The sequence below is a fragment of the Aurantimonas sp. 22II-16-19i genome (assembly GCF_002088275.1).
In the GTDB taxonomy this organism is placed as follows: Bacteria; Pseudomonadota; Alphaproteobacteria; order Rhizobiales; family Rhizobiaceae; genus Jiella.
Genome location: NZ_AQQS01000007.1, coordinates 57,024 through 113,217, shown reverse-complemented (window position 1 = coordinate 113,217; position 56,194 = coordinate 57,024). Strand labels below are relative to the sequence as shown.

The 56,194-nt window shown below is 67.9% G+C and carries 52 protein-coding genes, 1 tRNA gene and 3 pseudogenes (2 of these 56 only partly in view); 29 read left to right on the top strand and 27 right to left on the bottom strand.

Annotated features, from left to right (window positions below; translation table 11 throughout):
* Positions 1–345: the end of an FAD-binding oxidoreductase gene (locus ATO4_RS08320; RefSeq protein ID WP_083590971.1), read on the top strand. The gene continues 1,050 nt to the left of window position 1, outside the view; 345 of the gene's 1,395 nt are visible here — the last part of the coding sequence; its start codon lies beyond the left edge, outside the window; it ends in the stop codon at positions 343–345.
* Between the two features lie 93 nt (positions 346–438).
* On the opposite strand, the gene ATO4_RS08315 is transcribed toward ATO4_RS08320, so the two are convergent.
* From ATO4_RS08315 to ATO4_RS28275, 5 genes and pseudogenes are all read right to left on the bottom strand, one after another.
* Entirely contained in the window at positions 439–1,860 is a 1,422-nt protein-coding gene (locus ATO4_RS08315; protein WP_083590969.1) for a PepSY domain-containing protein, read from the bottom strand.
* Positions 1,861–2,192: 332 nt separating this feature from the next.
* A complete protein-coding gene (locus ATO4_RS08310; protein ID WP_083590968.1) occupies positions 2,193–2,597 on the bottom strand; it encodes a hypothetical protein in 405 nt (134 codons plus the stop codon).
* A 134-nt stretch (positions 2,598–2,731) separates the two neighbouring features.
* Positions 2,732–3,424, bottom strand: a complete 693-nt coding sequence (locus ATO4_RS08305; protein ID WP_176222905.1) for a DUF1007 family protein — start codon at positions 3,422–3,424, stop codon at positions 2,732–2,734.
* Positions 3,425–3,870: 446 nt separating this feature from the next.
* Positions 3,871–4,501: pseudogene (locus tag ATO4_RS26970) on the bottom strand (DDE-type integrase/transposase/recombinase).
* Between the two features lie 91 nt (positions 4,502–4,592).
* Complete coding sequence (locus ATO4_RS28275; RefSeq protein ID WP_280940487.1) at positions 4,593–5,249, bottom strand: FkbM family methyltransferase; 657 nt, start codon at positions 5,247–5,249, stop codon at positions 4,593–4,595.
* 382 nt (positions 5,250–5,631) lie between these two features.
* Here ATO4_RS28275 and ATO4_RS08285 point away from each other — a divergent pair.
* Positions 5,632–5,909 (top strand): annotated as a pseudogene (locus ATO4_RS08285) (transposase); the annotation flags it as partial.
* A 165-nt stretch (positions 5,910–6,074) separates the two neighbouring features.
* Here ATO4_RS08285 and ATO4_RS28660 read toward each other — a convergent pair.
* From ATO4_RS28660 to ATO4_RS08275, 3 genes are read right to left on the bottom strand one after another with little or no spacing between them, the layout of a single operon-like run.
* Positions 6,075–6,197 (bottom strand): hypothetical protein, encoded by a 123-nt coding sequence (locus ATO4_RS28660; RefSeq protein ID WP_280940485.1) that lies wholly within the window; start codon positions 6,195–6,197, stop codon positions 6,075–6,077.
* A complete protein-coding gene (locus tag ATO4_RS08280; protein WP_245308639.1) occupies positions 6,194–6,580 on the bottom strand; it encodes a rhodanese-like domain-containing protein in 387 nt (128 codons plus the stop codon). The genes ATO4_RS28660 and ATO4_RS08280 overlap by 4 nt, the downstream gene beginning before the upstream one ends.
* A gap of 11 nt (positions 6,581–6,591) precedes the next feature.
* Positions 6,592–6,939: a hypothetical protein gene (locus tag ATO4_RS08275; protein WP_083590962.1), complete on the bottom strand. Its 348-nt coding sequence runs from the start codon at positions 6,937–6,939 to the stop codon at positions 6,592–6,594.
* Positions 6,940–7,275: 336 nt separating this feature from the next.
* On the opposite strand from ATO4_RS08275, the gene ATO4_RS08270 reads away from it, so the two are divergent.
* The 11 genes and pseudogenes from ATO4_RS08270 to ATO4_RS28265 form a co-directional block, all read left to right on the top strand.
* Complete coding sequence (locus ATO4_RS08270) at positions 7,276–7,623, top strand: NADH-quinone oxidoreductase subunit A (RefSeq protein WP_245308637.1); 348 nt, start codon at positions 7,276–7,278, stop codon at positions 7,621–7,623.
* Positions 7,624–7,685: 62 nt separating this feature from the next.
* The gene (locus ATO4_RS28655) at positions 7,686–8,744 is read left to right on the top strand and encodes a hypothetical protein (protein WP_139802321.1); all 1,059 of its coding nucleotides are present in this window, start codon (positions 7,686–7,688) and stop codon (positions 8,742–8,744) included.
* A complete protein-coding gene (locus tag ATO4_RS08260; RefSeq protein ID WP_083590960.1) occupies positions 8,741–9,661 on the top strand; it encodes an NADH-quinone oxidoreductase subunit H in 921 nt (306 codons plus the stop codon). Before ATO4_RS28655 ends, ATO4_RS08260 begins: the two co-directional genes overlap by 4 nt.
* Positions 9,652–10,254: an NADH-quinone oxidoreductase subunit J gene (locus ATO4_RS08255; protein ID WP_083590959.1), complete on the top strand. Its 603-nt coding sequence runs from the start codon at positions 9,652–9,654 to the stop codon at positions 10,252–10,254. The genes ATO4_RS08260 and ATO4_RS08255 overlap by 10 nt, the downstream gene beginning before the upstream one ends.
* A gap of 12 nt (positions 10,255–10,266) precedes the next feature.
* Positions 10,267–10,572, top strand: a complete 306-nt coding sequence (gene nuoK / locus ATO4_RS08250; RefSeq protein ID WP_083590958.1) for an NADH-quinone oxidoreductase subunit NuoK — start codon at positions 10,267–10,269, stop codon at positions 10,570–10,572.
* A gap of 3 nt (positions 10,573–10,575) precedes the next feature.
* Positions 10,576–12,522 carry a proton-conducting transporter membrane subunit gene (locus ATO4_RS08245; RefSeq protein WP_083590957.1) on the top strand — a complete coding sequence of 649 codons (1,947 nt, stop codon included), beginning with the start codon at positions 10,576–10,578 and terminating at the stop codon, positions 12,520–12,522.
* A gap of 3 nt (positions 12,523–12,525) precedes the next feature.
* Positions 12,526–14,028, top strand: a complete 1,503-nt coding sequence (locus tag ATO4_RS08240; RefSeq protein WP_083590956.1) for an NADH-quinone oxidoreductase subunit M — start codon at positions 12,526–12,528, stop codon at positions 14,026–14,028.
* A gap of 4 nt (positions 14,029–14,032) precedes the next feature.
* Positions 14,033–15,445 (top strand): NADH-quinone oxidoreductase subunit N, encoded by a 1,413-nt coding sequence (locus tag ATO4_RS08235; RefSeq protein ID WP_176222911.1) that lies wholly within the window; start codon positions 14,033–14,035, stop codon positions 15,443–15,445.
* 106 nt (positions 15,446–15,551) lie between these two features.
* Positions 15,552–16,166: a DUF892 family protein gene (locus ATO4_RS08230; RefSeq protein ID WP_210191040.1), complete on the top strand. Its 615-nt coding sequence runs from the start codon at positions 15,552–15,554 to the stop codon at positions 16,164–16,166.
* A 206-nt stretch (positions 16,167–16,372) separates the two neighbouring features.
* Positions 16,373–17,515, top strand: a complete 1,143-nt coding sequence (locus ATO4_RS08225) for a phosphatidylserine/phosphatidylglycerophosphate/cardiolipin synthase family protein (protein ID WP_139802320.1) — start codon at positions 16,373–16,375, stop codon at positions 17,513–17,515.
* A gap of 99 nt (positions 17,516–17,614) precedes the next feature.
* Positions 17,615–18,213, top strand: a pseudogene (locus tag ATO4_RS28265) (IS3 family transposase); the annotation flags it as partial.
* 84 nt (positions 18,214–18,297) lie between these two features.
* Here the strand turns inward: ATO4_RS28265 and ATO4_RS08215 are convergent.
* Positions 18,298–18,372 (bottom strand) — tRNA-Val (locus ATO4_RS08215).
* Between the two features lie 254 nt (positions 18,373–18,626).
* On the bottom strand, positions 18,627–19,322 hold the full coding sequence (locus ATO4_RS08210) for an HAD-IA family hydrolase (RefSeq protein WP_083590950.1): 696 nt from the start codon (positions 19,320–19,322) through the stop codon (positions 18,627–18,629).
* Between the two features lie 506 nt (positions 19,323–19,828).
* Here ATO4_RS08210 and ATO4_RS08205 point away from each other — a divergent pair.
* From ATO4_RS08205 to ATO4_RS08180, 6 genes are all read left to right on the top strand, one after another.
* Entirely contained in the window at positions 19,829–21,781 is a 1,953-nt protein-coding gene (locus tag ATO4_RS08205) for a hypothetical protein (protein WP_083590949.1), read from the top strand.
* A 191-nt stretch (positions 21,782–21,972) separates the two neighbouring features.
* Complete coding sequence (locus ATO4_RS08200; protein ID WP_083591043.1) at positions 21,973–22,701, top strand: peptidoglycan-binding protein; 729 nt, start codon at positions 21,973–21,975, stop codon at positions 22,699–22,701.
* Positions 22,702–22,959: 258 nt separating this feature from the next.
* Complete coding sequence (locus ATO4_RS08195) at positions 22,960–23,169, top strand: hypothetical protein (RefSeq protein ID WP_083590948.1); 210 nt, start codon at positions 22,960–22,962, stop codon at positions 23,167–23,169.
* Positions 23,166–23,594 (top strand): hypothetical protein, encoded by a 429-nt coding sequence (locus tag ATO4_RS08190; RefSeq protein ID WP_083590947.1) that lies wholly within the window; start codon positions 23,166–23,168, stop codon positions 23,592–23,594. The genes ATO4_RS08195 and ATO4_RS08190 overlap by 4 nt, the downstream gene beginning before the upstream one ends.
* Entirely contained in the window at positions 23,587–23,976 is a 390-nt protein-coding gene (locus ATO4_RS08185) for a hypothetical protein (protein ID WP_083590946.1), read from the top strand. The genes ATO4_RS08190 and ATO4_RS08185 overlap by 8 nt, the downstream gene beginning before the upstream one ends.
* 122 nt (positions 23,977–24,098) lie before the next feature.
* The gene (locus ATO4_RS08180; protein ID WP_083590945.1) at positions 24,099–24,416 is read left to right on the top strand and encodes a DUF1476 domain-containing protein; all 318 of its coding nucleotides are present in this window, start codon (positions 24,099–24,101) and stop codon (positions 24,414–24,416) included.
* Between the two features lie 148 nt (positions 24,417–24,564).
* Here ATO4_RS08180 and ATO4_RS08175 read toward each other — a convergent pair whose 3' ends face one another.
* The 14 genes from ATO4_RS08175 to ATO4_RS08110 form a co-directional block, all read right to left on the bottom strand.
* Positions 24,565–25,128, bottom strand: a complete 564-nt coding sequence (locus ATO4_RS08175) for an alpha/beta hydrolase (protein WP_083590944.1) — start codon at positions 25,126–25,128, stop codon at positions 24,565–24,567.
* A 232-nt stretch (positions 25,129–25,360) separates the two neighbouring features.
* Entirely contained in the window at positions 25,361–26,281 is a 921-nt protein-coding gene (locus tag ATO4_RS08170; RefSeq protein WP_083590943.1) for a YceI family protein, read from the bottom strand.
* A gap of 140 nt (positions 26,282–26,421) precedes the next feature.
* Positions 26,422–27,123 (bottom strand): hypothetical protein, encoded by a 702-nt coding sequence (locus ATO4_RS08165; RefSeq protein ID WP_139802319.1) that lies wholly within the window; start codon positions 27,121–27,123, stop codon positions 26,422–26,424.
* 58 nt (positions 27,124–27,181) lie between these two features.
* Positions 27,182–28,987 carry a S8 family serine peptidase gene (locus tag ATO4_RS08160; protein ID WP_083590941.1) on the bottom strand — a complete coding sequence of 602 codons (1,806 nt, stop codon included), beginning with the start codon at positions 28,985–28,987 and terminating at the stop codon, positions 27,182–27,184.
* Between the two features lie 322 nt (positions 28,988–29,309).
* Entirely contained in the window at positions 29,310–30,344 is a 1,035-nt protein-coding gene (locus ATO4_RS08155; protein ID WP_083590940.1) for a hypothetical protein, read from the bottom strand.
* A gap of 102 nt (positions 30,345–30,446) precedes the next feature.
* Complete coding sequence (locus tag ATO4_RS08150; protein ID WP_176222904.1) at positions 30,447–31,478, bottom strand: OmpA family protein; 1,032 nt, start codon at positions 31,476–31,478, stop codon at positions 30,447–30,449.
* 83 nt (positions 31,479–31,561) lie between these two features.
* Positions 31,562–32,665, bottom strand: a complete 1,104-nt coding sequence (locus ATO4_RS08145; RefSeq protein ID WP_083590938.1) for a serine protease — start codon at positions 32,663–32,665, stop codon at positions 31,562–31,564.
* 11 nt (positions 32,666–32,676) lie between these two features.
* Complete coding sequence (locus ATO4_RS08140; RefSeq protein WP_139802318.1) at positions 32,677–33,429, bottom strand: hypothetical protein; 753 nt, start codon at positions 33,427–33,429, stop codon at positions 32,677–32,679.
* Positions 33,430–33,469: 40 nt separating this feature from the next.
* Positions 33,470–34,645, bottom strand: coding sequence for a hypothetical protein (locus ATO4_RS08135; protein WP_083590935.1), 1,176 nt, complete (start codon positions 34,643–34,645; stop codon positions 33,470–33,472).
* 184 nt (positions 34,646–34,829) lie between these two features.
* Positions 34,830–35,363 carry a hypothetical protein gene (locus tag ATO4_RS08130; protein WP_083590934.1) on the bottom strand — a complete coding sequence of 178 codons (534 nt, stop codon included), beginning with the start codon at positions 35,361–35,363 and terminating at the stop codon, positions 34,830–34,832.
* A 142-nt stretch (positions 35,364–35,505) separates the two neighbouring features.
* Entirely contained in the window at positions 35,506–37,014 is a 1,509-nt protein-coding gene (locus ATO4_RS26965; RefSeq protein ID WP_139802317.1) for a hypothetical protein, read from the bottom strand.
* 167 nt (positions 37,015–37,181) lie between these two features.
* Positions 37,182–40,316, bottom strand: a complete 3,135-nt coding sequence (locus ATO4_RS08120) for a caspase family protein (protein ID WP_176222903.1) — start codon at positions 40,314–40,316, stop codon at positions 37,182–37,184.
* Positions 40,317–40,547: 231 nt separating this feature from the next.
* A complete protein-coding gene (locus tag ATO4_RS08115; RefSeq protein ID WP_083590932.1) occupies positions 40,548–41,600 on the bottom strand; it encodes an OmpA family protein in 1,053 nt (350 codons plus the stop codon).
* 253 nt (positions 41,601–41,853) lie between these two features.
* Positions 41,854–44,121, bottom strand: coding sequence for a di-heme oxidoredictase family protein (locus ATO4_RS08110; RefSeq protein ID WP_176222902.1), 2,268 nt, complete (start codon positions 44,119–44,121; stop codon positions 41,854–41,856).
* A gap of 497 nt (positions 44,122–44,618) precedes the next feature.
* Here ATO4_RS08110 and ATO4_RS08105 point away from each other — a divergent pair, with 497 nt between their 5' ends.
* Complete coding sequence (locus ATO4_RS08105) at positions 44,619–46,040, top strand: mannose-1-phosphate guanylyltransferase/mannose-6-phosphate isomerase (protein ID WP_083590930.1); 1,422 nt, start codon at positions 44,619–44,621, stop codon at positions 46,038–46,040.
* An 82-nt stretch (positions 46,041–46,122) separates the two neighbouring features.
* Positions 46,123–47,577 (top strand): phosphomannomutase, encoded by a 1,455-nt coding sequence (locus tag ATO4_RS08100; RefSeq protein ID WP_083591042.1) that lies wholly within the window; start codon positions 46,123–46,125, stop codon positions 47,575–47,577.
* A 264-nt stretch (positions 47,578–47,841) separates the two neighbouring features.
* Here the strand turns inward: ATO4_RS08100 and ATO4_RS08095 are convergent, their stop codons facing one another.
* Positions 47,842–48,315 (bottom strand): DNA starvation/stationary phase protection protein, encoded by a 474-nt coding sequence (locus tag ATO4_RS08095; protein ID WP_083590929.1) that lies wholly within the window; start codon positions 48,313–48,315, stop codon positions 47,842–47,844.
* A gap of 459 nt (positions 48,316–48,774) precedes the next feature.
* Positions 48,775–49,281, bottom strand: a complete 507-nt coding sequence (locus ATO4_RS08090) for a hypothetical protein (RefSeq protein WP_139802315.1) — start codon at positions 49,279–49,281, stop codon at positions 48,775–48,777.
* A gap of 192 nt (positions 49,282–49,473) precedes the next feature.
* Here ATO4_RS08090 and ATO4_RS08085 point away from each other — a divergent pair, with 192 nt between their 5' ends.
* The 8 genes from ATO4_RS08085 (at position 49,474) to ATO4_RS08050 (ending at position 56,122) form a co-directional block, all read left to right on the top strand.
* Complete coding sequence (locus ATO4_RS08085; RefSeq protein ID WP_083590927.1) at positions 49,474–49,737, top strand: DUF1289 domain-containing protein; 264 nt, start codon at positions 49,474–49,476, stop codon at positions 49,735–49,737.
* 238 nt (positions 49,738–49,975) lie between these two features.
* Complete coding sequence (locus ATO4_RS08080) at positions 49,976–51,061, top strand: acyltransferase (protein WP_245308636.1); 1,086 nt, start codon at positions 49,976–49,978, stop codon at positions 51,059–51,061.
* A gap of 402 nt (positions 51,062–51,463) precedes the next feature.
* The gene (dnaJ, locus tag ATO4_RS08075; RefSeq protein ID WP_083590926.1) at positions 51,464–52,603 is read left to right on the top strand and encodes a molecular chaperone DnaJ; all 1,140 of its coding nucleotides are present in this window, start codon (positions 51,464–51,466) and stop codon (positions 52,601–52,603) included.
* A 120-nt stretch (positions 52,604–52,723) separates the two neighbouring features.
* A complete protein-coding gene (locus tag ATO4_RS08070; RefSeq protein WP_245308635.1) occupies positions 52,724–53,350 on the top strand; it encodes an rRNA adenine N-6-methyltransferase family protein in 627 nt (208 codons plus the stop codon).
* A gap of 163 nt (positions 53,351–53,513) precedes the next feature.
* Positions 53,514–54,146 carry an rRNA adenine N-6-methyltransferase family protein gene (locus tag ATO4_RS08065; RefSeq protein ID WP_083590925.1) on the top strand — a complete coding sequence of 211 codons (633 nt, stop codon included), beginning with the start codon at positions 53,514–53,516 and terminating at the stop codon, positions 54,144–54,146.
* Complete coding sequence (locus ATO4_RS08060) at positions 54,143–54,727, top strand: NAD(P)H-dependent oxidoreductase (RefSeq protein WP_083590924.1); 585 nt, start codon at positions 54,143–54,145, stop codon at positions 54,725–54,727. The genes ATO4_RS08065 and ATO4_RS08060 overlap by 4 nt, the downstream gene beginning before the upstream one ends.
* Before the next feature lie 115 nt (positions 54,728–54,842).
* Positions 54,843–55,469 (top strand): HdeD family acid-resistance protein, encoded by a 627-nt coding sequence (locus tag ATO4_RS08055; RefSeq protein WP_083590923.1) that lies wholly within the window; start codon positions 54,843–54,845, stop codon positions 55,467–55,469.
* Between the two features lie 2 nt (positions 55,470–55,471).
* Complete coding sequence (locus ATO4_RS08050; protein WP_083591039.1) at positions 55,472–56,122, top strand: hypothetical protein; 651 nt, start codon at positions 55,472–55,474, stop codon at positions 56,120–56,122.
* A 37-nt stretch (positions 56,123–56,159) separates the two neighbouring features.
* Here ATO4_RS08050 and ATO4_RS08045 read toward each other — a convergent pair whose 3' ends face one another.
* Positions 56,160–56,194, bottom strand: partial view of an SDR family oxidoreductase gene (locus ATO4_RS08045; protein WP_083590922.1) — the 3' portion only. The gene runs 709 nt beyond the window's last position; the window shows 35 of its 744 coding nt (coding positions 710–744); its start codon lies beyond the right edge, outside the window; its stop codon occupies positions 56,160–56,162.

Sequence of the window (56,194 nt, the reverse complement as noted above, 5' to 3'; positions counted from 1 at the left end):
GCGGCACTGCCGGACTTCGTCGCGGCGGCGACGGCGGCGCTCGCCGAGCTGGACGCCGGCCTTCAGCCGAACGTCTTCGGCCATGTCGGCGACGGCAACTTGCATTTCAACGTCCTCGGCGTCGACGAGGCGACCCGTCACCGGGTGAACCGGCTCGTCCACGACGTCGTCGCCTCGTTCGGCGGTTCGATCTCGGCCGAGCACGGCATCGGCCAGTACCGGCTCGAAGAAGCCTATCGTCTGCTTGCCGACGCGCAGCTGCGACTGCAGGAGCGGCTGAAGCACGCGCTCGACCCCGGTGGCCTCCTCAATCCGGGCAAGGTGTTCCGCCGCAGGCCAGATTGACGGCGGGCGTCTCGCGGCTTCCGGCGCTGCGTCCTCGCGAATGCCGGGGCATGATCGCCACGCTCGCGGCGCCCCGATCATGCCCCGTCGGCCTCAGTCGAGCACCCGCCTCAGCGCCGGGATCCGGCGGATGACGAGGAGGTCGAGGGCAAGGACGGCGAGGAGCGTCGCGCCCACCAGCGGAAACAGCGCGGACAGAAGCAGCGTCAAAAGGACGACGCCCTTCGCCATCGGCACCGTCTCGTGGTGAAGGACGGGTGCTGCGAGACCGAAGCGCCCCTTCGGCCGCCGCATCCACCACAGGACGATGCCGCTCGCCGCCATGACGATGACCGCCAAGCAGAACAGCGTGTTCAGAGCGACGTTCCAGCCGCCCATGTCGCCCTGGTGGAGCGCGATCGCGACCGCCATGGCCTTGCCGGGAAGCGAATAGTCGGCAAAGCCGACATCGGCGAGGATGCGGCCGGTGAAGCGGTCCACATGGACGGTGCGGTCGACGGTGGGATCGGGGGAATCGTCGCTCATGGAATCCTGCGAGATCGTCCAGACGCCGGTCTCGCCGGATGGCAGGTTGACCTGGAAGCGGCCCTCGGCGCCGAAGCCGAGCTTCTTCGCAAGCGCCGCGATCGTATCGATGTCCACGGCGGTACCGGCCGGCATGCCCGCATGGCCGGCCATCGAGCCGGAGGCCGGCATCGGCGTCTGCTCGAGGGCCCAGGGCACCTCCTTCATGGCACCGTGGTTCATCGCGGCATGAGTCTCGTCCGACAGGGGCACGGCGTCCCACTTCGCCGCCGGAAAGGTGCTCCAGGCCTGGGTGTACTTCTCGCCCCAGATGCCGGTCCAGGACATGCCGGAGACGAGGAAGGCGAGAAGCACGACCGAGAGATAGAAGCCGAGCGTCCCGTGCAGCGACTTCATCAGCCGGCGGCCGCGGGCGGCAAGGTTCGGCACCAGCATCCGGCGCAGCCCGCTCTCTCCACGTGGCCACCACAGATAGAGCCCGGTCACGACGAGGACGACGCCGAAGCCCGCGGCGATCTCGATCATCCGGTCGCCGACCGTGCCGATCAGAAGCGTGCCGTGGATCTCGTCGGCGAACACGTACCAGCCGGCGCGGCGCAGCCAGCTGTCGAGGACCTGGCCGGTCGAGGGATCGACGGCGACCATGCGCGCATCGTCGCCGCGATCGACGCGGAACAGCGCCGGACGGTCGGCCGCCAGCGGCGCGAGGTACTGCTTCAGCGTGCCGCCGGGGACGGCGGCAAGGGCTGCGTCCGCCTGGACGGAAACCGCGACGGGCTGGCCGGGCGCAACGCTCAGGCTGCGCTCGCCGTCGCGGCCGTCGAGGACGCCGATCCACAGCATGATCAGCCCGGTGACGGCGAGCATCAGCAGGAACGGCACGACGTAGAGGCCGGCATAGAAATGCCATCGCCAGACGGCGCGGTAGAGCGCCGGGGCCGAGCCGCTCTGTTCGGCCGAGCCGGCGCGGTCGAGGGAAATGTCGGACATGGAGGTTCCTTGAGAGGGGAGAAGCGAGCCGCGGCGGCGTCTGCGAGGCAGGATCGCGCGGCGTCGCTAGGGGTTTGCGTGAGAGGCTCAGGCGGCGTGCCGGCGATGCGGGCGAGGCGGGCGGCTCGAACGGGAGGATGAGCGTCGACGCGCAGCGCCCCGCCGCCTGACGGCCCGCGCGACGAAGCGGACGGGCGGCGGCGGGTGCAGCGCTGGGACGGTGGCGCAGGTGGCGGGCGTCGCGCCCTATCACTGGCCAGATCACTGGCGGATCGGGACGCCGCGCGCGCACCAGCCGGCGGCGGCCGCAGCAGGAGCCGCGGCCGGCCGGTTCAGATGGAGCTTTGCGGTGGGCCGCGCTGGAGCGGCAGGCCCGGAGGCGGCGCCCGCGGGCCGAACGCTTCGGCGCGGGGTGTCCAACGGGCCGCGACCGAGGCCGCGGCGGGTGCGACCGCGATCGGCCGCGTGGCATCGTGCGGGGTGAGGAAGGCTGCCTGGCCGGCGCAGGCGATGGCGCACTGGCAGTCGCTGCAGCAGTCATGGGCGGGCGAGGGCGCCTCGCCGGTCCGGCTGCCGGCATCATGGCAGATGACGAAGGCGCCGGTGGCCGTTGCGGCATCGCTCGCCGCGCAGGCAAACAGTGCCCCGACGCCCTGGAAGAGGACGGCCTGGACGAGGATCAGCATCGCCGCAAGGGCGCTCGATCGATCGGCCAGAAGACGTCGGAAGGCGAACATGAGGGCCGGAACCGTGAGCGGCGGGGCGGGATCGACGATCCCACCGACTCGCGCGGCCGAACCATTCCGACGATTACGGCAAGGCCGGCGTCAGCTCAAGACGTCGGCGCCGCAGAGACCTTCAGCTCTCCGCCTCAGCGGCAATCGAGGGCGACCCGCGTCGACAGGAGTTCGGCGTAGTTGATGCCGTCGGCCGGGATGCTCTGCGACTTGCCGAGGCCCGCGACCTGGTTCATCCAGGCCGTCGCGCCTTCGCTGGGGTGGGTGGAATCCAACGTCGCCCGGCAGGCGGCGGGGAGGCCGGTCAACTTGACCTGCTCCTTGCTCGCCACGTCGAAGGAGACGTAGTAGCTGGGATCGTAGATCGACAGCGTCAGTTCGGCGGCGGCGAGCGGCACCGGCTTTTCGGGCCGCATCTGCGTCAGGATCGCGAGATGGCCCTGCTCGAAGCGGGCGCTGAAGTGATCCGGTGGCGATAGCGCCAGCGCTGTCCCGGCATTTGTCACGCCGGCACTCTTCAGGAAGGTGAAGAAGTCATACTCCTTTGCCGAGCCGAGCACGGTTCCGGCCACCGCGTTCAATTCACCCTCGTCGAGCGTGCCGTCGCCATTGGCGTCGAAGTCGAACAGCAGCGAGGAGGAGAACACCTCGTCGAACACCCAGGCCGTGCGGATCGCTGTGAGGTGGTCACTATCGTTGCCGACGAACTGCACCGAGGCGGTGACGAAGACGTGGGGGTGGGCCGATGCCGGGACGGCGAAAAAGCCCGTGCAAGCCGCCGCGATCAGAGCGCGGAGGCTCGGCCGTGATCGGCGTCTTCGCAGCATGCCCATCTCTCCGCAGTGCAACCTCCTGCGCCTTGCAGCAGGGCGCCATGGCAAGAACAAGGCCGCGGCAGGAGGAGGCCCGCGCAGCCGTCGCTCCGGCTTGTCGCCACATTGTCGAGGCGATCGCCCCGCGGCGCAGCGGACGGGACGGAACCGAATGACGGGAACACGACATCTCCGCCTCCTCGCCGCCTTCCTCGCCGTCGCCTGCTCGCCGGACCGGCATTCGCTCACCGGCATGTCTTCGTCGACGCCCGTGGAGGTCGAGGGCGACGGCGGGGGCCAGCTGACGGGCTGGAGACTGGCTGTCCTTCCCGCCATGGGTGACGAGGAACGGGACGCAGATGCGGTCGAGTATCCCGTCGAGATGGACGTCTTCGACGATAGAGATGACTCGGTTCGTCTGAACAGCCTCGGCGGCTTGATAAGTGGATCGTCTGCCGGGTTCACGCCGCTGCGAGAAGCGGCTGGTTGAAGTAGATCTGGTCGGGCGTTTTTCCTCCCAGCCGTGAATCCGAACGTCGCCCGTTGTAAAAGTCGAGGTATCTGCCGATCGACGCTCGTTCATGGCTGATGGTCTCGTAGACCCGCAGATAAACCTCCTCGTATTTGACCGATTTCCAGAGCCGCTCGACGAAGACATTGTCGCGCCAGGCGCCCTTGCCGTCCATGCTGAACTTGATGTCCCTCGCCAGCAGCACAGTCGCAAAGTGGATGCTGTGAACTGCGACCCCTGATCCGTATTGAAAATCTCCGGTTTGCCGAAGCGGGCCAGCGCCTCCTTCAAGGCCTCGATGCAAAAGCCGGCCTGCATCGTGACCGACAGCCGCCAGCTCAGCACTCGCCGATCGCCGCATGCAGCGTCTTCACATCAACCGGCTCGGCCGCGGCCGGAGACGGCGACCCGAAAACCCCGGCGGCGTCTTCCAGAAGCTGCGAGCGCCATTGCGTGATCTGGTTCGGGTGGACGTCAAATTGCTGCGCCAACTCGGCCAGGGTCTTGTCCCCGCCAACTGCCGCCAGCGCGACTTTCGCCTTGAAGGCCGGGCTGTGGTTCCGGCGCGGTCTCTTGGTCATCGTCTCTTCGGTTCACGGCCATCGTCGCCGTCTTCAGGCAGACATTCCACTCAGCCCGCTATCCAGATTCGCCGAGCCAACTCTTTCGGGACTACTCCATGGGCTCACAGAAATAATTCATCACCCGAACGGGTTCCCGTTCGACCGGCTGGTAGCGATATTCCAGCGTGTCGAGAAGCCGGAACACATCGGCTTCATTTTCCTTCCAGAGCTCCAATACAAGCTTCGGCCGGTCGCGCTTCATGATCCGCCGGAGCCCCATTAGGGTATGGGTCTCGAATCCCTCTACATCAACCTTAATCAAATCGAACCGCTTGTGGCCGAGATACTGGTCGACGTTCACGGTCTGGATCATCTGACGGTTGAATATCTTCTTCCCGCCTTTGTCGTGGATGGAGTTCCCGGCGCCGAGCACATCGCCGCCGCGGTAGAGATTGATCATTTCCGGCCCAGATTCATTCGCTGCGGCGCGATTGTGGATGGTCACCTGCCGCTCAACCTGGTTCGCCCTTAGGTTGATTCGGGCGCGCTCGGCGGTCTGCGGGATGGGCTCCATCGCGTGGATTTCGCAATCCGGGTTCACCATCGCTGCAATGATCGACATCAACCCGGTGTAGGCGCCGATGTCCAGAACGCTCTGTGCCGACTTTGCCCACTCAGCCCACTTAGCGATGATTTCCGACTCGTAGCTGTCTCGTCCGCCCCAAAAGAACTGCCATGCGACCACGTCGTCATTCGCGCTGAACATACTGAAGGTCAGGTCACCTGATCGGCATTCGACGAAGCCGTGGAACGGAAACTCGTGCTTTAGGGTCTGGTAAGCGTTGGGGTGAGCTTCCCCGGCATGCACGGCACGGCGAAACTCGTCGCGGCGCTGAATCGATTTCGCGTTCTGAGCTTCGAGCTGAGTGAACCTGTTTTCCACGTCGCATCCCCTGATGGATTTGCGCCGCAGCATATTCAGGGCTGCACAAAAAGCTATAGCGGTCGTACAGAAAAGCATCATCGCGCCGGTCGTGTCCCGCCGGGTGGCGTAGGAGGCCGCGCGCGGCCGACGGTAGCGCTGGCGGTCATCGCCGAACTTCGAGAAGGTTCGGGTTGCAACACCTGGAACCGGAATGGAGACGACGATGGCCGATGAAGGAATGGCGTTGATCGAGCTGATTGAGAAGCGGGCCGACAACGTCCTTCGGAGCCGCGTGTCTCCTTCGGACGGACTGTTCACGACATGCAGGCCTTCGCAGCCGATCGCATCATGGAGATGGAGGTGCAAGCGCGCACCGGCGCCGCGAAGGGTGCGCGTTCGCCGCTGCGGGAGGTGCAGCGGAACGGCTATCGGGAGCGCGACTGGGATACCCGCGCCGGAAGGATCGTGCTGGAGATCGCGAAGCTGCGCAAGGGCAGCTACCGCCAGCCTCTCCGGGAAACCGGGACCACCTCAGAGAGCTTTATCACACGACTGCGATGCCTTGATCGGCCGAGGCCTGCGCGGCCTTCCGCGCCCCTTCGATCTCATCGCTGCCGGTGCCGGCGAGACGCTTGGCCAACGGCATCTTCTCATGCCCCCTGCTCTTCAGCGGCGCAGATACTTCGCCAGCGCAGCGATGCCCAGAACGAGGAGAACCAGCCAGAGGATGCCCCAGAGTCCCATGCCGAAGGGCATCCAGGTGCCCATGCCGGAACCGTCATGCATCATGATCCGGCCTTTCCTGTTTCGACGGGCCGGCCTGCGTCGCGCCAGGCCTTGAGGCCGCCCTCGATCGGCTTGGCGACATAGCCCATATCGTTGAGCGTCGCCGCGGCAAGGCTTGCCCGCGCACCGGAGGCACAGAGGACGTGAACCGCCCGGCCGCTCGCATGGGCTTCATGGAGAGCCTTCTCGCCGGCGTCGTTGGTCACGTCGGCCTTGGCCTCCAGAAAACCGCGGGAAACATGGACGGCGCCCGGCACCCGGCCGTCAGCATCGAGTTCGTGCGGCTCTCGGACGTCGAGCACCAGCCCATCGACCTTGTCTGGCTGGACGGAACCGTTGGTCCTCGCGCGGGCCTCGGCGACGAAATCCTTCATGGTCTTGGGCATCGGAGCCTCCTTCAAAGCCTGTTCACAGGGATCTTCATGTCGACAAGGCCGCCAGCCTCCGACGGCGGCCGGTGGCCCGCCCTGAGATTGACCTGCAGCGCGTGCAGCATCCGGTCGGGCAGGGAGAGGGTCTTGTCACGCTCGGTGCGCGTCGTGACGAACTCTCCCTTCGAGATGCCATCGGCAACACGCTTGCTGTTGCGCCTGTGGTCGGACACGGTCTCTTCCCACAAGATGTCTTGGCGTTCGTCGGTTCCATGATCGTGGCCGGCGTACCGTCGCTTCTCCATGGGAAGAGCAAGGATCGTCTGGACCGAGTTCCAGAGCGGCGCGGCGTCGCCGTCGGGCAAATCGGCCATGCTCGATCCCCATGTATCCTCGAGACAGGCGGCGGCCATGAGATGATCTGCGTGCGGGTGCGTGTCGAGCCCACGCACGATCTCGAGCCCTCGATCCCGGGAAAAGCGGAGGATCTCGTCGGTTGTTCGTTCGGTGTCCACTGGCGCAAGAACAGCGAAAAGTGCAGTCGCCTGAAGATCGATGATACCGTTGTAAAATCAAAGATTTGTCTTTGATCGCCGATGGGCATTGCGCGGCGGCTTCTATCGGTAAGCGCTGGCGGCGTCATTGAAACCGATCCTGTGCGCTTTATTCCTCAGGGCTTGTGCCACCGGGAAGCTGTGAGGGAGCGGTTCGTGGATCTGGTCTCGAAAATTCTCGTTGTTTCGGCGATGTCGGCAGTTGCCACCCTTGCCTTGTGGCGGCTCGGCGCGCGCGGTGGCGCTGCCACGGCGCCGCAGCAGCTGCCCTATCTCGGCGGCGGCACCCCCGACACCCATGCCTGGCAGCGCTACCATGTGCGCTACTACTCGATGACGCTGCTCTTCATCGCCTTCGAGATGGAGATGATGTTCATGTATCCCTGGGCCGTCGTCTTCGTCGAAGAAGGCGGCAAGGCGATGATGGAAATGGGGATGTTTCTGGCGATCCTCTCCATCGGCATCGTCTATGCCTGGCGGGAGGGCGTGTTCCGGTGGCAGTAGGCGCGCTTCGGCTGTGGGCCGGCGAGGCGCCGGCGCCTGTCTTCGCGGCGATCGGCGAGGGAATGCGCGACCGGGTCGATCTCCTGTTCACGGACACGCGTCTGGAGCGCGTGGCGACACCGCGCCATGCCGCGATCTTCCTGGTCGCCGGTCCCATGCGCCACGAAGACCGGGAGGATCTGCGCCGTCTGCACGACCAGCTGCCGCATCCGCGCGCGACGCTTCTTTGGAATGCCGGGGTGGGCGAAGCGTTGGGAAGCGCGGACATTCTCGGGGTCGACACGCCGGCGGCGGATCGCCTTGTCCGGCTTTGGGCCCGGCTTGCGAGCGGCGACCGGCGAAGCGAGCCGGACCTCCTGAAGGACGTGCCGCCCAATCCCTGGCAGGCCATCGGGCCGCATGGACAGGGCGGCAAGGGCATGATGGGCGGCACGCCCTATGGCCGGCCGATGGCGATGACCGCCGACGATTGGCGCGATGGCCTGGCGCTCGACGCATACACGGCGCGCTTCGGCCCGTTTCTGCCGATGTTTCCGCCGGGTCTGTTGCTCGAAATGACGCTTCAGGGCGATGTGATCCAGTCGGTCAGGGTTCTGCGACCGCCACTGATGCAGGAACCGGGACAGGATGGCCCCGCGGCGGCTCGCTTGCGGCTGGCACGGCTTCTCGATCTCCTGGGCCTGCCGGCGCTCGGCCAGCGCACCCGGCTCGCGGCGGGTGATCCGCCGGCGCCCGCGTTTCAAGGCCTCAAACGTGCCATCCGCTGGTCGGGAGCGGCCCTCGCGATCCCGCCGGGTCTCGGCGCCATCGAGGGACAGGACGTGCGGGCGCGCTTATCCGATCTTCTGGCCCTCGTGGATGGCGCGACCGCCGCGCCACGGCCCGACCTTCCTGCTTCGGCGCATCTTTCGTCCTTGCTTCCCGGCCTCGAATGGTCCGAAGCGATGCTGCTTCTCAACAGTTTCGACGACGAGAGGCTGGCGGCGTTGGCAGTCGTCAAGGACGAGGCTGACGAGGACGGCGACGGCCACGAAGACACCGGTCACAGGCACCATGATCGCAGTGATCGTCATGGTCACGGCGGTCATGACCATGACGTGGACCATGGGGGCGGGCCATGAGTGGCATCGTCGCGGTCATCCTTCTCGGGATTCTTATGTCGATCGGGCTCGCCGGCGCAGCGCTCGCCGAGAGAATGATTCCGGCCTTTCTTGCTGGCCAGACCCGCCCTTCCTGGCGTCTGCCGCTCGCGGAGGCCGCCCGTCTCCTGAAGACCCAACGGATCCGCACCGAGGCGCCCGACGCGCTCCTCTTGTGGCTCGCACCCGCTCTTTATCTCGCGCTGGCGATCGTCGGCCTTGCGGTCGTGCCCTTCGGGCCCGGCCTGGTCGTCATCCCGAGCGAGGTCGGCATCGTCGTCTGGGGCAGCTGCGAGGCGCTGACCATCGTCGCCGTCTTCATGTTCGGCTGGTCTGCCAATGCACCACTGCCGCTGATCGGCGCCTACCGCTACGTGGCGGTCGCGCTGCCGGCGATGCTTCTCTCCATGTTCGTCTTGATCGGCGCGGCGCTGCCGGCGCAGTCCCTCGGCTTCACCGAGATCGTCGAGGCACAGCGCACGGTCTGGAACGTCCTGCGCCAGCCGGCGGGGCTGATCCTCTTCCTGATGCTCGGCCTCGCGATCAGCCTGCGTGGCCCCTTCGACTATGCCGATCCGGCCGATCTCGCAGGGGGCACGACGGCGGACGTCTCGGGCCCGGCGCTGCTTGCCTGGCGCATCGCGCGGCTCGCCATGCTCGTCTCGGTCTCGGCGGTGACGGCGACGGCCTTTCTCGGCGGCTATCTCGGGCCGCTCCTGCCGGGCTTCGTCTGGCTCCTTCTGAAGACCGCCGTCGTCCTCCTGATCCTCGTCGCGGCCGGCAATCTCCTCGCCCGCATGCCGCCCGCACGGATGATGGGGCTGATCTGGACGGCGCTGCTGCCGCTGTCCTTCCTGATGCTTCTTTCGGTCGGTCTGGAGTTGCTGTTATGGGGCTGACCGATCTCGTCTTTTTCGCCCTTTCGGCCGTCGCGATCATCGCCGGATGGCGGGTCTTCGCCACCGATTCCATGGTCCGGGCCTCCTTCCTCCTGCTTCTGTCCTTCATCGCGGTCGGCCTGATCATCGTCATGCTGGCAGCCCCCTATATCGGGGTCGCGACCATCTTCATGATGGCGGTCGAAATGATGGTCATGGCCCTCTTCATGGTCATGTTCATGATGAACCCGGCCGGTCTCAACCCGATGATGATGGTGCATCAGCACCGCTTCTCGATCACCGCCGGCGCGCTCGCCTTCGTCGGACTCACCGCCGCGATCCTCTTCACGAGCTTTCCCAACAGGCCCGTCGATCCCGCAGCGCCGGTCGTGCGCGATCTCGGCATCGAACTTCTCGGGCCCTCCATGCTGATCTTCGAAACCGCCGGGGTGACGCTGCTCGCCACCATGATCGGCTCGGTCATTCTCTCCTCGCGCTCGGGCCGCTTCGGACCGGCCGATCAGGGCTCCATGCCGCCCGGCCTTGCGCCGGATGGACCACCCGCCGGACGCCAGCCCGAAGCGGGCGGCGGGCACCACCACCACCACCACTAGGGAGGCCGACCCGTGACGCTTGCCACCGTTCTCATCGTCGCCGCGGCCCTGATCGCGATCGGGCTCTATGGCGCGCTGTCGCAGCAGAGCTTCGTCATGCTGATGATGGGGCTGGAACTGATGCTGAACGGCGGGCTTCTCGCCGTCATCGGCCTGTGGGCGAATACCATGGCCGGCGCGCCGGAAGGCCAGCTTCTGGCGGTGATCATCATGGCGGTCATGGCCGTCGACATGGCAATCGGCTTTGCCCTCGTCACCGCGGTCTGGCGAAAGCGGCAGGCCGACGTCACCGAAAGCCTCGACACGATGAAGCACTGAGCGATGGCGTTCGTCCTGCCCCTTCTGCCCGTGCTCTTCGCCATCGCGGCCGCCGTCGCGCCGCGTGACGGGAGTGCGCGCCAGCGCATCTGGCTGATGGGCCTGGGGCTCGTCGCCATGGCGCTGACGGCGTCCGTGGCGTCGCTCGGCGCTGCGGGAGGCTGGACCGGCCACATCGTCTGGCACGAGCCGCTTGGCCTGACGGCAGCACTGCCGCCGCTGGCCGGTGCGATGGCGATCCTCGTGCCGCTGATCGCGCTTCCCGTCCTCGCCTATGCCGCCTTTCACGAAGCGGCGAGGGGGCTGCGCCGGCTCGTCGCCCTCCTCCTGGTCTTCGTCGGCGGCATGGAGCTTCTGATCGTCGCGGCGGACTTCCTGACGCTTCTGATCGGCTGGGAGTTGGTGGGTCTCTGCTCGTATCTCCTGATCGGACATGAATGGCGCGAGCGCGACACTGTCGCCTCCGGCCTCTACGCCTTCCTCGCAACGCGCCTCGGCGATCTCGGACTGTTCGCCGCGGCCATGGCGGTCTTCGCGGCGACCGGCTCCCTTTCCTATGACGGCCTTGCGGGCATGTCCGGCGTGCCGGCGGGGGTCGCCGGCTTCGGCCTGCTTTTCGCGGCAGCCTCGAAATCCGGGCAACTGCCCTTCTCTCCGTGGCTGTTCCGGGCAATGGCGGGTCCGACCTCGGTCTCGGCGCTGCTCCACGCCGCCACCATGGTCGCCGCCGGGGCCTTCATCCTCCTCCGTCTCCAGCCGTTCCTCGCCTCCGTGCCGGGGCTGCCGGGGGCGATGGTCGCCGTGGGTACCGCGACCGCCCTGTCCGGCGGCCTCGTCGCGCTCCTTCAGATCGACGCCAAGCGCCTCTTGGCGGCGTCCACCTCCGCCCATTACGGGCTGATGTTCGTGGCGGTGGGCGCAGGCTATCCCGGCGTCGCCTTGCTGCATCTCGTCGCCCATGCCGCTTTCAAGGCGCTGCTTTTCCTTGCCGCGGGTCTGGCACAGGAGCGGACCGGCAGCTACGACCTTTCGGCGATGCGGCTCGGCCGCGTCATGCCGCCTGCGGCCATCCTGAACTTGACGGGCGCGCTGTCGCTGGCTGGCCTGCCACCCGCCGGCGGCGGGTGGACGAAGGAGGCGATCGTCACCGCCGCCGAGCACTGGAGCCTCTGGGCGGCCGGCGCCGTGATCCTCGCCGGCGCCCTGAGCGCTGCCTATGCCGCACGGTTTCAGCTGTCCGCCTTCGGGCCGCCAGCGGAAGATGGGGGGGACGAAGGCGAGGCGCCGCCGCTCTTGCCGCAAACGCGTGCCCGGCGTGTCGAGATCGGCGCGATGGCGCTGCTTGCAGGCCTCGTTCTCCTCACCTCGCTTCTCTGGTTGCCGCCGCTGCGCTCCCTGGCCGAGGAGGTTCTGCAGGCCGCGCTTCCGCAGGCGAGCCTCGCCACGCTGGTCCTGTCCCTGATCGGCGTCGGCGTCGGCCTTCTGATCGGCACGCTGATCGCGCGACAGCACCGGACCCTCGGCGCCGACGGATCCGCTGCCGAGGCAGCCCGGTGGCTCGGCCTGCCGAATGTGATCGACGCCGCGATCACCGAACCCGTTCTTTGGCTCGCAGGAAAGGCCGCCAGGCTCGACGACATGCTCATCGACGGCACCGTGCGGCTCGTGGCGCTGGGCGGGCGGCAGGCCTCATGGGTCTTGCGCCAACGCGGCGAGGCCAGCGCGGATGGCCTCGTTGCTTGGACGAGCGGCTTCGTCCGCATCCTGTCGGGCGCGACGAGCCGGTTCGGCGAATGGCTGGCGGACGGCCTCGTCGAAGGCCTTGCCCAGACCGTCGGCCAGAGCGGCCGCGATGCGAGGCGCCTCCAGACCGGCCTGTCCCACCACTACTACACCATTGCCACGCTCGGTGCCGGCGCGGCCATTCTCCTTCTGTTGAGCCTGTCCTGATCCATGCTGACGCTTTCGATCCTCATTCCGCTTCTCGCCGCGCTCGGCCTGTTCGTCTGGCCCGATGCGGGAAATCGCGAGGCCCGCCTCGTCGCGCTCGGCGCCTCGGCCCTGTCGTTCTTGTGTCTCGTCATCGTCTGGATCGGCTTCGACTCAGGACCCGGGGCCGCCGACTTCCAGTCGGTCGCCGAGATCGGCTGGATCGACGCCCTCGGCGTCGCCTGGCGGGTCGGCGTCGACGGCATGTCGCTCGCGGTCTCGCTGATGAGCGGGCTTCTCTTCATCTGCGCGATTGCCTGGCCCGCCGACACCAAGGGCCGCGCACGGCAGTACTATGGTTGGTTCCTGTTTCTCCAGGGCGTTTCGCTCGGCCTGTTCCTGACGCTCGACCTCCTGGTCTTCTACGTCTTCTTCGACCTCACCCTGGTCGGCATGTATTTCCTGATCGGTCGCTGGGGACATGGCGAGGCCGAGTACGCCGCGCTGAAATTCTTCGTCTACACGCTCGCCGGGTCGCTCGCGATCCTGCTGGCCATCCTTGGCCTCGTCCTGGCCAACGGCACGCTGACCTTCGACATGCGCGCGCTGATCGCCGCCCAGCCGCTGGGCGGGACGGATCTGCGCTCGAGCCTGATCCTGCTGGGCTTTCTGGTGGGCTTCGCAATCAAGACGCCGCTGGTCCCGTTCCACACCTGGCTGCCGCTCGCCCATGTGGAGGCGCCGGGGCCGGCTTCGGCGGTGCTGGCGGGCGTGCTTCTGAAGATGGGCACCTATGGCATGGTGCGCATTCCCTTCCAGATGATGCGGGAGACCTTCGCGGCCTATGCGTTCCCGCTCGCGCTCGTCGCTCTGGTGGCGATCCTCTGGGGCTCGCTCGTCGCCCTCGGCCAGACGAACCTGAAGCGCCGCATCGCCTACACATCGGTCAATCACATGGGCTACACGGTGCTCGGCATCGCCGCCGCCGGTGCGATGGTCGGCCCTGACGCGGTGCGCAGGCTGGCGCTGTCGGGCGCGGTGACGGAGATGGTCGCCCACGGGCTGATCACCGGTGCGCTGTTCCTGATCGCCGGCAGCTTCTACACCCGCACCGGCACCTATGAGCTGTCGCGCTATGGCGGTCTCGCCCGCGTCACACCGCTGCTGATGGTCGTCTATTTCCTCGCCGCCTTCGCCAGTTTCGGCCTGCCCGGGCTGGCGGGCTTCGTCGCGGAGTTCCAGATCTTCGCCGGCAGTTTCGGCGTCTATCCCGTCGTGGCGGCGATCGCGCTTGTCGGCCTCGTCGTCACCGCCGCGCTCTTCCTGTCGATGGGCCAGCAGATCTTCTTCGGCGAGACCGCTCCGCAGATCGCCGCGATCAAGGATCTGAAGCCCGCCGAGATCTGGCCGCTCGTGGCGCTCCTCGCGCTCGTCGTTCTCATCGGCCTTCTGCCCGGCTGGCTCATCGACATGATCCAGACCGGCTCGGCCTTCGCCCCGTTCCAGGCTTCAGGCGGGCCGCAATAGCATGATGCCGCTCGGAGATATCCTGCCGGAGATCGCCGTTCTTCTGACGGCGGTCGCCATCGTGCTCCTGGCGAGCTTTCTGCCGCGACACCTGCAATGGACCTGCGCGCCTGTCGCGCTCGCGGGCCTTGCGATTGCCGCCGTGTTTCTGCTCATGCAGGCGAATGGCGAGGCGCGGGCGACCTTTTCCGCGACCTTCGCGCTGGACATGGCGAGCATCGAAGGCCGGCTCCTCATCCTCTTTTCGACCGCCGTGACGGTGCTGCTGGCGCCGCGCTGGTTCGCCACCGACCGGCGGCATGGCGAATACTACGGCATGCTCCTCTTTTCCGCGCTGGGCGCCATGGCGCTGGCCGGGGCGCTGGACCTGCTTCTCGTCCTGATCGGCGTGCTTCTCTCCTCGGCCACCGGCTACGTCCTGGCCGCCTATCACCGCGACTGGGCGCTGTCGGTCGAGGCGGGGATGAAGTATTTCCTCGTCGGTGCGCTGGCCAATACCGCCCTGGCCCTCGGCGCGATCTTCATGATCGGCATGCTCGGCGCGCCGGGCTTCGGCGAGATCGCGGCATCACTGGCTGAGGGAGAGGCCTCGCCCCTCCTTCTCGTCGGTCTCGGGCTCGTCACCGTCGGCCTGGCCTACAAGCTCGGCGCGGTGCCCGCCCATGCCTGGCTGCCGGACGTCGCCGAAGGCGCGCCCGTCCCTTCCGCCGCATTCCTCACCGTGGTGCCGAAGATCGGCGCTGCCATCGCGCTCGCGCGCCTCGTCGCGCTCTTTCCAGACGCCGGCTATGCCATCCGGCCGCTCGTTGCCGCGCTCGCCGTCGTCACCATGACCCTGGGCAATCTTGCCGCCCTGTGGCAGGACGACATGCGTCGCATGCTCGGCTGGTCGTCGGTCTCCCAGGCAGGCTATCTCCTGATGGCGGTCACGGTCGTCGGCCTCAGCGATCAGGCGATGCCGGCCCTCGTCGTCTTCCTCTTCGGCTACACCGCCGCCAATCTCGCCGCATTCTCCGCCATTGCCCATCTGCGAGGGCGCACCCTGCGCGACGACTATGCCGGCCTCCTGAAGTCCGCTCCCTTCGCCGCGATCGCGCTCATCCTCGCCTTTCTCTCGCTGGTCGGCATCCCCCCGCTCGGGGGCTTTGTCGGCAAGCTCGAACTCTTCCTCGCGTCGATCGATGGCGGCTATGGCTGGCTGGCGGTCGTCGCCATCCTCAACACGGTGGTTTCGCTCGTCTATTATCTGCGCTTCGTGGCACCGATGGTTCTGCGCGAGCCGGCGGGAGAGGTGCATCGGCTCGGATCCTGGTCGGCTGCCGCCCTCTGCATGGCGGTCGCGGCCGTCGTCGCGACCGGCGTCCTCGCACAAGTCATCCTGGCGCCGCTCATGGGAGCGATCCTGCTGCCAAGCTGATGCCAAACGGATGTCATGCAAGGTCGATCCCCCCGGATTGGGCCGGAAGGTTCCCCGTGACGGAACTGCAGCGTGAGAGCGAGTCTCCGGCGCCGGTTCCGCAGAAATGGGCGGACGCTCCTTAGCCGACCGTGGAAACAACCTTCGTCCGGGAGCCGATCATGCAACTCTCGCCCACCTTCGGGCCTTTCCGATCATCAAACAGGAGGCCACCATGATGATCAGCGGACTGAGAGATTTGTACGTTGCCGAGTTGCAGGAGGCGCGCAGCTTCGAGGCGCTTCTGACCGAGGCCCTGCCGAAGATGGCGAAGGCGGCATCGGAAGAGCAACTGCGGCAGGCTTTCGAGCAGCATCTCGAGGCGACGCGGGAACAGCTGGAAAGCGTCGAGGCGCTGCTGAAAGAGGCCGGCGCGGATCTGAAGGCACACCAGGACCAGTCGATGAAGGTGCTGATCGAGCAGGCGCAGACGATGGCCGACATGGTCGCTGCGGGGCCGCTTCGGGATGCGGCGCTGATCGCCTCGGCCCAGCGCATCGAGCACTATGAGATCGCGGTCTACGGCACGCTCGCCACCTATGCGAAGATCCTGGGGCTCGACAACGACCATCAGATTCTGAGCGGTATTCTCGGAGAGGAAAAGGACGCGGACGATCTTCTGACGGACATCGCGGTCGGAATGGTCAATCCCGCCGGCGCCGAGAAGGAGGCCGAGAGCTGACATCGGCATGTCGGGCTGGCTTGCGCTCAACGCCCAGCCGGGTGGACAATGCTCCGGGGAACATGTTTCCGGGGAACATGCTCGTGACTGCCCGCGCCGGCCTTGCCCCATGACAGCCTGCCGGCTTTCTCGTAAAGGCGCCCTGAGAAATCGACGTGGGCGCCGACATCCGCTCTCGTGCGTCGTCATTGCGAGGCCGAACGGACTTGGTCGCCGAAGCCGAAGGCTTCTTCCAGACGGTGCCGGTGTCGAGGACTATCGGAAGCAAGGAGATCATCCGTGAGTTTGACAGCGTGATCGAACACCGTGCGAACGGCTCGGCCGCTCAAGGAGCGGCTGTCACCGCTGTCGACCATCCGTGGGAACTCTTCCACAGCAACGAGGAAAACTGGAACGCTACGCTCGAACTCTGCGATGCCGCACGCCGCAGCATCTCGATCGAGCAATACATCTTCGCGCAAACCGGGATCGGATCACGGTTGCTGCGCCTGCTCGCGGCGAAGTCGCGCGAGGGGGTGCGGGTGCGGGTCCTCGTGGATGCGTTCGGTAGCTGTGGCTTGGCGGACAGCCCCGACGGAGCGAGACTGAGGCGGGCAGGCGGCGAGATCGTTTCCTACAACAGCCTTTCAGCGCTTCGTCGGCGTCCGATCAGCGGATTGCACCGGCTGCACCGCAAGACCGTTCTCTGCGACGAGAAGCACTTGATGGTCGGTGGGTCCTGCTTCCACGATCGCATGGCCGACTGGCGCGATACGATGGTGCGTGTCGAGGGGCCGGTGGTCGCCGCCGCCGCGTCCGCCTTCGAGAGAACCTGGGCTTTTGCCGGCGGGCGGGCGGACCGCAAGGAGCCCTCTGCGCAGGGGCCTCAGAATCCGACAGCGGACTGGCGATATGTCTTGAGCGAGCCGGTCCGTCCGAGTCGGCAGGACATCTATCGCGAGCTCCTGACGCGGATCACCGAGGCTCGGACCTCGGTCTTCCTGACGACGCCTTACCTCTTCCCGGATCGGACCTTCTGGCGCGCCATGTGTCGGCTTTTGCGAAGGGGGGCCGAGCTTCGCCTGCTTCTGCCGGCGCGCAGCGATCATGCATGGGTCGACGTCGTCTCCCACGCTTTCGGCAGGGCTCTCGCGCGCCGGGGAGCCGAGATATGGCTCTACGAACCGACGATGATCCACGCCAAGCTCGCCATCGTCGACGGCGCGTGGGGAATGATCAGCAGCTTCAACCTCGACATTCTCAGCTTCGGCATGAACGTCGAGAACGGCATCGTCAGCGATCGCCCTGCCTTCATCGCTGCGATGAAGGAGCAGATCGATCGCGATCTTTCGCATTCGCGGAGGTTGTGAACCGCGGGACGAAGCGATGGGAGTCGAGGACTGAGGTGGTCCCGGTTTCCCGGACAGTTGGTATAAGCTTCGTTCGCCCGAGATAGGGGGACGAACCCGATGACGGGAAAACGGAAGCGATATTCTACGGAATTCAAGGCGAAGGTTGCGGTGGAGGCAATCCGTGGCGAGATGAGGTTGGCGCCGCTCGCCGCCAAGCACCCGTTCACCAGACGATGACCAACGCCTGGAAGGTTCGTAGGACGGCGATGGAAGGCATGTCCGGGGTTTATCGGGCAAGGCCGAATCAGTCGAAGCGAGCCGGGAGGCGGAGATCGACAGGCTTCATTCGAAGATCGGCCAACTGGTGGTGGAACGCCATGCTTCGCAGAGCCACGGGTCTTTGCTTCGATAGCAAAGGCCTCGGTCGATGAGTGTGGCACGGAAGCGGGAAATGATCGAGCCTGGGCACACGGGTCTGGCGATCTTGCGCCAGTGCCAGCTCGTCGGGATCAGCCGGTCGGCCTGTTACGGCTCGATCAAAGGTGAGAGTGCCCCTAAACCTCAGCCTGATGCGGCTGATCGACGAGCAGTTCCTGGAAACGCCGTGGTACGCATCCGAGCAGATGGTCCGTCATCTGCGCCGCCGAGGATACACGGTCGGCCGCAAGCGGGTGCGGCGGTTGATGGCCAGGATGGGTCTGGCGGCGATCTACCAGGGGACTGTCAGGAATTTCGTGTGCGGGCGGGAATATTGGGATCGAAGGAGACCCCAAGGTCGTACGCAACCCCTTTGAAATCAATGGTGGGCGCGACAGGGATCGAACCTGTGACCCCTTCGGTGTGAACGAAGTGCTCTCCCGCTGAGCTACGCGCCCTGGTGGCGATTCGTCCCCTGACGATGGAGGGACGGAAGACCGCCTGACATCCCGCGCGGCTCCGGCGGAAGGTCCGCCTCACACTGTCCTGGAATCCGCGCTCGGCGCCGACTGGCGACGCAGGAACAGCCTATAGGGTGCACCGGCCTCGTCCGTCAATATCCGATCGCGTGATGGTACGGCGCGATGTGCCGGTGCTGTCTTCCGGTGCCGGCCTCGGACCCACCGGTCGGACCGCAAGCCGGGCCGCCGGATCATGGGGTCGGCCGGGCGGCGAGGAGCCGGTGGAGAAGCGCGGGTGTCAGTTCGGCATAGTCGCCGATCTCCACCGAGGCCTTGTCGCGGGCGGCGCGGTCCGGCGCATAGCCGAAATCGACGAGCACGGACGGAATGCCCGCCGCGAAGGCCGCCTCGATGTCGGCCGCCGAATCGCCGATCATCACCGCGCTTTGCGGGGCGCCGCCGGCCCGCGCGATGGTCTCGGTGACATGGCCGGGATGCGGCTTGCGGAACCGGACCGTATCGGCGCCGCAGATGGCGGCGAAGCGGGCCGACAGGCCGAGCGTGTCGAGGAGCAGCCTGGCCAGCCCCTCGCGCTTGTTGGTGCAGACGGCGAGGCCGAAGCCAGCGGCGGCGAGAGCGTCCATCGCCGCGACGACGTTCGGATAGGGCCGGGAGCGATCGGCGATATGCGCCTCGTAGTGGCCGAGGAAGCGGTCGAGGGCCTCGATCATCTCCGGCTCGGACAGGACGAGGCCGCGGCGCTCATAGGCGGCGGCCAGCATGGCGCGGGCGCCATGGCCGGCATGGGGCCGCACGACCTCCAGCGCATCGGCTTCGTGGCCGGCCTCGCCGAGGCAGTGATTGAGGGCGGCTGCGAGATCGGGCGCCGTGTCGATCAGCGTGCCGTCGAGGTCGAAGATCGCGAGGGGGGAATGGGGCGACGTCATGGTGTCGGTCCTTGGCGGTGAGTGAGCCCGAGCGGAGGCCGGCAATGTGTAACCGCCGCGGCGAGCCTACTCCATAATTTCGGCTTGCAGCGTGACGCAAGCGAGAGTACAAAAGAAGAACATCCAGAGACATACCGATTGCTAGGTCAGAACGATCCGTTCGAACGGACGGTCGCGTCCGTGCAGAATGTCTCTGGATGCGCGTGACGAGTTCCCGTGCCGTTCCAATGCTTTGACGCACGGCGCGGGGGCTGGGCGTGGTTCGCCCGCCACGGAGGAACAGGCATCGGTCAGCCGATGTCTCAAGCTCGAAGGTGCATGACCTCCACCTTTCCGGGGAGGGCGTAAAACACTCATCCGATCCTCTTTCGACCAGCCGGTTCGCGCAGCGGCGCGCAGCAAATCTCTTCGTCACACGATCAAAGCAGCTCCGGCGAACCGAGCCACGCTCGACTGCGCTCTTTTCACCCTTCCCTTCATCCGCCTCCGGGCGGATTTTTTGTGAGATGAACATGACCGATTTCGAGGAACCCACGATCGAACCCGTCATCGACGACCGCACGCCGAATTTCGGCTGGCCGATGGTTCACAAGGCCAACAATGCTCGCGAGACCGACACCCATCGGATGCGCTCGGCGATTCATGCGGTGGATGCGGAACTCGCGGAACTGGCCGGGGCGGAAAATGCCATTACTGGCGAAATGCTGATGAAGGTCACTGACTATTCCGTTCAAGCGACGGATCGGGGAAAGACGGTTTCGATCAATGCCGCCGGCCCGGCAACCGTGTCGCTGCCACTTCTCTCCGAAGTTTCGCCGGGCTTCCAGGTCAGGGTGATGGCGCTGGGGGCCGGTTCCGTCACGATCACTCCGCAGGGCGGCGCCACCATCCAGGGCAGCGCGGGGATCGTTCTGATCAAGGACCAAAGCGCCGTGATCTGGTGTGACGGCACGAAGTGGTACGACGGGGCCCTCTCCACTCCCAGAACTCTCACGGCGATTCCCCTCATCGACAAGCACTTTCTGTTCGCGGAGGACTATGGCGTCCACGGTGACGATTACGTCAGTGCGAGCAATCTCGGGTCGGACAAGTCGTCCGCCATCATCTCTGCGGTCGAGGCCGGCATCAACTCCGGGCGGCAGGTCATCCTGCCGGAGGGCAAGTTCCGAATGGACAGTGCCGTCGACTGGCAGCAGAGTGACCACTTACGCCTTCGCATGGCCGGTGCCGGCGACGAGGCCACGCAATTCGTGGTCAATGGCGATGTCAACCACCGAGGCGCCTTGCGCTTCGAGATGACGAACGCGACCAAGTGGTGCAATTTCCGGATGCAGGACTTCGGCGTTCGTGCCGCATCCCAGAGCACGACGGGTTTCGCCAATTGCGGAACGGCTGTCCAACTCGTTCGAAGCCCCGCTCCAGGGCTCCGGGGGCATCGCGAAGCGACGTTCGAGCGAATTTCGATCGAAAGCCTCGACAATACGCAGGGATATTTCGAGCGGCAGTTCGACCTCGAGGGACTGTGGAGCTCGATTATCAAGGATAGTCGTGCGAACCAGTTGATCACGGCGCAGCAATCGGACACTGCGAATGCATACCGGAACAACTGGATCGCCTACACGCCGGAAAGTGCTCTGCACGTTCGCGGCTGCTATGGCTTCGTTGCGATGGACACCCTGTTCCGGTGCGGTGGCGGAACTTCCGTGGACGGCGCCAGTGTGGCCGCCGGCGCGCCGATCATTTTCGACACCTCCGGTAAGTCGGAGGGCGGATTGTTCATTCGTTGCGTGTCGAATTTCGGCAAGATCGGCGTCTTGGTTCGGGGTGAGGGCAACGAGCCAGGCTTCTCGTACAAGCACGGCCACATCAACTCGCGCGACATTCTGGTTTTCGTAGGCTGGGGGCGAACGGGCACGATCAGTGACAACTTGCTCTATCTGGACGACGGCTCCACACAAAAAGTCAATGATGTGCCTCGGGGCCCGAATCCCGATTCCATCGGACAACCAGTGCTCATCGAGTACGGGCCGAACAGCGACGGCGGCTGGATCGTGTCGGGCAACACGCTGCACTACGTTGCGCATACGAACGACGACCAGATGATCTACGTATGGTCCCGTGCCAATGAGTCACGCAACTATATGTTCTATGGCAACAAGCACAATTTCCCCGAGTTCGGCTTCAAGTACGGATTCTATTCCGGGGTCAAGCACAAGATCACCGCAGGCACCAACGAATGGTGCGACGCCGTCACGGCGGCGTGGGCGAATGGTGGTGCCGGGTACCAGTATGAGGACACTCAGGGCAACCGGGTCCTGATCACGGGTCTCGGCGACCCAAACACATACTCCGCCATGCCCCGCGTCGTGAAAGCCAACTCCCGCTACCTCGACGCCCTCGCAACCGGGCACGGCGAATATCGCTACAATGGAACGGCATGGGTCGCAGTCACGGCCTGATGCCAGACCACATGTCGCGCTGAAGGCCATTGGCGCATCGGCCCGAAGGCTGAGAACCAGCTCTCCGATGCAAAACCAAAGGCCCTGAAGAACATGATCCCCAAGCTTTGATTGAATTCCTGGTGCAGTTCATGCCCGGCCGCAGCTCTTGCGGCCGGTTTTTTCGTCTCCAAGCCCCGAAGGAGATGGCCATGACATTCGAAGCCTGGCTGCAGAGCCGGCTGACGGCGCACGGATTTGCCTGCGGGCCGATCGATGGCGTCGTCGGGCCGGTCACCATCGCCGCGATCCGCGCCTTTGAGGCGTCACGGCGGCTGCCGGTCGACGGCCGGGCCGACGAGGCGGTCGTTTCGGCGCTGCGGCAGTCGTCGAGCCGGGTCGATCCGGAAACGGCCGCCGCGGTCGAGAGCCGGGTGGTGCCGGAAGCGGAGATCCGCAGGATCGCGCTCGTCGGCGACACCTGGCCGCGCCAGGCGGGCGTGCCGGCATTTTACGGCGCCGTCGGCACGAGGCAGGCGAGGGTGGCGGTGCCGTTCGAGATGGTGCTGGCCTGGTCCAAGGCGACGCGCATCAGGTCGATCACCCTGCATGAGAAGGTGGCTCCATCGGCGAAGCGCGTTCTCCAGACCGTCGCGGCCCTCTATTCCGCATCCGAGCGCGAGGCGCTGGGGCTGAACCTCTTCGGCGGGTCGCTGAACGTGCGCCGGATGCGCGGCGGCTCGGCCTGGTCGATGCATGCCTGGGGCATCGCCATCGACTTCGACCCGGAGCGCAACCAGCTGAAATGGGGAGCGCCGAAGGCGCGGCTGTCCCATCCAGACGCGCTGCCCTTCTGGAAGGCCTGGGAGGCCGAGGGCTGGCTCTCCCTCGGGCGAGCGCGCAACTACGACTTCATGCATGTCCAGGCCGCGAGGCTCTGACGGTCCGGCCGAAGACTACAACGCCCGACGGATCTCTTCGGGACGTCGGACTTCGGGTCCGCAGTCACGCTGCGCGGCCCGATACGCGATCCGGTCCGGCCGATCGGACACGCAGAAGCAGCCTTCCACCGCAAACGCCGCCTGGCGCCGCCGCGCTGGCCTTCCCCGTCCCATCAGCCGGACTGGGAAGCGTCTGCCTGCGACCGGCGCGTCGTCCGATCCACCGCCCACGACTTCGCCCAACCTCGGAGAACCACGATGACCTTCGCCAACGTCGCCAAGGCGATCGGCGCCACCGCCGCGACGATCGCCGCCACCGGGACGACGGTCTTTGCCGCCGTCCCCGAGGGGGTCGAGATGCCCTGGTATGCCTGGCTCGGCCTCGGCGTCTTCAACGCCCTTCTCGGCTTCGCCATCGTCTATGCCGCGCCGAGGAACGCGCCTGCGAGCCCGTCGGAGGCGCCATGATCCTCGTCCATGTGAGGCGCAAGGCGAGAAAGCGGGCGTCGGAATGGTTTTGCGCCATCAACCTCGCTCTCTTCGGCCTGACGCTTCTTGCCCCGGGGGCGCTCTTCTCGGCGCCGGCCTATGCGGCCTTCGAGGCGGTGCTCGGCGAGGCGGGGACGGGCGTGCTGGCGCTCGGCCTCGGCCTCGTCTGGGTCGGCGGGCTGGTCGTCAACGGCGCCCGGCAGGGGCTGACCTCGACGGTGCGCGCGACATGCTGCTTTGCCGGCGCGATCGTCTACGGCCTGATCACCGCCGCCTATCTGATCGGCGCGATGGGAAGCGGGGTGCTGACGCCGCCCGTCGCCGGCAATGGCGCCATCACGATCCTGGCGCTCTGTTGCCTCTACTGGATCGGCGAGGAGAAGGGCTGCCGCAACGATGCTTGACCCCCAATCGATTCCCGCCCATCCCGGCCTTCCCGAATGGGTGCTCTGGATCGGCGGCGGCCTCGGCGTCGCCGTTTCCACCGTGGTGCTGAAGCTCGGCCTGAAGAGCGGGGGGAGGACCGGCGAGACGGTCGAGCCGGCCCGGCTCGACGTCGCCCTCGTCGACGGCGTCTCGGTGCGCCGTCTCGCCGGGGCGGTGGACGGGCTGTCGGCGACGATGCGCGATCTCGACGGGCGGGTCGGCGAGCGTGTCCTCCAGAGCGGCGAGAGCGCCGCCGAAAAGGCCGAGGCGCTGGGCGATCTCCTGCGCGACCTCACCCGCGAGGTCCAGGAACTGAGGCTCGAGCTGCGCCAGATCCGGGGCGAACTCAGCCGCGGCTGAGCCGACGGCCCGGCCGATCCTGCGACTGTGGGTGCCGGGCGGATTCCGCTTCAAATGCCGGCTATCTTTCCTTATGTCAGAGGCGGACCGCCCGGCTGGGCCGAAAGCTGAGGAAAAACGACATGTCCTTCAACGACCGCGGACAGGATTTCGAATCGCGCTACGTTCACGACCAGGAGCTGAGGTTCCGCATCGAGGCGCGGCGCAACAAGCTTCTCGGCCTGTGGGCCGCCGAAAAGCTCGGAATGACCGGCGACGATGCGAACAGCTATGTGCAGGCGATCATCAGCGTCGCCTTCCAGACCCCCGGCGACGACGGCATCTTCCAGAAGATCCGCGCCGATTTCGACGGGGCGAAGGTCGAGCAGTCGGATCACCAGATCCGTCGCCACATGAGCGAGTTCCTGGTCGAGGCCGAGCGGCAGGTGCGCGAGAACTGATCCGGCCGGATCTTGTCGCCGACCTGTCGCGCCAGCGACGTGTCGGTGTCTGATTCGACGTCCGACTGATCCCTTCGGGATGTCGGACGTCCAACCGGCTTGCTCGCGACGCGGATCTCCGAGACTACCCGATCAATCGAACAGCGGATCAGGCGGAAGGACGCGGCAGCCCGCTCATGAAGCGCCCGAAGGTCAGAAGTCCTTCGGGCCACGGGCCATGGCCGCTTTCGGCATTGATGTGGCCCACCTCTCCCGCATCGACGAATTGCGATCCCCAGGCGGCCGCGATCGCCTCCGCCGCCTCGAAGGACGAGAATCCGTCGTTGCGGCTGGCGACGACGAGGCTCGGAAAGGGCAGCGGCTCGCGGGGATAGGGGCCGAAGGTGCGAAGGTGCTTCGGCCGGATCGTCTCGTCGGCAACGTCCGGCGGCGACACGAAGAAGCCGCCGGCAATGGGCCGCGAGATCTTCGGCAGCGCCTGCACGGCGGCTGCCACGCCCAGCGAATGGGCGACGAGCACAACAGGCCGCTCGCAGGCGTTCACCGCCCTGGCGACGGCGTCGGTCCAGTCCTCGAGGACGGGCTTGGACCATTCCGCCTGGACGACCTGGCGCGCGGTGGAGAGCTTGCGCTCCCACCGGCTCTGCCAATGGTCATCGGGCGATCCCTTGTATCCGGGGATGATGAGGATGTCGGATTCGGCAACTCGCATGATCCGCAGATGCGAACAGAGCGCGGCGAAGTCAAGCTGCCGAGGCCGTCGGTCACCGATCCGGGCGCGGAAGGCGAGGTCGCGAGGGACGATGCCTGCCGTCTCGCCATGGGCCGGACCGGCGCTGCCGCAGCGTCGCCGGCCGCCGCGACGCCTGGCCCTGGCCCTGCCGTGCGCGATCAGACGGCCCTCGGTTTCCGCTTCTCGGCCCGCGCCTCTCGGCGCGGCCGTCTCAACCCGCCGGAACGAAGGCGAGCTCGAAGGTCACCGGCGAGGATGGCGTGATGGCGATGTCGCCGGCCGCCTCGCTGAGCTTCTTCAGGCCATCCTCCATGCCGAAGTCTGCGGTGGAGATCGTCACCGGCTTGGCCGAACTCACCGAGACGAGGTCGTTGCCGAGCTTGGAGATCACCACCGGCACCGTCAGCTCCTTCGACAGGCCCCTGATCGTCAGCGTCATCGGCAGGTCGTAGGTCACCTGCGCCTCGTCGAAGAGGGAGGCGATCGCAGCCGGGTCGATCCGCGCGGCAATCGTCGCTTCCGGGAACTGCTCCACGTCGAACAAGAGGAAGCGCATCCTGACGTCGCGGATGTCGATGCCGGTCGCAACCGATTCCAGCCGGATCTTCACCTCGGCGTCGCCTTCGGCCGTGATCTGGCCGGCAAGGTCGCCGAAACTGTGGGTCTCGATGACCGTGCCCTTCTTGATGGTGACGAAGTTGAGCCGCGAGCGGGCCTTGTCGAGGGACCAGCCGCGGGCGAAGAAGGCTTGCCTCACATCGGTTTCCGGCGATGCTGCGGCTCGCGCGGCCTCCGGTGCCGCGGCCGTCGCCACGGCGATGGCGGCGTTGTCCGGTGCGCCCTGCGAGGTCGCCCTTACCCAGCCGTCGACGTTGTACTTGACGTTGGCGACCGTGTAGAATTCGAGCCGATGCCACTTGTGGCCGGCGGCATCCGACCTCTCCTCCGTCACGCAGGCCTGTGTCGCCTCCGGCAGGATGGCGATGGCGAGTCCGGCGCCGGCGTCGGGCTTGTCGTAGAGCTCGGTCTGGGTGTCGATCGCCTCGTAGAACTCGCATGATTGCGCAGCACCGGCGCCGGAGAGCACGGCTGCGAACAAGCCTGCGGCCGTCATCACATGTCTCTTCGCCATGGGGCGTTCCTTCCTTCAGATCGTGATACTGGCAGATCGTGATACTGGCACATCGTCGCGTTGGCAGATCGTCGTTTCGGCAGGGTCTGGCGCTGACGGGTTCCGGCACTGGCCGTCCCGTCGCCGCAGGCAGCGCCCGCCTACTGGCAGCCGCTCGTCGCCCATGTCGCGAGGGCCTTCTTGTACGGGCCGCCATAGGGGTGCTGGATGCGGATGATGCTCCCCGGATCGGCCTGGTAGGACTTGCCCTGGTCGCAGAGCCGGTCCTTGTTCCACTGGTGGCAGGTGGTGCACTGCTTCTTCCAGCGCGGGTCGGGCAGCCCGTCGATCGGCGAGAACAGCGGCAGGGAATTCGCCAGCTGCTCGAGGGTGCGGCCGCGCACCGGGAACGGGCCGAACGGCACCGGGTCCGTGAAACTCAGGGTCTCGACCTGCTCGGCCCCGCCCTGACCGGCGCCATCCGTCGCCGCATTGTCGACGGGCGTGGCGGCCGGTGCGTCGCCATCGGCGACCGGTGTCGGTTCGTTGGCGCCCGGTGCATCCACCCTGGCGAGATAGCGCAGCGAGGTCCAGCCCTCGATCTTCTGGGTGGCGCTGCCGTCGGGGCGGCTCTTGGACACCACGAAACCCCACTCCTGGCCGCCCGCCGGCTGGTTCTGCGCGATGCAGACGAGCTCGTTGGAGCGCAGGACGTCGAGGATCGTGCCGAAGACGTTCGGCTCGGCCCGCATGTTCAAGAGACGGGCCTCGACACGGTAGGTATCGCAGGACTGGGCGATCGCCGGCGCGGAGAGGGCCATGGCGCCGACGATGGCTGCCACGAAGTAGTATAACCTTGACATGGGATACCTCGTTACTGGGACTGCGGGGGCGAAAGGGCATTCTGCATGATCGCGAACGTCACCTCGCGGGGCGGACGGAAGAGGTGGCGACGCCGCCGGGCGGCGCCGAGACCTGCAGGAGCCCGGCGCCGCAACCCCGCGGGCATTCCGTGCTCGATCGCGCCAGCGCGGTCGTCATCAAGGCCTGGCGAACCTCCTCGCCGGTCATCTGCGGGCGCTCGGCGAGAAGAGCGGCGGCGGCGGCCGCGACCAGCGGGGCAGCCATCGAGGTGCCCGGCTTGAGACCGTAGCCGCCCGCCTGCGTCGAGACGATCGACACGATGCCGTCGGCAAGGCCGTTGCCGTCGTCGTCCCGGTCGACGTCTCCGCCAGGCGCCAGGATGTCGATGCGCGGGCCGAAATTCGAATAGGGCGTGATGAAGCCGCGCATGTCGGATGCGGCGACGGTGATCACGCCGTTGCAGCTTGCCGGCGAGACGCCGCGCGCATCCTGGGCCTCGTTGCCGGCGGCCACGACGACGATCGCGCCGGCCGCGAGCACCTCGTCGACCGCCGCCTGATAGGCGCGGGCGCAGGCGCCCGGGCCGCCCAGCGACATGTTGATCACCCTGGCCGGGTTCGGGTTGGCGGGCACTCCCGGAACCGGCAGGCCCGCGGCCCAGCGCATCGCATCGATGATGTCGGACTCCAGCCCGCCGCAGCGACCGAGGGCGCGGATCGGGACGATCCGGACGGCAACGCCGGGAAGCCCGATGCCGAGCCGGTTGTCGGCCTCCACCACGCCGGCGATGCCGGCGACATGCGAGCCATGCCAGGTGCTTTCGGTCGCCGGCGAACCGGAAAAGCACAGATCCGCGTCGCTGCCGTCGCCGGGATCGGCCGGGTCTGCGTCGCGGCCGTCGCCGTCATTGGCGACGAGATCGAGGGAGATGAAGTCGTAGCCCGCAAGGACGCGGGTGGTGGCGACGTCCTCGTGGCCCGTGACGAGGCCCGTATCGATGATCGCGACGACCGGGCCGGCGGCGTTGGTCCCGCGATGGTTCGCGCGATAGGTGAGGAAGCCGGTGCCGCCGGGCACCCGGTTGGCCGCGGCGACGAGGGAGTGATCGAACAGATGCCACTGCAGGACGGCGAACGGATCGTCCGAGACGGCCGGCGCGGCGTCCGCTTGGGGAGCTGCCCGCCATGGGGCGGGGCCGGGGCCAGGAACGGGGGCGGGCGCTGATGCCGCGCCAGGGTCGCCCTGGGCGGGGGCGCGAAGGCCGTCGACCCGCGGCGGCGCGCCGCCGCCGAGAATGGCGTTGATGCTGTCGGCCGTGGCGGAGCCCTGATTGGCGAAGAACATCCGGTTCGGTTCGACGGCTTCCACCTGGGGCATCTGGCGGAGCGTTCCGACGAGGCGGGCCGCCTCCGGTGCGAGGCTGGCGGCAAAGTCGTCCTGGCTCTGCACGACGCCCGGCGCGGCGGTCCGGCCGTCCTGTTCCCGGCCGCTCGCCGGCAGATCGAGGACGAGGCTGCGATCGCTGGCGGCGCTCGCCGCCTCGATCGCCGCGACGACGGCGGCCATGGTGCCGTCGCTGGATTCCAGCTGCCGCCGTGCCGCCTCCTGCCGAAGGCTCTCGCGGCTCTCGCCCTGTTTCAGGGTGACGAGGACGCGGGTCGGATCGATGAGGCGCGGCGGGTTCTGGGCGAGCGGCGGGGCGACGCGGGGATCGATCGCCGGGAAGGCCTGCGAGGGGCTCTGCTGGGCCATGGCCTCGCCGCCCGAAAGGCCGGCCGCGACAGCCGCCGCGAGGATGCCGACGCCGCCTCGAACCACGATGCGGCGCCGGCGGTCACTGAGGTTGCGATCGGGTCTGGGCATCTCCGGAAATCTCCAAGATCATCCGACGGGAAGAGGACATTTGCGCATTGGCGGGACGATCGCTCGCCTGTCGTCGTTGTCGCCGCTGCAATCAGGACCGGATGCGGGGCGGCGGATGTCAGGGGTTCGCCCATCGCTCCATCCGATCCCGGCGAGGCGGCATCATCGGCTTCGGAGCCCGGATCAGGGCTCTGCTCCGGGCCTGCTCCGGGCCGGCTCCGGGAACGTCCCAGGGCAGCGTCCGGTCATGCTTCGAAGGCTTGCCGACCGTGGCCGGTCGATGGGCGGCGCCCGCCCTGCAAGGCGGGCGCCGCGCCGATGCTCAGTTCTCGCGGATGCCGAGGGCTTCGACGACGATCTCGTTCGAGCCCTGCGTCTGCGGTTCGGCGACGACGCCCATCAGTTCCAGCATCAGCCGGATGTTGCGCAGCATGCGCTGCTGGTCGGAGCGGGTCTTGTAGGAGAAGGTGATCTCCGAGAAGTCCGAGCCGGTGACGTCGAGGTCGAGGGCGCATTTCCAGTAGGCCATGTACTCTTCGACGGCGTTCATCTGGCGCTGCTCGAAGCCGCGGAAGGTGACCGAGAAGGTGGTCGGGATGTTGTCGCAGCCGCTGCCGGCGGCGCCTCGGCTGGGCAGGGCGGCGACGTCGCCGAGGGCGTCGTTGATCGGCGCGTCGTCGATGGTCTCGACCTCGCTGGCGCCGCTGCCGCCATACTGGCGGCCGAGCAGGCCGGCGATCTGGAGAGCCAGCTTGTTGCCGGCATTGCGGGCCAGCTTCTCGCCGTTCTGGGAGACGAATTCCTTGATGCAGTGCGGGTCGGCCGGCGTGCCGTTGAGGCCGGCCGCGCAGCCGGTGAAGGAGACGCCCTGGGTGTCGAGGTCGAGGTTGTCCGAGCCGACGAAGCGGCCGCTGCGCACGTCGAGGGCGCGGTAGTTCAGCGCCATCTGCAGCTTGACGATGCCGCTATAGGGCTCGGTCACCGCACGGGCATAGATCGTGTAGGGGACGACGATGTCCATCTGCGGATTGTTGACCGAGCGCACCACCGAGATCAGCTCCTCGTCGGTGCGGCGCTGGCGATCCTGCTGGTAGAAGTTCAGCGTCAGGGCGGTCTCGTCGTAGACGTCCATGCCCTCGATGCCGTACTGGCGCAGCCGCGACTGATAGGCTGGGGCGTTGAGCGTCTGGTTGATGGTCGACAGCACCGCATTCTGGATGCGGGTGTTGCGCACGAGGCTTTCTGGATCCCAGTCCTCCTGCATCACGAGAAGATTGACGGTGGCGGCCTCGGCTGCGCCGGCGAAGGCGCAGATGCCGAAGATCGCGGCGGCGGCGGTTTTAGCGAGCATCTTCATTGGGGCTCTCCGGTGTTTCGAAAGGGTTGGGCAGTGGGGACGGCCGGCGCGGCATTGCGGCCGGGCGGCAAGGGCGATGATCTTTCGTCGCTGGCCCTCCCTTCAGTTCTCGATCGCCGAGTTCTGATCTTCGGCGGCGCTTGCGGGCGGGCGGGCGACGGGCGTCGCCTGGTCGCCCCGCGGCGCGGGTGCCGGATCAGGCAGTTCGACGGCGACGGGTGTGGGCTGGCTGCCGGCGTCGCTCGGAACGTCGCTGCAGGGAACCGGCGTCGGGCGATTGCCGAAGTCGTCGAGACCGGTCCTGGCCGGACGCGGGTCGATGATGCCTTCGGTGCCTTCGCAGTCGACGCTGGCCAGCGACGGAGCCGAGCCATATGCGGCAAGGCCGAGGTCGCGCTCGCTCGGCGCCGGACCCTTGCGATAGGTCGGCCGCGGCGCTTCGAAGCGTTCGGAGGTCGGGCCGGAATAGCCGTCCTCGATGAGGGTGATCTCGACCCGCCGGTTGATGCCGTCGCGGGGACGCTTGCGGTCGGCAAGGCGGGTCTCGCCGAAGCCGACGACGATCAGGCGATCGGGATCGATGCGGAAGTTCTTCACCAGATAGCGCTTGGCCGACAGGGCCCGGCTTTCCGAAAGCCACTGGTTGTAGCCGTCCTTGCCGGTGGAGTCGGTGTGGCCGGCGATGAGGTACTGGCCGCCCTCGAGCTCGCTCGCCTCCAGCGCATAGCCGAGATCGTCGAGCACGTCGCCGGTCTCGGCCGTGATGTCGAAGCTGTCGAAATCGTAGTAGACGGCGAGATCGACCGAATGGTTGTAGTTGAGGTAGACCGTCCGGCTGCCGCGGTCGGGCAGCGGGATCTCCATCTGGATGATGCGGTTGGCATAGGCCGCGTCGGAATAGCGGCTGCGGGCCGCGGGCTTGAGGGTCCGGACGATCCGCTCCGCCCGTTCGCTCATCTGATGCGGCTTGCCCTGCTGGGCGAGCGCCGGGGCCCCGGCGCCGACGAGAGCCGGCGCGGCCGACAGCATCAGCGCCGCCAGGAGCACATGCGCAAGACGGCCTGCCGGCCTTGCCTCCGCCAGGGTGTTCCGCCCTTGCGCGCGACCGTTCCGGCCGGTCGTCGAACCCGTCATCCTCGCCATGTCCTTCAGCCTTCTGATGCGGTTGATCGGTTGCTTCGTGGAGTGGAAGCGCCAGGGTGTTTTGCGTCGCTTGGTCATCGCCCGAGCAGCAGATCGTTGTAGGAGCTCGCCGGATCGCTGCCGCCGATGATCGCGTTGGGTGACGGGGCCGGCGCCGGCTGGCGGCCACCCGCGGGCTGGAGCGTCGGCTGCGCCGTCGAGGCGGGACCGGTCGCCGCGGCGGCATCCGGCGTCTGCGGGGTGGTCGCGGCGACGGGCGGGGCGGGCGTGGGGGCGCCGCCGGAGGCCGGAGCGGCGCGCAGAAGGGCGCTGCGGCCGAGGACGTCGGCGATGTTGGAGCCTTCGTTGAAGCTCGCCGGATCGTTCTCGTTCAGCCCGCCCGTATGGTGGATGCCGACGACCTGGCGATCGGAATTGAAGATCAGTGCGCCGGACGAGCCGGGCAGGGTGTCGCAGCGATGGCGCAGCTTCGGACCCTCGGCCTGCTTGTCCGCCGCATAGCAGCGGAACTGCGTCATCATCTTCGGCTGTCCGGCCGGATGGTGGACGATGGTCAGCCGCTCGAGCGGCCGCGAGCGCTCGCGGGAAAACGGGATCGTCTCGATGTCGGCAGGGGCGGGGCCGGCGAGGCGCGCCAGCGCGTAGTCGAGCGTGGCGTCCTGCTCGACCGCGGTGGTCTCGACCGCGATGCGGGTCGTCTGGCTGTCCGGACCGTAATAGTCGAGGAGGATCGATGCCTCGAGCACCTTGCCGGAAAAGCCCGGGATGCAGTGATAGTTGGTGAGGACGAGACTGCCCTCGACGATCGTCGCGGTGCAGGTGGACAGGAACTCCTGGCCGTTTTCCTCGACCTTGATGTCGAGCCGCCCGACGGCCCGCGCCAGGCGGCGCATCGGGTCGTCCTCGCGCAGGAGGCCGATCGGCTCGAAGACGTTCTGCCGGTCGATGACGTCGCGGGCGGCGTCCCCGAGCGACTGGCGCAGCGGCAGCACCACCTTGCCGTAGTCTTCGGCCGGCAGCTTGAAGTCGACGGCGCCGGCACCGGACGGCAAGGCGGCCGTGGCGATCATCGTCGCCGCGAGAAGCGCGGCGCCGCGCCCGCATTTGGCGGGGCGCTCGCGCTGGGGCCCGGGCGATGCGGCCGCAGATCGGGGCGAGTGAAGGAAAGGGCGCGCCATGGCGATGCTCCTCAGCTTCCGGGGGTTCGTTTGGCGAGCCTCAGGCCGAAGCTCTCGATGACCGGGTTGGTGGCGTCGATCTGGTCGTCCCAGACCGCCTCGACGCCGATGGTCAGCGCCGTGATGTCGAGCGGGCGGATCGGCGTCATGATCTCGCGGCCGGGGCCGAGGGCGATGCCCGAGTTCAGCCGGCTGTCGGAGACGATGGCGACGGTCTTCAGCTCCTCGCCGACCCGCACGACGAGGGTGCGCCGGTCGGATTCGTTGCGGATGCCGAGAAGGCAGAGCTCGCCGAGATCGAAATCGAGGCTCGCCCCGGCGCGGACGTCGTGGCGCACGCGGGTCGACGGGCGGATGTCGAACAGGACGTCCCGGCAGCTCTCGCCCGGCAGCGGGTGGACGGAGATCACCGCGAGGTTCTCCGCCGGGCGATCGCTGGTCACCCAGCGCTCGTCGTTGCCGCGCGGGGCCGCCGCCTGGGGAGCGGCCTGGCCGTCCCCGGCCGCGTTCGGCGAGGACGGGGACAGGGACGGGGAGGCGCCGGGAAAGGCCCGCGGACGAATGCCCGAGGGCTCGGCCGGCGCAACCTGCGCCGGCGCCTCGCCGCCGAGGATCGCATTGACGTCGGCGCTCTGGGCGAGAGCCGGCAGCGGCGCAGCAAGGCTCGCCATCGTGGTCGCCAGGCCGCAGCACAAAGCGAGGAGGCCGGCCGGCCGGCGCAGGTTCGCCGGGGCATGTCCGTCGGAGCGGCGCATCTGTCTCATGCCATTCCTCCCTCTGGACGGAGCCCCGCCGGACGGTTTGTCAGTCGATGGTGATCGGGACCCGGCTTTCGAGGCCAGTTCGATCGCGCAGCACGGCGTCGGCCGTGAGAGCGGTCGGGGGCCGGGCGAAGTAGAGAAGGGTGGATTCCCCGGCCGAGAGCTCGCCGCCGGAGGCGACCGAGGCTCCGCCCGGAATCGCGAGGCCGGTCAGCCGCGCGTCGACGAAGAGCTTCTGCGACTGGTCCGAGAGGTTGCGCAGCCTGAGGCCGCAGAGGCCGTCCCGTGCCGCCAGGGCAAAGCCGCCCGACCGCAGCACTGCCGGCTCGATCGAGAGCGGCTCGCCGGAATAGATCTTCGCCTGACATGCCGCCCTGTCCTTCGCATAGAGCCCGTCCAGCGCGAGATTGTCGCTCGCGGCGATCAGCGCCCGTTCGGGCTCGTGCCCCGTGGTTGCCGGAGAAGTGGAAGGGTCAGAGGCGAAAACGGCGAAGCCGGCGGCGGCAAGGCCGGCGGCCGCAAGACCGGCGATCCCCAACGCGAGGGGGCGGCGCCGCGCGCCGTCAGGAGACGCCGCATCGGCAGGGACCGCGCCGGCAACGCCGGAGCTTGCCGGACCGGCCGACGCGTCGTCCGCGACGGCCGGAAGCGATGTCGGCGCAAGCGTCTCATTCACGAGGCCGAAGGCCGAAAGGACGTCCTCCAGCGTCGACGCGATGGTCAGGGCGATGCCGAATTCGGCGCAGAAGGCCGCGATCAGCTGGCGCTCGCCCGCGCCTTGCGGCGGCGGAACCACCATGGCGATGGCCTCGCCCGATGCCGCCGCCTCGGCAAACAGCGGCCGGGACAATTCGAGCTTTAGCGCGATATGGTAGTCGGCGCCCTGGGGGTTGAGGTCGGCATCGACCATGCCGGTCGCCCAGACCAGCATCGCTTCGGCCGTGCCGAGCCGGCCGGCCGCCTCCATGAGATGGGCGATGAGGACCGGCAGCTCCCAGGAGCGGCCGCAGTCCAGCGCATCGGACAGGCTGAGCTCCACCGACGGCAGCTCGGCGACGACGCTGCGCAGCGGCCCATTGACGAAGCGGTGATAGTCCGCCGACAGGGCCAGCGGGCGGAAGTCCCCCGCCATCGCCATATAGCTCGCGGGAACGCGCGGCCGGCGTTTGATGGCGCGCAGTTCGACCGGTTTGGCCGTGGTCGGGATGATGATACGCATACGTCTTCGTGCGTTGGCGCTCGCCGCGAGACGCGCCGCACCGAGGAAAGGGTCGGAAGCATGACTGTGCGTGAACTGACGCACGGTTTCAAGCGCTAGCATCCGGTTGCTCGTAAGACCTTCCTCGCATTGTCATCCGATGGAGCTTGCCGGCCCTTCGGAAGATGCGGCAATTTCGATCCGTCTACGCCAGATAGATTTCCGTTCGTGGATCCTTCAGGAGGTCGATCACCCTGCGATCTCCCTCGGACGATGGATCGAGCCCGATCTGAAGGAGGCCGGCAATAGGATTACCTAACGGAATATCCAGTGACAATCTCCTTTCTTCGTGGATCAAGGTAAGGTGACGGGGAAGCTCGGTCGCGGCATCGGCCGAGACGATCACGAAGAAGGCGTCGCCCTCGTCGACGAGCTCGACGCGGAAGCCGCCAATGGTGCGGGCGATGTCGGTGTCGGTGCTGGCGGCCCTGGCGGCGGTGGAAAAGGCGAGGCTGCGGCCCTGCAGATATTGCCGCCGCAGCCGGATCAGGCCGATGGGAACCGGCCCTGCCTCGGCGCTGGTGCCGGCGAGGAAGGCGGCGATGTCGACGCGGCCCGTCCTCTCCGTCCGCTCCGCCGGGTCGCCCGCAAGGTCGCGGGCCGCCCGGCGATCGGCGAAGCTCCGTTCGGCCGCGGCGAGAAGCTCCGGCGAGGTGATCTGGTCGAGGCGTATGGTCACGGCGTCGTCCCTTTCGGATGAGGCCCTTTGCCGGGCCCGGATTATCGTCTGTTCGGTTCGCACCCTGCGGGGCCGAACCGACCGGTTGGCCCGGTGCGGCCCAAGGCCTGGGTCGACCCTGATGCCCCGGCGGGCGGTGTCTTCAACTGGCGTAGAGCCGGCGCAGCTGCTCTGCGAAGCGCGCCCGGTCGGTCTCGAAGCCGGCGTCGAGCGCCTCGTCCTGCCGTGCCCTCGCCCGCACCGCCGCCCGGTAGCCGGACAGCGACCTTGCGAGCGCCATCAGCGGCCGCTCGACGACGGCGAAGGCTTCGGCGAGTTCCTCGCGCGGCCGTGCCAGCGACTGGCTGCGCCGGGATTTCAGGAGCGTGATCCCCTCGGCGCGCACGGCGTCGGCCCTGGCATTGCCCGTGGCTTCCTCGGACCGGATCGCGAAGGCGATCTTCAGCCATTCGCTCATCGCGGTCTCGAGGTCCCCGATCTCGCCCATGAGCGCGCCGTAGCGTCGTGCCTCGACGCAGGTGACGCGCTCCTGAAGCGAAAGCGTGGCCTTGCCCGTCCTCAAGGAATTGGAAAGCGCAGACTGGATCGGGTGGAACGCCAGGAGCCTGAGGGTCGCGAAGGGCAGGCTGCAGCCGAAGCTGCCGGCCGCGGCGACGGGCGCGGCGAGCATCTCCTCGCGCTTCTTGATCAGCTTGACCTCGCTCGCCGCGATCGCCTTCAGCGCCGCGCTCGCCGCCTCCTCGCCGCGCTCGAAGGCCGCCGCCGCCTGTTCGGCGGCATCGGCAACGTCGTCGAAGCCGCCGTCCTCCTCCTCGTCCCCCCCGCTGTCGTCCCCCCTGTCGTCCTCGTTCGCGAAGGGATCGACGAAGTCCACCGACAGCTCGGCCGAAACGCCCGGGGCGTCGATCTCGCCGGCCCGGCGCATGGCGGCGCGCGAGCGGGCATCGGCAAGCGCGTCGACATAGTCCTTCAGGGCGAAGAAGCTCGCCTGGTAGGTCTTGAAGTGGCCATTCGCCTCGGCCGACCAGAAGTCGAACACCGTGTCGTCGGTGATGGTGTCGCCGACGCCGGCGAGATAGGCCCTGAGGATCGAGAAGGCGGAGGTCGCATGGCCGTCGTCGAAATGGGTGGTGCGATAGCGGTAGAGGATCCGGGCGATCGACTTCACCGCCGTGTCGATGGCGGGCTTGTCCGACGTTCCGCCGCGCAGGCACGCGTCGAGCAGCGCCGCGATCTCGCCGGAATGGGCAAAGCCGTCGCAGGAGATCAGGAACTCCAGATATTTCTGCAGGAGCTTCAGCCGGAACCTGTCGAAGAGCAGCCCGCCGCCCGGAAGTTTCAGGTGATAGGAGCCGCCCTCGTTGGCGCTCACCGCCGGATGGCGGCAGTCGGCGAGGTGGGCGAAGACGGCGTTCGCCGGCATCCAGAGGAAGTCGAGGGAACTGCCGAGCCGAGCGCCGGTCTCGCCGAGGAGGGCGAGGGTGCCGGCGAGCGCCCAGGCGGGCTTGTCGCGGTTGGACCCCCAGCCACTGGCGATGGTCTGGGCGAGGGCGAGGCGGAAGCGTTCCGAGGCGTTGGTACCGTCGACGAGGGCGTCGAATTCCGCCCGGGCGGTCTCGGACCAGGTGAAGAGCGTGTCGGGCTGCCCCATCCTCGTTGCCTTCTCCATTTTCGAACAGGCGTGTTCGAACTGCGCCTCTGAACCGGCATGTCTCAATCCGGCATGCTCGAACCGGTCAGGGGGCCTCGGCCGACCGCGCCGACCTCGCCCCCTGCCTCATCCGCATTCGTCTCGTGCCGTCTCGTCCGGCCGGCGCGTCAGCCCTTCTCGTCGAACTCCCGCACGAGCTGCCTCGCATGGTCGGCGTAGCGGCCTTTCGGGCGCTTGCGCAGATAGTCGACCAGGGCCCCGCGCGAGCGCTCGACGAGGACCGTCTGCCAGTCGGTCTCGTCCTGCAGCATCTCGATCCGCTCGCGCGCCTCGCGCAGGTGCTTGCCCGTCGGATATTGCAGGACGTAGCGGCGATAGGCCTCGACGCTGTGGATGTTGGCAACCTCCTCCCAGGTCGCTTCCTGGGCGAGCAGGCTGGTCAGCCGCTCCTTGATCTCCGGCACGTAGACGCTGCCCGGAAAGCGCTCGAGGAAGAGGTCGTAGTCGCTCGGGTCGGCGGAGAGCATCACCGTCTTGTAGGACTTCAGATCCTCGCTCTCGACGGCGACTACCCGCTCCGGGGCGTTGGCGGGCACGAAGGTCGACGTGTTGCTCGAGGCGAAGTCCGGCCGGCTCTCGATCTCGGCGACGAGCTTGATCGCCTCGCCCATCCGCCGGCAGGCGCCGCAGACCGGCGGCAGGTCGTTGCAGCTGGCGAGGTAGCGCAGCAGCCCGTCATAGGAGCGATCGGCCGGAAACTGCGCGTCGACCGTCTCGTGGGCGCGCTGGCAGATGCCGGCGACCTTCTTCTCGCCGTCGCGCTTGCGCGTGCATTCCTCGCAGTTCTGCACGTAGTACCAGTAGGCGTCGAGGGTCGCGTCCTTCTCTGCGGCGGCCCACAGCGCCTCGTCCTTCAGCGCCGCCGGGTCCGGCCCCTTCAGCTCGGCGAGGCGGTCCTCCAGCGGCTTGCGGTTGCCGCAGCACTCGCAGCTCTGCAGATAGGCGCCGATCTCCAGCGCGCTGCCGCGCTTCATCAGCTCGGCGGCATGGCGCTCCTCGGCCCGGCAGATCGCCTCGCGCCGCCGCTCGGTCTGGACGAGCTCGCGCAGCTCGTCCTTCAGCGGGCAGTAGACGCAGCCGCGCAGATAGGGCTGGACGCCGGAGAAGTCCTTGGATTCGAGGATCTCGCGGGCGGTGAGGAGTTCGTAGTGCTCGCGCTCGGTCGCCTCTTCGCGGCCGATGCCGTCGCGCGGCAGGGTGAAGAGGACGTCCGTCGCCGCCGCGCCGTCGATCTCCGGGGTCTGGCGGAATTCCGGCCGAAGCTGCTTGATGCGCCGCGTCATCCGCGACTGGAGGAAGTTCTCCAGCTCGGCGACGGTCACGTCGCCGTCGGCATTGCCGCCGAAGCGGGTCTCGTCGGCCTCGCCGTAGAGCGCCGACACCAGCGCGTCGGTGAAGACGCCGTGGCGATAGTCGGAGTCCCAGACGGCGACCTGGTCGGAATGGGCGGCGGCGATCAGCGTCACGCCCTTTCCGGCCTTGAGGACGGGCGCCGCCCCGGAATTCGGCGCGCTGATCCCGGTGACGAGGTCGCCGGCGTCCGAGCGGCCGGAAAAGCAGCTCTCCAGCATGACCACGACCCGGCCGGCCGGAAACGCCCGCGCCCGCATCGCGGCCAGCTGGCCGATCATGGTGTCGAGATCGTAGCCGGTGAGGTCGAGCCGGTCCGGGCGGCTGTCGGAGCCCAAAAGATACGGCGTCTTGTCGGCCTCGCCGCCGAGGAAGGAACGCGAGCCATGGCCGACGAAATAGACGTAGACCTCGGCATTGGGCGAGGAGACCTGGTTGGCGATGGTGCCGGTCCGGTCCTTGTCGCCGAAAAGGTATTCCAGCTCGGCCTTGGTCAGGTCCTGGTAGCGGGTGATGTTCGCCGGGGCGAGGCCGAACTGCTCGACGAACAGCTTCTCGATCGCGCTCGCATCGTTCATCGCGTAGCGCACGTCCTCGGCATAGCGGTAGTCGTGATTGGCGATGATGAAGAGGTGGCGCTGAGGCTGGCCTTCCTGCTCCGCGGGCGTGGCAGCTGGGGCGGCGCTTGCGGCAGGGCCGACGGCGGGCGTCTCGCCGGCAGCGCTCGAGGGCTTGTCCTGCGGCTCCACCGGCGAGGCGGCGTTGCCGGTCTTCGGCGCCGACGGGCTGTCGCCCCGGGCCGGCTCAGCGGCCGCGACCCGTGCGCCGTCATCGGTGACGGCCTCGGCCGGCGTCCGGCTGGCCTCGACGACGGCGGCCGGCCGGCAGCCGTCGAGCATGCCTTCGTCGGCGACGGCCAGCGCCCGGCGGCGCGCCAGCACCGTATCGCCCTGGCGGATGGTGATGGTCAGGTCGACGATGCGGCCGTCCTTTTCCGGCAGCCGGAAGGCGACGTCCATGATGATGCCGCCGCCCTCGCCGGCACCCGTGCCGTCGGCGGTCTGGCCGGTGATCAGCGCCGGCAGGGGCTTGCCGTCCAGCCAGGCGGCGAGCTCGCCCTCCTGCATCTGGAAATAGGCGGTGGTGAAGGTGTCGGCGGCGCGCTGCGACAGGCTGCAGATGCCGTCGATGCGCATGTCCGGCCGGAAGGTGAGCCCCGCGGCGCTGGCAAGCTTCGGCGCGACGCCGGCGAGGACGGACTGGTAGACGCCCGACAGCTCGACGAGATCGACGCTGGAGCCGCGGAAGTCGCCGATCGCCGTGAAGGAGGGCAGATGGAGGTTGATGCCGATGGTGCGGTTGCAGCCGTAGGAGCCGTTGGCCGAGCGCGCGAAGATCGAGATGGTCAGGCGGGAGACGTCGACCGTCGGCCGCGACGCCTGGACCGCGACGGCGAAGGTCGAGGCATAGAGGCGGTTCACCATCTGTTCGATCTGACGGCTGCTCTCGCCACCCGAGCCGAGGATCGGCAGGAGGACGCGGGCGTTCTCGGCGGTGTTGACGTTGATCGCCAGGCCCGAGCCGCGGATGGCATCCTGCAGCGCGCCGTTGATGCGCGAGCGGACGCTCTCGGAGACATGGGGATCGCCGGCCGGCAGGCCGAGATAGGTGAGGTCGTAGGGGCGGGGCGCGTCGGCGGCGATGCAATTGGAGGTGAGGATGCCGGCGATGGCCGCCGTCACTTCGGCCCGCGCGATATCGATCACGGGCACGCCCGGCCGCAGGATCTCGTTGGCCCTGGCGCTCGCAAAAGTTGCCGGAGCGATCAGGGCGATCAACAATAGTACGACGACATGACGTAGAAGAAATCCCAGTTGCAGAACCCCGCTCATCGTCGTTTCTTTCTCAATGACGCTCATGAGTTCTATCACGAAGTCGGCCGATTGGAAGCCGATGCGAGGGTTGGTCTCGCAAGCGGCGCGAAGCTGCGTGAAGTCGGTAATGAATACGGCAAGATTCCGCAGGGTGATCGACTGTCGGGCCGGGCCGGGAGGTCGGGAGGCCGGGTGGCCGAGCCGGGAGGCATGCCTCCCGGCCCGCCGCCGGGCGATCGGTCCCGGCGGTCAGTAGCCGATCTTGCAGACCTCGATCAGCCGGCCGCCGCCGAAGTCGTCGAGATCCTGGAAGCTGGCCGCGACGATGCGGCCCTCGACGGTGTGGCCCGCGTAGGGATAGGCCGGGACGCGGCAGGTCGCAGCGGCCGCGGCATGGTCCGCCTCGGCGTAGACGGCCTCGGCCGCAGGAACTTCGTCCTCCGCCTCGGCGACCGGCGCGCCGTTGTCTGCGCCGTTGCCCTTGTCCAGTTCGAGGCCGAGCAGCGAGACCACCACCTGGCGGTTTTCCGGTGCCAGCGGATCGTCGACGCCCGGGGCCGTCGCCTCGCCGATCGCGGCATCGACGAAGCGCGCCTGCGGAATGTCGAACCGTTCGGTGAGATAGTCCTTCACCGAGGCGATGCGCCTGGCGGAGATCGCCGCGTTCTGCTCGCGGGTGCCGGTGGCGTCGGTATAGGCGGAGAGCAGGATCGAGACGTCGGTCTCGGCATAGGCGAGCAGGATGTTGCCGATGCGGTCGAGGTCGGCGGCCGCGGTCGGCGACAGCTCGTGGCTGCCGGAGGCGAACAGGATCGGCCGGCCGACGTCGCTGCGCGGCTCCGGCCCGGCCAGCGCGGGCGCCATCTCCTCCTGCGGCTCCTTGGTCGACGACGAGACGGTCTCGATGATGCGGACGAAGGGCGGGAAGGTCCGGTAGGTGGTGACGAGCCGGCCATCGTGGCCAGCGTTGCCGAAGTCGTCGAGATCGGTGACGTCGTGACCATAGCCACGATCGTCGTGACCGTAGCCGCGGTCGACAGGGGCGTAATGGCCGTGCCCGTAATCGCCGTGCCGGTACTGGCCGTCATGGCTGCGGTAGCCGGCATGAGAACCGGTGCCGCCGCCATAGCGGGGGGCGTAGGAATGGTGGCTGCCGGCCGGCCGGCCGTGGATCACGCGGTTGATCTGCCCGGCGCTGGCACGCGGGGCGTCGTATCCGTCTGCCGCTGCGGTCTGCGGCGAAAGCGCCGCGCCGGACAACAGGACGGTCAACAGGGCGGTGGTCGACAGGATCGAGCGCATCGTTCATCTCCTCAAGGTCGAAAGCTCGCTGGATTTCATCAGGGGAGTGGAAGCCCCAGACGAGATCGCCTGGGAGGGCAGGCGCGCCGGGCGGCGGATCGGCTCGCGAGCTCCCGGGCTCCGGTGTCTGCCGGCCTCCCGCAACGAAAGACGCCCGGCCGGATGGTTCCGGCCGGGCGCGTTCTGTTGCGGCATGTCTGGCCGTCCGGCTCGCCGGCGGAGCAGATCCCGTCTCGATCTCGCGTCGCCGCCGTCAGCGGTTCTGGTCGACGCTGTCGAAGGCCGTGTCGCGGGGCAGGCGGAGCGTATGCAGGAAGGCGATCACCGCGTCCTGGTCCTCGACCGACAGCGCCTCGAAGGCCGCGACCGCGCCGTTCGCCTCGCTGACATAGCCCGAGCCGTCGTCCGCGCAGGCCGTGTCCGAATGCTTCAGGATGGCGTCGCGCAGGCTCAGCGCCCGGCCGTCATGCAGCCACGGACCGGTGTCGGACAGGCCCCAGAGCGGCCGGGTGACGAACTGGTCGCGCGGGGCGAAGACGCCGGCCCGGTCGACCTGCTGGTGGATGACGTCGGCGAGGCAGCGGCCCATCTTGTGCCGCTTCAGATCCGAGAAGAGCGGCACCTCGATGGCGCCGGTTGAATCGGAGGGCAGGCGCGGCTGCGAGGCGAGGAACACCCGGTCCTCGAAGGGCGTGTTCATGTTGAGGTTGAAGGCGAAGGCGGCGCCGGGCGGCAGCCGGTTGCCGCCGGATTCGCGGGCCTGCGCGGCGCCCTGGATCGCCCGCTCGCGGGCCGGCGTCTGGCCACCGTCGAGGAATTCCCGCTCGACCGGCAGCGGCAGCCCGCGCGGGGCGGCCTGGCCGAGGCCGACGCCGTTGCCGGTGACGAGCAGCGAGCTGCCCCCCTGCGAGGATTCCCGCGAGGCGATGGCGACCGCCTCCGGCACCTGGCGCGGATCGTGGATCGAGACGACCGGATTGAGCACCGTCTTCGAGGCCTGATGGCAGGTGACGCAGGCGACCGCCGGGTCGACGCCGGCCCGACCCTCGAAAATGTCGCGGCCGCGGGTGATCGCCACCGCCTCGGCACCGTCGTCGCTGGTGATCTGCGACGGCGGCCGGGCGCTCAGCGCGAAGGCGGTGAGCGTCGTGACCTCGCCGATCGACACCTCGTTCGGAATGCCGTCGCCGTCCATGTCGGCATCGTTGGGGGCGAGTTCCACCGGCACCATGGCGAAGTGGAAGTTCAGCGCGTCGCGCACGAAGTTGCGCATGTTGGACGCAATGCCCTTCCACTGGAACGGCCGCACGACGAAGTCCTCGCTGACGCCCTCGATGAGGTCGCAGCGCTCGGTCAGGGCGGTGTTCTGGCCGCAGGGATCGAGAAGCGGCGGTAGCGGCGGCGCGGCGGCATCGACCCGCACCTGGTAGCGGCCGAAACTGGTGCCCTTGGAGTTCAACCGGATCTCGTACCACTGGCCACGATTCTGCGTCGCCCGGTCGATCGCCGAGCGGCGCTGGGCGAGTAGGTCGAAGCTCATCTCCTCGGCGAGCTTCTGGGTGTAGCCGGCGCCGAAGAGATGCGGCGGGTTGCGCAGGAAGACCGCGTACATGTTGCCGGGGTCAGTGACGCCGCGCTCGCGGAAGGCATCCAGCACCCATTTCGGCGCCGGATCCTCGAGCAGCGGGTTGATGATCGCCGCCGCGCTCACGGCACCGGCGCTCAACACCCGGTCCGGGCGGACCGTGCGGCCGGGCGTTGCGCCGCCGGCCGGGGTCTCGAAGCCGACGGAATTGTGGCATTCGAGGCAGGCCTGAGCGTCGAGGCCGTGCACGCGCATCCAGGGGATCTGGGCGTAGGGCGCCATCGGTCCGAGGCCCGACGCCGTCATCTGGCGGCGCTTCTTCTCGCGCGGCCCGATCGGGCCCTCGCCGTAGCCCTCGACGGCGGTGAAGGACTGGGTGAAGAGATGGCGACCGATCTCCATCACCTGGCGGAACCCGATCGTGCCGTTGCTGATGTCGTCCTGGGAGACCCGGATGCCCTCGCCGAGCGAGGGCTCGTCGCCGCTCGTCAGCCGCGCGACGACCGGGGGGCCGCTGCCCGGCATCGGGCCCGGCCCGGGATTGCTGGCATAAGCGGGGCTGGACGTGTCGTTCGAGGCGGCCGCGGGCGGTGCGATCGGCTCGGGCTCCGTCTGCGAACCGGCTGCCGGTTGCGGATCCGTCGCCGTATCGGCGAGGGGGTGGGGCGCTGCGGGAGGCTGGGCGGCGACCGGCGGCTCGCCCGGGGCCGTCTGATCGGCGGGCACCCCGGCGGGCGGGCCGGCGGCGGGGGGCTGGTCCGCCGGAGGCGGGGCGGGCGGATTGGTGACCTGCGGCTGGCCGGAACCACCGAGAATGGCATCGTTGATCGCGTCGCTGAGCTGCGCCCGCAGCGGCGTCGAGGCGCCGACCAAAAGGCAGAGCGCCGTGCCGGCGAGGATGGCTTTGCGGTGCTGGAACATCGGTTCAGGCCTCACGGGATGGGGTCGGTACGGGGGCTTGGCATGTCTGGCGGAGGGCTCCGCAGGGCGGCCGCGGGGGCGAAGGACGAAAGGGACGCATCCGGGCCGGCGGCTCGGCTGCGTCCCGGCAGGTCCGGTAGGTCGTTGTCCTGGCATCGACGATCCGTTCTTCGGCCATGGAAGGGGCGCCCATTCCGCAGTGGAAGGCCCAGACGGGTGCGCTGGCTCAGCCATGCCGAGAAGAGGCACATCAGCGGCGGTGTAAATCCTTCGAAAGCGTAGCGCCTTTCTTTGAATTTCCGCAACGGAATTCAACGTAATCGGGGGGGCTGCGGGAGCCTCGCTCGGCACGCCGGCGCATCGCGTTCACCATGATCGTCGCCAGGTTTTCCGGGCCCGCCCGGCCGCGTGCTATGGAAAGGGGATGCGAAGGACGGTATCCCTCGGCCATCCCGCCGGGGGGGGCACGCAACCGTCGGAACCTGTCGAAGCCAGAAGCGGTGAAACTTCCCATGGCCCCATCGCCGACCATCATTCCGATCATCATGGCCGGCGGCGCCGGATCCAGGCTCTGGCCGGTGTCCCGTGATTCGATGCCCAAGCAGTTCATCCAGCTGCTCGACGGTGGCCTCTCGGCCTTCCAGGCGACGCTGCTGCGCGTCGTCGGCGAGGGGTTCGGCAGGCCGATCGTCATCACCAACAACGACTTCCGCTTCATTTCCGCCGAGCAACTCGCCGCCCTCGGCATCGAGGCCGAGATCGTGCTCGAGCCGGAGCGCCGCGACAGCGCGGCGGCGGTCGCCGTCGGTGCGGTGCTTGCCGAGCGGCAGGGGGCCGGCGGCGTCTGCCTGCTGCTCGCGTCCGACCACGTCATCCGCGACGAGGGCGGCTTCCTCGAAGCGGTCCGCAAGGCCTCGCGGGTCGCCGCCTCGGGGCGGATCATGACACTCGGCATCACGCCGGACCATCCCTCGACCGCCTATGGCTACATCCATCCGGGGGCCGAGGAGCTGGGCGAGGGCGCCCGCTCGATCGAACGCTTCGTCGAAAAGCCGGACCGGGCGACGGCCGAAGGCTACATCGCCGAGGGCTATGTCTGGAACTCCGGCAACTTCGCCTTTTCAACCGAGGTGATGCTGAAGGAACTCCAGCACTTCGCGCCGAACGTCCTTTCCGCGGCACGCGAGGCCGTCGACAAGGCGGTCCGCGACCTCGACTTCGTCCGGCTGGACGCGGCGGCGTTTTCCGCCTCGCCGACGATCTCGATCGACTATGCGGTGATGGAGAAGACCCGCGTCGGCGGCGTCATCGCCGCCGAATTCGGCTGGTCGGACATCGGCTCGTGGGATTCGCTGCACCAGGTCAAAAACAAGGACGCCAACGGCAACCGGCTCGAGGGCGATGTCGTCGTCATCGACACGACCAACAGCTTCGTGCGTTCCGAAGAGGTGCTGACGACCGTCCTCGGCCTCGACGACGTCGTCGTCGTCACCACCCACGATGCGGTGCTGGTCTCTTCCATGGCCGCGGCGCCGAAGGTGAAGACCCTCGTCGCGGCGCTGAAGAAGGCCGGACGGCGCGAGGCGGGCGAGCACATGCGCATGCACCGGCCCTGGGGCTGGTACCAGCGCATCGACATCGGCGATCGCTTCCAGGTCAAGCACATCTGCGTCAAGCCGGGCGGCCGGCTCTCCCTGCAGCGGCATCATCACCGGGCCGAGCACTGGGTGGTCGTCCATGGTACCGCGGAAGTGACCATCGACGGCGCGGTGAAATTCTATCACGAGAACGAGGCGGCCTATCTGCCGATCGGCTGCGTCCACCGCCTGCACAATCCCGGCAAGATCGACCTCAAGCTGATCGAGGTGCAGGTCGGCAGCTATACCGGCGAGGACGACATCGTGCGGATCGAGGACGTCTATGCCCGCAGTTGAGGCCCGCAGTTGAAGCTGGGGGCGACTGCGGCTACTGCGTGAGACCGATCGACCGGGCGATTCGAGGCGGGAAGAGATGATGATGTCGAGCCTGAAATTCGGCACCAGCGGGCTGCGCGGCCTCGTCGGCGATCTTCTCGGCTGGCCGAGCTACGGCTACAGCCTCGCCTTCCTGCGCCATCTCGACGTCAACAACGCCGTCTCGGCGTCGCGGCAGGTGCTGGTCGGGCGGGACCTCAGATCAAGCAGCCCGGAGATCGCCCGCCTCGTCCTCGCCGCCGCCGAGGCGGCCGGCTTCGAGCCGGTCGACTGCGGCGCCGTGCCGACGCCGGCGCTGGCGCTGGCGGCTCTCGAGCGGCAGGCGCCGGCGATCATGGTCACCGGCAGCCACATTCCGGACGATCGCAACGGGCTGAAATTCTACGCGCCGACCGGCGAGATCGGCAAGGCGGACGAAGCCGGCATCCTCGAAGCCTTCGGGGCGCTCCGGGAGAACGACCTTCTGGAATTCGAGGCGATGGCCGAGTGGGAGCATCCCGCCGCCAGCCTCGACGTCACGGCGCCCTTCGTCGAGCGCTATGCGGCGTTCTTCGGCGAGGCCGCGCTCGCGGGCCTCACCGTCGGCGTCTACCAGCATTCCTCCGTCGCCCGCGACATCCTCGTCGCGGTGCTCGAACGTCTGGGAGCCCGGACGATCGCCTATGGCAGGGCGGAGAACTTCATCCCGGTCGACACCGAGGCGCACCGGCCGGAAGACCTGGCCCTGCTGCGGGAATGGGCCGGCGAGAAGCGCTGCGACGCCTTCGTCTCGACCGATGGCGACGGCGACCGGCCGCTCGTCGCCGATGCGGACGGAACGGTGCTGCGCGGCGATGTTATCGGGCTTCTGACAGCCCATCACCTTCGGCTGTCGACGATCGTGACGCCGGTGACGTCGAGTTCGGCGATCGAGCGCTCGGGCATTGCCGCCACCGTCCACCGGACCAGGGTCGGCAGCCCCTTCGTCATCGCGGCCATGGAGAAGGCCGTGCAGGCTGGCGAGGCCGGCGTCGTCGGTTTCGAGGCGAATGGCGGCCTGCTGCTCGGCTCGTCCGTCGAGCGGGACGGGCGAAGGCTCGAGGCGCTGCCGACCCGCGACAGCGTCCTGCCGATCCTCGCCGTTCTGGCCGAAATGGTGGCGACGAAGACGTCTCTGGCGAAGCTGGTCGACGGGCTCGATGCCGGCTTCACCGCCGCCCACCGGCTGACGGCGGTTCCGGCGGAGGAGAGCGGACCGTTCCTCGACCGGCTCGGCGAGGACGCGGCGTTCCGTGCGCAGTTCTTCCGCGAGGCGGGGGAGGTCGCCGATATCGACCGCCTCGACGGTGTCCGCGTGGTGCTGGCCTCGGGCGAGACGGTGCACTACCGCGCCTCGGGCAACGCACCGGAACTGCGGTGCTACGTCGAGGCGGCGAGCGCCGATGCCGCCGGCCGGCTGCTCGACTGGGGGCTCGGCACGGCAGCGACCGCGATGGGACGATCCGGATCCGGCGCCTGAGCCCACAAAAAAGAAACCCGCCGGCCGGGCCGACGGGGTGGAATGGAGCGAAGGTCAGGCGGGGGGATATCCGGGACGAGGTCCCGGGATCGATCCCGCTCGCGACGGTCAGACTGACAGGAGATCGTGTCGAAATCAGGGTCCGACACGCTCAGCCCTGCGGCAGCGCCCTTTCTGGCGAACGCTCGACCACTGCCGATGCGCCGTCCGATTGATCGGATGGCGCATCGCGCGCGCTCGGCGAGCGATCTTCGATCAGGCGGCTCAGCCGCGCAGGTGCGCCCGCAGCATCCAGGCGAACTTGTCGTGGGCCTCGATGCGGGCGGTCGCCATGTCGTTGGTGGCGTAGTCGCCATGCTGGTCGGCGACCTGGGCGAGGGCCGAGAGCGTCGAGGACAGGGTTTCCTGATCCTTCAGCAGCACTTCGATCATCGTCTTGGCGTCGGCCTTGCCGTCATGCTCGGTGATGGCGCTGCGCGACAGGAAGACGCTGTGGCGGCCTTCGGCATGGGCATCCATCGCCTTGATGCGCTCGGCGAGGAAGTCCTGCCCCTCGAAGTGGTCCTCGTAGATCTTCTGGAACAATTCGTGCAGCGGGCCGAATGCCATGCCGGTGACGTTCCAATGGAAGTTCTGCGCCTTCATCGTCTCGACGGCGGTCTCCGCCAGCGCCTGGGTCAGGCCCTCGACGATCTCTTCCTTGGCGGTGGGTTCCATCTTCGCGGCCACGAGAGCCATGGCAGTCTCCTTTGTTTTGCTTGTCGAATCTCGTCGAACAATTCCGGCGCACGACGCCGTCCGGCGGGTGCGGTCCACCTTATCTAGAACGCTTCTAAAAAGGATGGAAGTGGGAGGCGCGCATTTTTGTCGCTGCCGCGTCCCGTTCCCGCCCCGCGGCGCAGCCCGATCCCGACAGGCCCATGGCCGGCGGCGAACGCCAAGCGGCACGTCCGGCGGGCCGACGCCGCAGGCCGTCCATCGGGTTTGCAGAGAGACCGTCCAGAAAACCTCGAGCACGGCGGGCCGGTATTGCCGGACGTCTTTGCCGGCCAGTCGGCGGCCACGGCGAAGGACCGGCTGACCGCGCTCAAACCGCCGTGCGAAGCCGGCCCCGCGATGGCGGCGAGGCGTCCAAAAGGGGTGATGGGGAAGGCCCGGCCGGTTGGGAACGGCTGTCACCATGCCGGCCTCACGCGCTCAGAGCCTGCTGGCCATCGCCTCGGCGAGGAAGCGCAGCCAGCGCCGGCCCTCGGGCCGGACGCGCCAGGCGAGCAGCGCCGAGCCGGCCTCGCGCTCGCCCCCCTGCCAGGCGGCGATCAGCCGGAGCAGCCAGATCTCGTCCTCCGAGGGGCGCAACGTGCCGGGGCGATAGAGGGCGAGTTCGCGATTGGCATGTTCGTCGAGGGCGCGGAAGAAGATCGTCGCGAGGCCGCCGACGGTGGCACCGGCCTGGGCCGACAGCACAAGGCAGGCCCGCTCGACGTCGGGTCGCGGCGCGAGGCGGCTCTTCAAGGCGAACCAGCGCAGCCGGTTCAGCCGTTCGACATCCTCGTCGGACAGCTGCGGGACGCGTTGCGCCGCAGTCGGGCACTGGGAGCCGGGACACGGGGAGCCAAGGCACTCGGAGCTGCTGCCACCGCGCCTGAAGGGAAGAACCACGGCACCGGTTTCCACCGGCTCCGCATAGGCGAGTGCTGCGCTCATCATGCCGTCCGTTTCGCATTCCGGACCTGCACCCTGTCCGGGCAGGTTGGAACCATTCTAAAACTTGACAATTCCGATCACCCTTTATAGCAGCCCTGCGCACAGGATCAAAGGGGGTGAACGGAGCCGTCTTTCGCGCAAGCCGCGAGGCACCCATCTTGAGCCCTGAGAGATCTGTTTCAGGAGACATGCGTGTCGAAACCATGGGCCAAGGCGCCGTCACCCTGCATCGGCGTGTGCAAGTTCCGCGCCGAGGGAGACGCCTGCATCGGCTGCTTCATGACCAAGCCGGAGAAGAAGCGCTTCAAGCGGCTGGACAAGAAGCCGAAGAAGAAGGCGTTCTTCCGGGCCCTCGTCGCGCGGCTCACCGAGCGGGGCCGCCTCTCGCGCTGGGAGCGGGTCTATCGGCGCAAATGCGACAAGAAGGCCGTCCCCTGTCCGCTCGACCGCATCTGACGGTCCGGCGCCCGGCGAGCGTGGCCGCCGCCCACGTGCCGCAGCGGGGACACCCTGAAAACGGGCCCGATGCAGGGCTTGCGTCCAGGCTGCTGGGCGGCGCAAACCCCGAACAGGGGCCGGCGGCTTAACCGCGTTCGCAGCATTTCCTTGCGGCCTGCGGCGAAAGACGAGAGAACCGGATGATCGCCGTTTATGACGACGTGGTTCCGAGCCTGGCCGCCGACGGAGGTCTGCCTTGCACTTCCGCATTTTCGATTGCTGGCGCTTCGTCGCGGCAATGCTGATCATGGCCTATCACTTCGTCTTCTGGGCGCCCTACGGCGTCGAGACCGGCACGGCGCTGCTCTATCGTCTCCTGCCGCTGCTCGACATGTTCTTCATGATCTCCGGCTTCTTCATCACCATCCGCTACCGCGAGCGGGTCGGCGATCTGGCCGCCTATGGCCGGTTCATGCGCGCCAGAGCCGCCCGGCTGCTGCCGCTGCACATCGTCATCACGCTGTTCTTCGCCGCGGTCGCGCTCGCCGCCTTCGCCGAGGGTGCGCCGAACTATCCCTGGCGCCATGACCTCGAAGCGCTGCCCTTCCACCTCCTGATTCTGCATGCGCTCGGCTTCACCGACGGGCTGGCGCTGAACTATCCGTCCTGGTCGATCAGCGCGGAGTTCTTCGCCTATGCCTTGTTCCCGCTGATCGTCGTCGTCGTGAGATTCGGTGGCCTGCGCGGCCTCTGCGTCGCCATCGCGGTCTGGATCGGCTGTCTGGAAGTCGCCTCGCTGCGCGGCTGGTTCCCCTCCGGCCACTGGACGACCGCCGATTCCATGGGCGCGTATCGCGCGCTCGCCGATTTCATGATCGGCGCGGCGGTGGCGATCGCCGTCGAGCGCCGGCTGTTCGAGGTGAAGAGCCACTGGCCCGGCCTCGCCGCGACCTTTCTCGTCCTGGCGGCGATGCTGGCCGGCTGGCACTATGCGCTGGTCATGCCGCTGATGGTGGTCGCGCTCGCCCTCACCGCGCTGGCCGAGACCGCGGCGCCCGAATCGACGGAGATCCTGCAGCCCTTGATGCCGCTGACCCGCGTCGCCTTCGGCATCTATCTCATCCATCCGATCATGGAATTCTTCTTCCTGGAGATCGTCTGGCATCACGGCCTGGAGCAGACGGGGCTCATCGACTTCTATCTTTTCTGGACGCTGCCAATGATCGCCACGGTCGTCGTCGCACTGCTGTCGGCGCGCTATTTCGAGCCGCTGTGCGCCCATGTGCTGCTGCCGCGAAAGCCCGGCGCCCCCAAGCCCGGCCGACGGCTCGCCTCGGTCTGATCGCCCGCCCGCGGGCGCCGCCGGACGCTCGTGTCCGGAATCGTGGCGAGACCTCTCGGCACTATGCCTCATCTGCGGCCTATGGTATCGGCGAAGAGACATTCCTAGATGAACGGAAAGTCGTCGGCGCATTGCCGGAACGCACCATCGGTTTCGCGATGGCGTGCTTCGAGCCAATCTGCCGACAGGGAAGGACGGGCGGCACGATCGACCTTCGGGACCTCTGGCCCTGCCTGACGGTGATGGCGCGTATCGACGGCGCCTCCCGTCACGGCGGACGAAAGGTCTCGCAACCGCGGCCGCTCGAAAGATCTGGAGTGCGCGTGTCCCGGCTGCCCGGGCGGGCGATACCATGCCACGCGATCTTCGCGGTGGCCGGAAAGACAACCGATGGAAGCGTGAATGAAGGCCGATTACTACGAGATGCTCGGCGTGGCCCGCGACGTGGACGAAAAGGGGCTGAAAAGTGCATTTCGCAAGCTCGCCATGCAATATCACCCGGATCGCAATCCCGGTGACGCGGCGGCCGAGGTCAAGTTCAAGGAGCTCGGCGAGGCCTACGAGGTCCTGAAGGACCCGCAGAAGCGGGCCGCCTACGACCGCTTCGGCCATGCCGCCTTCCAGAACGGCGGCGCCGGTGCCGCCGGCTTCAAGGGCGATTTCGGCTCCTCCATGGCCGACATCTTCGACGACATCTTCGGCGAGATGATGGGTGGCAGGGCGCGTGGCCGGCAGGGCTCGGGCGGGCGCGAGCGCGGCTCGGACCTGCGCTACAACATGGAGATCACGCTGGAGGAGGCCTATGCCGGCAAGACCGCCGAGATCGGCGTGCCGACGACCATCCAGTGCGACGAATGCACCGGCTCCGGCGCCAAGCCCGGCTCCAGCCCCAAGGCCTGTCCGATGTGCGGCGGCGTCGGCCGCGTGCGCGCCGCGCAAGGCTTCTTCTCGATCGAGCGCACCTGCCCGACCTGCCAGGGACGCGGCCAGGTGATCACCGACCCTTGCGCCAAATGCGGCGGCGACGGCCGCCTGCCGGAGGAGCGGACGCTGTCGGTCAACATCCCGGCCGGCATCGAGGACGGCACCCGCATCCGCCTCGCCGGCGAGGGCGAGGCGGGCCTGCGCGGCGGACCGGCCGGCGATCTCTACATCTTCCTGTCGATCCGGCCGCACGAGTTCTTCCAGCGCGACGGCGCCGACCTGTTCTGCAAGGTGCCCGTCTCGATGACGACGGCGGCGCTGGGCGGCAACATCGACGTGCAGACCCTCGACGGCAACACCAGCCGCGTGAAGATCCCCGAGGGCACCCAGACCGGCAAGCAGTTCCGGCTGCGCGGCAAGGGCATGCCGGTGCTGCGCTCCCAGCAGGCCGGCGACCTGTTCATCCAGGTGGCGATCGAGACGCCGCAGAACCTCTCCCGGCGCCAGCGCGAGCTGCTCGAGGAGTTCGAACAGATCTCCTCGAAGGAGAACTCACCGCAGTCCAACGGCTTCTTCGCCCGGATGAAGGAGTTCTTCGAAGGCTTGAGCGAGACCTGAACCGCTCCATCTTCTAGGTCGGTTTTCGACCGGCCCTTGCCGCCAGGCAGGGCCGGTTCCTGCAATCGGCCGGGTTCGTTCAATCCGGTCACAATCCCCGAGGGGGATGGAGGAAGACGCGTGCTGGAACACCCGCAGCGGCGAACACCAGAAGCCGCGCGCCCGCGCATCAAGGTGAGTGACGAGGCGCGATTCTTTCGCGGGTGGCTGCAGCGGCCGCTGATCATGGGGGCGGTGTCACCGTCGTCGCGGGCGCTGGGACGGGCGATGGCGTCCTACGTGCCGGATCCCGCCTCCTTCGCGCCGAATGCCAAGGTCCTCGAACTCGGACCCGGCACCGGCGTCGTCACCCAGACGCTGATCGACCGCGGCGTGCCCGAGCATTCGCTCGTGCTGGTCGAGTATTCCCGCGAGTTCTGCCAGCTGCTGCGCAAGCGGTTCCCGGCGGCCGAGGTCATCCAGGGCGACGCCTATGCCATCGGTGCGGCGCTGCCCGCCTGGATCGGCGTTTCGCCGCTGGAGGCCGTGGTCTCCAGTCTGCCGCTGTTCACCCGGCCGGACGAGATGCGCGAAGCGGTGATCGGCCGCTCGCTCGAGCGCATGCGGCGGGGTTCGCCCTTCATCCAGTTCTCCTACGCCCTGACCCAGCCGGTGAAGGCCAAGCGGATCGGCGCGACGCTGGAGCTCAGCCCCTGGATCAAGCGCAACCTGCCGCCGGCGCGCGTTCTCGTCTACCGGGCCGTGTGAGACCGGCCGCGGCTGATCTGCCGGCGTCTTGCGCCGGCAGACATTCGCCAAACCGTCACGCCGGCGTAATATTGGTATCGATCAGGATGGACGGACGAGGGACGATCCATCTCCCAATCTGCCCCGCCCGAGTTCGAGGGGCCCGAGTTCAAGGGTTGACGTCATGAGCCGATCGAAGACGCGCGCCGCCGAGAGCGACTGGCTGCCGTTCCTGGCGACCTGGGTCCGCAGTCCCGTGAAGATGGGCGCCGTCGCGCCGTCGAGCCGGACCTACTGCCGCACGATGGTCCGCCATGCGACGACCCAGCTCGATGGCCCGATCCTCGAACTCGGCCCCGGCCTCGGCGTCGTTACCCGGACATTGCTCGAGCAGGGCGTCGCGCCCGAGCGCATCACCTCGATCGAATACGACCGGGATTTCGCCCGCAAGCTCCAGCAGCGCTTCCCGCAGGTGAATGTCATCCAGGGCGACGGCCTCGACCTCGACAAGACGCTCGGGCCCGTGGCGGACAGCCCGAAATACGCCGCGATCCTGTTCGCGATCCCGATCGTCAACATGTCCCAGGCCAAGCGCCAGGCGCTGTTCTCGCGCTATTTCGAGCGGCTTCTGCCGGATGGCAACCTCACCCAGCTGTCCTACATGGTAACACCGCCGGTGCGTCCCGTTCCCGGCGTCTTCTCGGTCAGCTCCTCGCGGCGGGTCTGGACGAACATCCCCCCGGCCCGCGTCTGGATCTACGCTCGGGACAACGAGGCCGGCGCCCGCCCCATGGCCGGCGAGGGCGGCGCGGCTTGAGCACCAACGTCCTGATCATTCCCGGCTCGGTCCGGCTCGGCTCCTACAACCGCAAGCTCGCGGGCGAGGCGATGCGGCTGATCTCGGTGACCGACGCCGTGGTGAGCCGGGTCGATCTCTCCGACTATCCGCTGCCGATCTACGACGGCGACTTCGAGGCCGAGGGCGGGGTGCCGCAGAACGCCCAGCTGCTCGCCCAGCGCATCGCCGCGCAGGACGCGCTCCTCATCGTCTCGCCGGAATACAACGCCTCGATCCCGCCGCTCCTGAAGAACGCCATCGACTGGGCGAGCCGCGTCCGCAAGGTCGACGAGCGGCCGGTGCAGCCGTTCAAGGGGCTGGTGGTCGGGCTCGCCTCGGCTTCGCCGGGCCGCTTCGGCGGCCTGCGCGGCCTCGAGGCGATCCGCATCGTCATGCGCGCCCTCGGCGCCGAAGTGATCACCCAGCAGTGTCTGCTCCCGACGGCCGCCGAAGGCTTCGACGAGAATGGCCGGCTGACCGACGACGTCGCGAGGGCCAGCCTCGAATCTCTCTGCGACAAGCTGCTCGACACGGCCAGGAGCCTGACGCGACACGGATGAGGGCAGCCTCGCGGACAGCGAGGCCAAACCTTGATCCGGCTGGGAACCGATGATCCAGGCTGCTATTCGGGAAGAGACGCGAGCACGCGCGAGGCGACAGGCAGGAGGATAGACCATGGCACATGACATCGGACCGGGCGAGCCTGCGGCCCGCGACACCACGACGAGCGAAGAGAGGCGGCGCGTCAGGGCCGTCCAGCGCCATCTGCACGACCACTGGAAATACTACACCTTCCAGGGCACGCTGATGATCGTCGTCGGCATCCTGGCACTGCTCGTTCCCTTCGCGGCGACACTGGCGACGACGCTGTTCTTCGGCTGGCTGCTGATCCTCGGCGGCATCGTCGGCTGCGTCGCGGCGTTCCGTTCGCGCGAGGCGCCCGGCTTCTGGTCGAGCCTGCTGCTCGCGGTGCTCAGCGTGTTGCTCGGCGGCATCATCATCTACGATCCGCTGGCCGGCACGGTCACCCTGACATGGCTGCTCGCCGTGTTCTTCTTCCTGTCGGGTCTCTTCAACTTCTCCATCGCCCGCGCCGTGCGGCTGTCGACGACCAGATTCTGGCTGGTGATCGTCTCCGGCATCATCGACATCGTCTTGGCGATCTTCCTGATCATCGGCCTGCCGGGCACGGCGGTCTGGGCGACCGGCGTCTTCCTCGGCATCTCCTTCATCACCTCGGGCTTCGGCCTTTTGTTCTCGGCGCTCGACGCCCGCAACAACCCGCCGGCCTCGCGGGCGTGATCGTGGCCGGCGCGGGCGCAAAGGCTGCGGTCGCCGAAAGGTTGCTGGGGCGGACGGAGAAGACCTTCGCCGAGGAAATGGGCCTCGACCTGTCGAAGAACACGCCGATGCCGCTGTTCCTCTGGCTCGTCGCGGCCAATCTCTTCTCGGCGCGCATCGGGGCCGATCAGGCGCTTCGCGCGGCCAAGGCGCTGAAGGACGCGGGCCTCACCACCGCCGACCACATGGCCGAGGCGACGTGGAAAGAGCGGGTGCTGATCCTCAACCGCAACGGCTATGCCCGCTTCGACGAAAAGACCTCGGGGTTTCTGCAGGAGGTCGCCGACCACTGCCGCGACGCCTATGGCGGCGACCTGCGGACCCTGCGCGAGGCGGCCGGCCGCGATCCGGGCGAGGAGCGGCGTCTCCTGAAGGCGTTCAAGGGAATCGGCGACACCGGCGCGGACATCTTCTTCCGCGAGGTGCAGGTGGCCTGGGACGAACTCTATCCCTTTGCCGACGAGCGCGCCTTGCAGGCCGCCGAGAGGCTGGGTCTCGGCAACGACGCCAAGAGCCTCGCCGGCCTCGTCGCGACGGCAGATTTCCCGCGGCTTCTGACGGCGCTCCTGCGCGCCGATCTCGATGGTGCGCTCGACGAGATGCGGAACGGGTAGGGTCCTGGGCTTTCAGCCAGGCCCGCTCCGGCCGGCTTCAGACGTGCTGGCCGCCATTGATGTGCAGTTCGG

Coding starts and splice junctions, on each gene's coding strand:
- ATO4_RS08315 (WP_083590969.1), bottom strand. CDS start 1,860: ATGTCCGACATTTCCCTCGACCGCGCCGGCTCGGCCGAACAGAGCGGC.
- ATO4_RS08310 (WP_083590968.1), bottom strand. CDS start 2,597: ATGTTCGCCTTCCGACGTCTTCTGGCCGATCGATCGAGCGCCCTTGCG.
- ATO4_RS08305 (WP_176222905.1), bottom strand. CDS start 3,424: ATGCTGCGAAGACGCCGATCACGGCCGAGCCTCCGCGCTCTGATCGCG.
- ATO4_RS28275 (WP_280940487.1), bottom strand. CDS start 5,249: ATGTTCAGCGCGAATGACGACGTGGTCGCATGGCAGTTCTTTTGGGGC.
- ATO4_RS28660 (WP_280940485.1), bottom strand. CDS start 6,197: ATGATGCATGACGGTTCCGGCATGGGCACCTGGATGCCCTTCGGCATG.
- ATO4_RS08280 (WP_245308639.1), bottom strand. CDS start 6,580: ATGCCCAAGACCATGAAGGATTTCGTCGCCGAGGCCCGCGCGAGGACC.
- ATO4_RS08275 (WP_083590962.1), bottom strand. CDS start 6,939: ATGGCCGATTTGCCCGACGGCGACGCCGCGCCGCTCTGGAACTCGGTC.
- ATO4_RS28655 (WP_139802321.1), top strand. CDS start 7,686: ATGCGCGACCGGGTCGATCTCCTGTTCACGGACACGCGTCTGGAGCGC.
- ATO4_RS08260 (WP_083590960.1), top strand. CDS start 8,741: ATGAGTGGCATCGTCGCGGTCATCCTTCTCGGGATTCTTATGTCGATC.
- ATO4_RS08255 (WP_083590959.1), top strand. CDS start 9,652: ATGGGGCTGACCGATCTCGTCTTTTTCGCCCTTTCGGCCGTCGCGATC.
- ATO4_RS08245 (WP_083590957.1), top strand. CDS start 10,576: ATGGCGTTCGTCCTGCCCCTTCTGCCCGTGCTCTTCGCCATCGCGGCC.
- ATO4_RS08240 (WP_083590956.1), top strand. CDS start 12,526: ATGCTGACGCTTTCGATCCTCATTCCGCTTCTCGCCGCGCTCGGCCTG.
- ATO4_RS08235 (WP_176222911.1), top strand. CDS start 14,033: ATGCCGCTCGGAGATATCCTGCCGGAGATCGCCGTTCTTCTGACGGCG.
- ATO4_RS08230 (WP_210191040.1), top strand. CDS start 15,552: ATGGGCGGACGCTCCTTAGCCGACCGTGGAAACAACCTTCGTCCGGGA.
- ATO4_RS08210 (WP_083590950.1), bottom strand. CDS start 19,322: ATGACGTCGCCCCATTCCCCCCTCGCGATCTTCGACCTCGACGGCACG.
- ATO4_RS08205 (WP_083590949.1), top strand. CDS start 19,829: ATGAACATGACCGATTTCGAGGAACCCACGATCGAACCCGTCATCGAC.
- ATO4_RS08200 (WP_083591043.1), top strand. CDS start 21,973: ATGACATTCGAAGCCTGGCTGCAGAGCCGGCTGACGGCGCACGGATTT.
- ATO4_RS08195 (WP_083590948.1), top strand. CDS start 22,960: ATGACCTTCGCCAACGTCGCCAAGGCGATCGGCGCCACCGCCGCGACG.
- ATO4_RS08190 (WP_083590947.1), top strand. CDS start 23,166: ATGATCCTCGTCCATGTGAGGCGCAAGGCGAGAAAGCGGGCGTCGGAA.
- ATO4_RS08185 (WP_083590946.1), top strand. CDS start 23,587: ATGCTTGACCCCCAATCGATTCCCGCCCATCCCGGCCTTCCCGAATGG.
- ATO4_RS08180 (WP_083590945.1), top strand. CDS start 24,099: ATGTCCTTCAACGACCGCGGACAGGATTTCGAATCGCGCTACGTTCAC.
- ATO4_RS08175 (WP_083590944.1), bottom strand. CDS start 25,128: ATGCGAGTTGCCGAATCCGACATCCTCATCATCCCCGGATACAAGGGA.
- ATO4_RS08170 (WP_083590943.1), bottom strand. CDS start 26,281: ATGGCGAAGAGACATGTGATGACGGCCGCAGGCTTGTTCGCAGCCGTG.
- ATO4_RS08165 (WP_139802319.1), bottom strand. CDS start 27,123: ATGTCAAGGTTATACTACTTCGTGGCAGCCATCGTCGGCGCCATGGCC.
- ATO4_RS08160 (WP_083590941.1), bottom strand. CDS start 28,987: ATGCCCAGACCCGATCGCAACCTCAGTGACCGCCGGCGCCGCATCGTG.
- ATO4_RS08155 (WP_083590940.1), bottom strand. CDS start 30,344: ATGAAGATGCTCGCTAAAACCGCCGCCGCCGCGATCTTCGGCATCTGC.
- ATO4_RS08150 (WP_176222904.1), bottom strand. CDS start 31,478: ATGACGGGTTCGACGACCGGCCGGAACGGTCGCGCGCAAGGGCGGAAC.
- ATO4_RS08145 (WP_083590938.1), bottom strand. CDS start 32,665: ATGGCGCGCCCTTTCCTTCACTCGCCCCGATCTGCGGCCGCATCGCCC.
- ATO4_RS08140 (WP_139802318.1), bottom strand. CDS start 33,429: ATGAGACAGATGCGCCGCTCCGACGGACATGCCCCGGCGAACCTGCGC.
- ATO4_RS08135 (WP_083590935.1), bottom strand. CDS start 34,645: ATGCGTATCATCATCCCGACCACGGCCAAACCGGTCGAACTGCGCGCC.
- ATO4_RS26965 (WP_139802317.1), bottom strand. CDS start 37,014: ATGGGGCAGCCCGACACGCTCTTCACCTGGTCCGAGACCGCCCGGGCG.
- ATO4_RS08120 (WP_176222903.1), bottom strand. CDS start 40,316: ATGAGCGGGGTTCTGCAACTGGGATTTCTTCTACGTCATGTCGTCGTA.
- ATO4_RS08115 (WP_083590932.1), bottom strand. CDS start 41,600: ATGCGCTCGATCCTGTCGACCACCGCCCTGTTGACCGTCCTGTTGTCC.
- ATO4_RS08105 (WP_083590930.1), top strand. CDS start 44,619: ATGGCCCCATCGCCGACCATCATTCCGATCATCATGGCCGGCGGCGCC.
- ATO4_RS08100 (WP_083591042.1), top strand. CDS start 46,123: ATGTCGAGCCTGAAATTCGGCACCAGCGGGCTGCGCGGCCTCGTCGGC.
- ATO4_RS08095 (WP_083590929.1), bottom strand. CDS start 48,315: ATGGCTCTCGTGGCCGCGAAGATGGAACCCACCGCCAAGGAAGAGATC.
- ATO4_RS08090 (WP_139802315.1), bottom strand. CDS start 49,281: ATGAGCGCAGCACTCGCCTATGCGGAGCCGGTGGAAACCGGTGCCGTG.
- dnaJ (WP_083590926.1), top strand. CDS start 51,464: ATGAAGGCCGATTACTACGAGATGCTCGGCGTGGCCCGCGACGTGGAC.
- ATO4_RS08065 (WP_083590925.1), top strand. CDS start 53,514: ATGAGCCGATCGAAGACGCGCGCCGCCGAGAGCGACTGGCTGCCGTTC.
- ATO4_RS08055 (WP_083590923.1), top strand. CDS start 54,843: ATGGCACATGACATCGGACCGGGCGAGCCTGCGGCCCGCGACACCACG.